Origin of the sequence: Bradyrhizobium rifense, from assembly GCF_008123425.1 — a bacterium.
Classification (GTDB): domain Bacteria; phylum Pseudomonadota; class Alphaproteobacteria; order Rhizobiales; family Xanthobacteraceae; genus Bradyrhizobium; species Bradyrhizobium rifense.
On the sequence record NZ_VSSS01000063.1, the window covers coordinates 54,998 to 108,235 of the forward strand.

Genomic DNA, 53,238 nt, shown 5'->3' on the forward strand with positions numbered 1-53,238 from the left:
TGACGACGCTTGCAGGCAAGCTGCCGGCGCCGCGGCAGGCCAGCCGCCGGCTGCTTCGGGACGGCGCAGGGCAGCCGATCGACGATGCGGTCGTGCTCTGGTTTCCGGGGCCGGGGACTGCCACGGGCGAGGACGTCGCCGAATTTCACGTCCATGGCGGACGCGCCGTGCTGGCTGCGCTCCTCGCTGCTATTTCTCTAATTCCGAATACGCGCGCGGCCGAGCCAGGCGAGTTCACGCGGCGCGCATTCGAGAACGGCAAGCTCGATCTCACCGAGGCTGAGGGCCTCGACGATCTCATCCACGCCGACACCGATCGTCAGCGCCGCCAGGCGTTGCGACAGCTGCAAGGCCTGCTCGGCAATCGCGCGCGCGACTGGCGCGAGCGCATCATCGAGGCCTCGGCGCTGATCGAGGCCGGCATCGATTTTTCCGACGAAGGCGATGTGCCCTTGGAATTGAGGGCGCCGGCCGTGAAAGCGATCAAAGCGCTGCACGACGAAATTACAAAGGTCCTTGCGGCACAGGGACATTCTGAACGCTTGCGTGACGGCCTGGTGGTTGCGATCGCAGGCGAGCCGAATGTCGGCAAGTCGACGCTGATGAATCAGCTCGCGCGCCGTGAGGTCGCGATCGTCTCGCCGCATGCCGGCACTACGCGTGACGTGATCGAGGTGCAGCTCGATCTCGACGGCTATCCGGTCACCGTCATCGACACCGCCGGCATTCGCGAGACCGACGATCCCGTCGAGCAGGAAGGCGTGCACCGGGCGAGGGCGCGGGCCGAAGATGCCGACCTCGTGCTGTGGCTGGTGGAGGGCGAGCGTGCCGCCGGTCCGCCCAGTGGCCAGGTCTGGATCGTCCGCAACAAGATCGATCTCGGGGGAGCGGGGTCTCCCGGCGAGTTCGGGATCTCGGCGAGCCGCGGCGATGGCATTCCCGAGCTGGTCGAGGCCCTCGTCGAATTCGCAGCTGACTTTTTCGGAACCACCGAGGGCGCTCTGGTGACCCGGGCCCGGCAACGCGACCTGTTGGGTCGCGCGTCAGACAGCTTGCGCCGGAGTCTCGACCTTGTAGAAGAGGGCGAGGAACTCGCCGCCGAAGAGCTGCGCGCTGCGGTCTATGCCCTGGGCCGTCTGCTCGGCCGGGTCGACGTCGAGGACGTCCTTGGGGCCATTTTCCAAAAATTCTGCATCGGAAAGTAGCGCTAGTTCTTCAATGTAGAACTAGCGCTTGTTCCATTGTTTGTGTTTCACGTGAAACGCGGCGGGGTGGATGCCGTCCTGTTTCACGTAAAAGAAGTGCCTGCACGTTCCCTGTTTCACGTGAAACACGCCCGGATCGAAGCCCCGTCATTGCGAGGATCCCTTGCGACGAAGCGATCCAGACTGTCGCCGCGGAGGGATTCTGGATTGCTTCGCTTCGCTCGCAATGACGGAGCGCGTGGCGGCCACCCCGGTCGACGGCCCACATCGTCGCCGGACGGTCCGTCTTGTTTCACGTGAAACAGCAGTCACTCCAACGCACTTCCTACTGTGCATGGGGTTGTTTTCGCGAAACCGCGCCCGGCTCTCCCGCGACCCCGTTTCACGTGAAACACGGGCATCACTGAGTTTCCACTTCCGGCTTTCCCGCCGCTGAGCTAGAAGTCCGCCCATGCGACCAGAGCGAGAGAGTTTCGACGTCATCGTCATTGGCGGCGGCCACGCCGGCTGTGAGGCTGCGGCTGCTTCCGCCCGGATGGGTGCGACGACCGCTCTGGTGACGCACCGTTTCTCCACCGTCGGCGCGATGTCCTGCAATCCGGCCATCGGCGGTCTGGGCAAGGGCCATCTGGTCCGTGAGGTCGATGCGCTAGATGGTCTGATGGGCCGGGTCGGCGACGCCGGCGGTATCCAGTTTCGCGTTCTCAACCGTCGGAAGGGTCCCGCTGTCCGTGGTCCGCGGGCCCAAGCCGACCGAAAGCTCTACGCGGCCGCCATGCAGGCCGCGATCCGGGAGACCGGGGGCCTGTCGGTCATCGAAGGCGAGGCCGACGAGCTGATTGTGGTCGATGGCCGGGTCGCCGGACTGCGCCTGGCGGACGGTCGGGAGCTTCGGGCAGGGGCTGTCGTCGTCACCACCGGCACCTTTCTCCGCGGCCTGATCCATCTTGGTGAGAATAACTGGCCCGCCGGCCGCGTCGGTGAGGCCCCTGCGATGGGTCTTTCGGCGTCCTTTGAGCGCGCCGGCTTCACCCTCGGACGGCTCAAGACCGGGACGCCGCCGCGTCTGGATGGCTCCACCATCGACTGGTCCGCGGTCGAGATGCAGCCCGGAGACGAGCCGCCCGAGCCGTTCTCGGTCATGACCAAGGGGATCACGACCCCGCAGATCCAGTGCGGGATCACCCGGACCACGGCCGCCACCCACGAAGTCATCCGGGCCAATGTCCATCGGTCCCCGATGTACTCCGGCCAGATCAAGAGCTCCGGCCCGCGCTATTGCCCCTCGATCGAGGACAAGATCGTCCGCTTCGGCGATCGCGACGGCCATCAGATCTTCCTGGAGCCGGAAGGCCTCGACGACACCACGGTCTATCCCAACGGCATTTCGACCTCGCTGCCGGAGGAAGTCCAGCTCGCGATCCTCGCCAGCATCCCTGGCCTGGAGCGGGTCAAGATGATCCGACCGGGCTACGCCATCGAATACGACCACATCGATCCCCGGGAGCTTGATCCGACCCTCCAGACCAGGCGTCTGCGTGGTCTCTTCCTGGCCGGGCAGATCAACGGCACGACGGGATACGAAGAGGCCGCCGGACAGGGCATCGTAGCGGGTCTCAACGCGGCACTTTCCGCCAGCGGGGCTGCGCTGACGGTGTTCGACCGTGCAGACGGCTATCTCGGGGTCATGATCGACGACCTCGTCACCCGCGGGATCAGCGAGCCCTATCGGATGTTCACCTCGCGGGCCGAATACCGGCTGACCCTGCGCGCGGACAATGCCGACCAGCGCCTGACCGAGAAGGGGATCGCGCTGGGATGCGTCGGGAGTGCCCGGACCCAGCATCACCGCACCAAGATGGACGCCCTGAATGCGGCCCGAACACTCTCAAAGTCGCTGACCATCACCCCGAACGAGGCCATCAAGCACGGGCTGTCCCTGAACCGGGATGGCCAGCGCCGGTCCGCCTTCGAGCTGATGGCCTATCCGGACATCGGCTGGAGCCAGGTCCGCTCGATCTGGCCGGAGCTGTCCGCCATCGATCCCGTCATCGCCACCCATCTCGAGATCGACGCCAAGTACGATGTCTATCTGGAGCGCCAGAGCGCCGACGTCGAAGCCTTCAGGCGCGACGAGGGGATGGTGCTGTCGGAGGTCGACTACAGCCTCGTCCCCGGTCTCTCCAACGAGGTCCGCGCCAAGCTGGAGAAGGCGCGGCCGTTCACGGTCGGCCAGGCCGGCCGGATCGACGGCATGACGCCGGCGGCGCTCGGCATCCTCGCGGCCTATCTCCGCCGCGAGGCGCGCAAGACTTCCAAGGCAATCGCATAGGCGTTTCACGTGAAACAGCGCGGACCGGGCGGGGACAAACCGCTATCCCGACGACCCGGAACAGGTGAGGGCGCTGCGCGTCGATCCGAACCGGTACCGACCAAGCCGAAGATCGACAAGGCGAGTGCCAATGATCAGGCACTCGACTCCATCATTGCCGCCGACAAGCGCGCGGCGCTGAAGCTCGCGCCGGTTTCACATGAAACGGAGGTGCGGCTCGATCGCTACATCGTGCTGCTGCGGGAGTGGCAGGCCAAGACCAATCTGGTTGCACCTTCGACGTTGCCGCAGCTCTGGACCCGGCACATCGCCGACTCGCTCCAGCTCGTCGATCTCGCGCCGACCGCAAAACGCTGGGCCGACCTCGGCAGCGGCGGCGGTTTTCCCGGCGTCGTGCTGGCCTGCGCCATGGCGGGGACACCGGGCGCCAGCGTCCACCTCGTCGAGCGAATCGCCAAGAAGGCCGCCTTTTTGCGCGAAGCGATTCGCGTCACCACATCTCCGGGAGTCGTACATCTCACTGAGATCGGGGATAATGTGGATAGAATCACCGGCCCTGTCGATTGCGTCACCGCCCGCGCGCTGGCTCCGCTACATCAACTCATCGGCTTTGCGGAGCCGCTGATGCGCCAGGGCGCAAAGGCGTTATTTCTCAAGGGTCAAGATGTAGAGGCTGAATTGACCGAAGCCGCTAAATATTGGAATATTCAGCCGCAGCTCCACCGAAGCCGGACGGGCGATGGTTGGATCGTCGAGCTGGCTTTAGTTGAACGGCGCGGGTGAACGTTCAGGGGCTGAGTTGGGGAATTTCGATGACCGTGATTGACGAGCCGCAGCAAGAACAGACCGCTGAAGTCCCGCATGGTCACCCGCGCATCCTGGCGCTGGCGAATCAGAAGGGCGGCGTGGGAAAGACAACCACGGCGATTAATCTCGGCACGGCGCTCGCAGCGATTGGCGAGCGTGTCCTGATCGTCGACCTCGATCCGCAGGGCAATGCCTCGACTGGTCTCGGCATCGATCGCCGCAACCGCTCGTGCTCGACCTATGACGTGCTGATCGGCGAATCGAGCTTGCGCGAGGCGGTGGTCTCGACCGCGGTGCCGCGGCTGCACATCGCGCCCTCGACCATGGACCTCTCCGGCCTCGAGCTCGAGCTCGGCACCACACCCGGCCGCGCTTTCAAGCTGCGCGACGCGATCGGCGCGCTCAACAACAACGTCTCGCCGGAGGCGGACTACACTTACGTGCTGATCGACTGCCCGCCGTCGCTCAACCTGCTCACGGTCAACGCGATGGCCGCGTCGGATTCGATCCTGGTGCCGTTGCAGTGCGAGTTCTTCGCGCTCGAAGGTCTGTCGCAATTGCTGCAGACGGTGGAGCAGGTGCGCTCGACGCTCAACCCGAACCTGTCGATCCACGGCATCGTGCTGACCATGTTCGACTCGCGCAACAATCTCTCGAACCAGGTCGTCGCCGACGTTCGCCAATTCATGGGCGAGAAGGTCTACAAGACCATGATCCCGCGCAACGTGCGCATTTCGGAAGCGCCGTCCTACGGCAAGCCGGTGCTGGTCTATGATCTCAAATGCGTCGGCAGCGAAGCGTATCTGCGGCTCGCCACCGAAGTGATCCAGCGCGAGCGCGAGCTGCGCGTCACGCATTAGCGATGCCGTAGGGTGGGTTAGCCGAAGGCGTAACCCACCACTGTCTATCTCCGCGGAAACAGAAGAGGTGGGTTACGCTTCGCTAACCCACCCTACGATTTGAAATTCAGTTCTGGAGTGCTGCAGCGTGAATCCAAGGGAGCTGGCGATGGCCGACGAAGCGCGTTCGCGACTGGGCCGGGGTCTTGCAAGTCTGATCGGCGACGTCGGCGGCGAGGCTCAGCACGTCGACCGTCCGCGCGCGCAGCGCAAGGTGCCGATCGAATTCATCAAGGCCAATCCGCGCAACCCGCGCCGCACCTTTTCGGACACCGAGCTCAAGGAGCTCTCCGAATCGATCAAGCAGCACGGCGTGATCCAGCCGATCGTGGTGCGCCCCGTGAAGGGCGCGCAGGATCGCTTCGAGATCATTGCCGGCGAACGGCGCTGGCGCGCCTCGCAGATGGCCGGCCTGCACGAAGTCCCGATCGTGCCGGTCGACATCAGCGACAGCGATGCGCTGGAATTCGCGATCGTCGAGAACGTGCAGCGCGAAGACCTCAACCCGATGGAAGAGGCGCAGGGCTATCACGCGCTCGCCAACGAGTTCAAACGCAGCCAGGACGACATCGCAAAAGTCGTCGGCAAGAGCCGCAGCCACGTCGCCAACATGATGCGACTGACCAAGCTGCCGTCCGAGGTGCAGGCCTTCATCGCGACCGGTGAGCTGACCGCCGGTCACGCCCGCGCGCTGATCGGCGTGCCCGATCCGCTCGCCGCCGCCAAGCGCATCGTCGCGGAGGGCCTTAACGTCCGCCAGGCTGAGGCGCTCGCGCATGAAGAGGGCGTGCCGGAGCGCAAGCCGCATAAGGCGCGCGCCACCGCGGGCAAGGAAAAGGATCCCGATACGGTCGATCTGGAGAAGCGCGTCAGCGACGCGCTCGGCCTCAAGGTCACCGTCAATCATCGTGATCCCGGCGGCTCCGTCCAGATCGCCTACCGCAACCTCGATCAGCTCGACGAGGTGATGAAGCGACTGGCGAAAGGCGCGCTGTAGCCGCATCGAATCTCTATCACCGTCACCCTGAGGTGGCCGCTTCTTCAGCGGCCCTCGAAGGGCGACGGCCCGGTCGCATCGGGGCCGTTCATCCTTCGAGGCTACCCGCGCGTCGTGTTGCGCCGCGCGGCTCGCACCTCAGGATGACGGATTTGGCTATCCTGGATTGCTTCGCTGCGCTCGCAATGACGAGGGAAGAGAGTGCGGCCCTAGCCCCGACGCTTCGCATTCGCGGCGATCGCCATCAGCGTACGCTGGGCGATGGCGGCGGCCAGCGTCGATTGCTTGCGGGTGTCGAGCGCGGCGGTCGCGAGTTGCTCGATGATGCCGGCGAGCCTTGCCACGCTGAAATTGCGCAGCGCGGTTTCGACCATGGGCTTTCGCGAAAAATGCAGCCGCGGATATCCGCTGTCGAGCACGGCGGAGGCAGGCTGGCCGTCGGCGATCGCGAGCGCGGATTTGTGCAGCCACGCGGCCTGGCGCTGGGCGGCCGAGATGATCACGCCGGGATAGGTGCCGGCGATCATGGCTTTTGCGAACTCGGTCTCGACGATATCGGGCCGGCCGGCGAAGGCGCCGTCGACGATGGGATCGAGCTTCAGCTCGGACGCATCGGCAACGACGGCCATCACGTCGTCCAGCGTGATCTCGCCTTTGCCGTGGGCATAGAGCGTGAGCTTGCGCAGCTCGTTGCGCGAGGCCTGGCGGTCGCCGCCGAGGAACGACATCAGCGCGGCGCGGGCATCCTGGGCGATGCGCAAATTGGCGATGCGGAGCTCGTCCTCCATCAGCTTCGCGAGGTCGCGCTCGGTGTCGGGATAGCAGCCGATCGCCACGGCGGTCTTGGCCTTCTCGCAGGCCTTGCGCAGCGGCGATTCCGGGCGCAGCTCGCCGGCCTCGATCACGATGCGGCAATCCTTCACCGGCATCTCGGCCAACGTATCGACGCCGCTGGCAAAGCTGCGCGAGCCCGCGCGGATACGAATGGCACGGCGGCCGCCGAACAGCGGCACGGTCATGGCCTCGTCGACTAGGCGCGACGGCTCGGCCGAAAGCTCGTCGCCGTCGAGTTTGACAAGGGAGAAGGGGTCGTTGGGATCGTCGACGGCGGACGCAATCAGCGCGTCGGCGCGCTCGCGCACAAGGCCGGCATCGGGACCATAGAGCAGGACGATCGGACGGCCCGCGTCGGGACGGGCAAGGAAGGAATCGATCTCTTTTCCGCGCAGTGCGACCATGTTGCCCAAGGTTCGTCATTCCAGGGCTCGCCCTGCGGGCGCCCCGGAATGACGGGAAATGAACTAGGTGCCTGCGGTGAAGAACGCGGCGAGCCGGGTGTTGATGTTCTCGGCGATCTCGTTGGCGGCACGGTCCTCGGCGTCACGCACCGCGCGGTTGCGGGAGAAGCGCTGATAGGAGCCGGGCATGTCGTAGGACACGCGCGAGAACGTCGTGCCTGTCATCACCGATTTGCCGGTCGCGACCTCGATCAGATTGTACTGGCAGTCGATGCCGTAGTTCTCGCTGTTCGGCAGACCGGTGTTGGGATCGACGATCAGGGACGACTTGCTGGAGTTGAAGCGAATCTCCAGGCGATGGGTCGGCGGCATGCCTGTGGCCGAGCCGTAAAGCTTAAAGGCGAGGGCGTTGCGGACCTCGACGCCGACCCGGGCCTCGCGCGAGGCGTTGGCCTTGTTGATCGGTGGGAGGTCGACCCCCATCAGCTTCTCGCGCAGGCCGGGGGTACCATCGGTATGCTCGGCATACATCGGCTGGAAGCAGCCGGCCGTCAGCGCCGCAAGTGCGGCGACTGCCAGCAAGCGGGCTGCGATGCGGATCCTAGCCGACAACATTCACGATCCTCTTGGGGACGATGATCACCTTGCGGACGGGCTTGCCATCCAGGGCCAGCTTTACCGCATCGAGGGCCAAAACGGCAGCCTCGATTTCCGGATTCTGGGCCGCTGTTGCAACTGTGACATCACCCCGCTTCTTGCCGTTGACCTGAACCACAAGGGTCACGCTGTCTTCAACCAGCAAATCGCGTTCGATTTGCGGCCAATCAGCCTCCGAAACCAGCCCGGGCAGGCCAAGTCCATTCTTATAGAGCACCTGCCAGCACTCCTCGGCCAGATGCGGCATCATCGGGGAGAACAGCTGGACCAGGATCTGACTGGCCTCCCGGATCGCCCAGGCGAGATCAGGCGCCGGCTTGCCGGGGCGCTGCAGCACCTCCGAAAACGTATTCGTGAATTCCCGGATATGGGCGAGGCAGACGTTGAAATGCAGCCGCTCGACGCCGGTCGTGACCTTGTCGAGCGCGCCGTGGGCGGCCTTCCGCAGGAGGAGCGCATCGGCGCCGAACGAGGCCGGCCGGGCCGCGGGGGCAGCCTTGCCGAGTTCAACCGCATCGTTCACCAGCCGCCACAGCCGCTGCACGAAGCGCGAGGCGCCCTGGACGCGCTCGTCGCTCCAGATCACGTCGCGGTCGGGCGGGGAGTCCGACAGCATGAACCAGCGGGCGACGTCGGCGCCGTAGGTCGCGATGATGTCGTCGGGGTCGACCGTATTCTTCTTCGACTTCGACATCTTCTCGATCGCGCCGATCTGGACGTCCTCGCCTGTGCTGAGCAGCGTGGCGCGGCGACCGTTGCCGCCAACCTCGACCTTCACCTCGGCCGGCTGCACCCAGGTGCCGTCGGCCTTCTGGTAGGTCTCGTGCACCACCATGCCCTGCGTGAACATTCCGGCGAACGGCTCGTCCAGCGCGATGTGCCCGGTCGCCTTCATGGCGCGGGTGAAGAAGCGGCTGTAGAGCAGATGCAGGATCGCGTGCTCGACGCCGCCGATATACTGGTCGACCGGCAGCATCCGGTTGGCGACCGCAGGCGTCGTCGGCGCGTTCTCGTTCCAGGGATCGGTGAAGCGCGCAAAATACCAGGACGAGTCCACGAAAGTGTCCATGGTATCGGTTTCGCGCTGAGCCTTGGCCCCGCATTTCGGGCAGTTGACGTGCTTCCAGGTCGGGTGATGGTCGAGCGCGTTGCCCGGCTTGTCGAAGCTCACATCCTCCGGCAGCACCACCGGCAGGTCGGCATCCGGCACCGGCACGACGTCGCACGTCGGACAGTGGATGACGGGAATCGGGCAGCCCCAATAGCGCTGGCGCGATATGCCCCAGTCGCGCAGGCGGAAATTGACCTGGCGCTCGCCAACCGGCGCGTTGCCGCGCAGTTCGCCTTCGAGGCGTTTTGCAACTTCCTCCTTCGCCTGCTCGATGGTCATGCCGTCGAGGAAGCGCGAATTGATCATGCGGCCGTCACCGTCATAGGCGGTATCGGTCACGACGAACGTCTTGGGATCCTGCCCTTCAGGGCAAACCACCGGCGTGACGCCAAGACTGTACTTGTTGACGAAGTCGAGGTCGCGCTGGTCGTGCGCGGGGCAGCCGAAGATCGCGCCGGTGCCGTATTCCATCAGCACGAAATTGGCGACATAGACCGGCAGTTTCCAGCTTGGGTCGAACGGATGGACCGCGCGGATGCCGGTATCAAAACCCTGCTTCTCCGCAGTGTCGATGATCTCCTGCGCCGTGCCGATCTTCTTGATGTCGGCAATGAATTCCGCGAGCTTCGGGTTCTTCGCGGCGGCTGCCTGCGCCAGCGGATGATCCGACGAGATCGCCATGAATTTCGCGCCGAACAGCGTGTCCGGGCGCGTCGTGAAGATCTTCAGCTCGCTCTCGCCAGCGGGCGTCGTCGCCTGATCCAGCGCGAAACGGATCAGCAGGCCTTCGGATCGGCCGATCCAGTTGCGCTGCATCAGCCGCACCTTGTCGGGCCAGCGGTCGAGCCCATCCAGCGCGGACAGCAATTCCTGCGAGTACTTCGTGATCTTGAAGACCCACTGGCTCATCTCGCGCTGTTCGACGATCGCACCGGAGCGCCAGCCGCGGCCGTCGATCACCTGCTCGTTGGCGAGCACGGTCATGTCGACCGGGTCCCAGTTGAGCTTGCGCTTCTCGCGCTCGGCGAGACCTGCGCCGAGCATGTCCAGAAACATCTTCTGTTGATGCTTGTAGTAGCTGGGGTCGCAGGTCGCGAACTCGCGCGACCAGTCCAGCGACAGCCCGATCGAGCGGAGCTGCTTCTTCATCGCGGCGATGTTGTCGTAGGTCCAGGCTTTCGGCGCGACCTTGCGCTCGATGGCGGCGTTCTCGGCCGGCAGGCCGAAGGCGTCCCAGCCCATCGGGTGCAGCACGTTGAAGCCTTTGGCGCGCATGAAGCGGGCCAGCACGTCGCCGAGCGTGTAGTTGCGGACGTGGCCGATATGGATGCGCCCGGACGGGTAGGGGAACATCTCCAGCACATAGTATTTCGGCCGGGAATCGTCGTTCTTGGAGACGAAGATCGCTTGTTCGTCCCACTGGCGTTGCCAGCGCGGTTCGGCGTCGCGGGCGTTATAGCGTTCGGAGGTCATGGAATCGTTGGGTTTTCGTGGTTTCGGCCGCCTGAAGAGGCCGGACTAGGCCATAGAAGTCCTCGGGGGGTCAATGGGTTGCCGCTGCCGGCGGCACCTCGCAATACTGCTCCGCAAAAGTACGGACAAGGGTATCGGGATCGGATTAAGGGGTCGGTGCGAGGTTGGCGGCCAACAGCACCCCGCGTCAGGCGATGGCCTCAGGTTTCAACGATCCCGATTACGACTATGCCGCGTCCATCGATGGACGGGCGATGCGGAGCATGGCCGAGCAGCGGATTCCCCCGACGCCGACCAATTTTGCCATCTGGTTCCAGTATTACGCCGGCAGCCATGACGATTTGCGCAACGCCATCGACCTCCTGATCGACCACAACCGTCCGTTCGACAGCGAGGCTGCGGGCTAGAGAGTAGGCAAGCTAGAGGTCAGCCCGCCATCGCGATTTCGGTGGTGCTGCCCTCGATCCGCAAAATGCCGTGCTCGACGACATTGTTGCGGCCGCGATGTTTGGCGGCATAGAGCGCAGCGTCGGCAGCTTCGATCAGATCGCCCGGACGCAAGGTCTCGTTCGGCCGCGTCGCCGCAACGCCGATCGACACCGTGACCACCATGTGGGCGGAGGTGATGTGCGGCAGGCAAAGCTTCAGCACGGCGGCGCGCACCTGTTCGCCGATCTCGACGGCGCGGTGCACGTCGGTGTTCGGCAGCAGCAGGCAGAATTCTTCGCCGCCGTAGCGCGCGGCAAAGCCCATCGTGTCGGCGGCGATGCCGGACAGCGACTCGCCGAGCCGTGTCAGGCAGGAATCGCCTTCGAGATGGCCGTAGGTGTCGTTGAACAGCTTGAAATGGTCGACATCGATCATCAGAAGCGCGAGCTCGCTGCCATATTGCTGCGCGCGCATCCATTCGAAGTCGAGACGGCTCTGGAAGCCGCGGCGGTTGGCAAGTCCCGACAGCATGTCGATCGACGCCATCACCGTCAGCCGGTCGTTGGTCGCGATCAGCTCGCGCTCGCGCTGGCTGAGCTGGGCGGCCATCGCGTTGAGCGCGCGCGCCAGCGGCACGAATTCGGACGGCAGCCGGTTGCGCGCCGCGCGGGCCGACAAATCGCCCTCGCCGAGACGCTTGGCCATGTCAGCGAGCATTTCGATCGGCTTGATCACGAGCTTCTCGGCGGCAATCAACGCGCCGAGCAGCACGAACACGACGACGAAGGCGAGCTGGAGATAGGCGGTGCGGATGTCGCGGTTGACCGCCGCGGACACCTTGTCCTCGTCGATGCTGGCGATCAGGCGGGAATTGGTGCCGGCGATGCGGATGAAGCTGACCGCGCGCCGCGATCCGTCGGCGGCGAGAAACGACAGCGAGCCTTCGTCCTGGTCGGAGCGCAGGGCCATGTCGGCGATCGCCGACATCAACGGCATGTTGTCGAGCGGACGACCGACCGAGCTGTGCTGGTCGGCGGGCGCAGCCAGCACGGTGCCGGCGCTGTCGACCAGCACCGCCGTGATGCCGGCGCGGCCGCCCAGATTGTTCATGACCTTCGACATCCAGTCGAGGTTGACGGTCGCGAGCACGACGGCGTCGGCGACGCCGCTGAACGCGGAGACCGGATAGACCGCCATGACGGTCGGCGACTGCACCGGCCGCGACAGGATGAAGTCCGACAGCACGAAGCGGCCGGTCTCCTGCGCCTGCTGGAAATAGGGCCGGTCGGAGAGATCGAGGCCGACATACATGTTGTTGGTCGCGCACTGGATGCGGCCGTCCTGGCCGGCGATCAGAAGCGTGCGGATCCAGGGAAGGCTCGTCGGCAGGCTCGCGCGCAGCACGTCGCAGCTCTTGCTGACGCCGCCGGCGGAGGCGCGGATGAAGGCTTCCGATTTCAGAATGGTCTCGACCGACGAGATCACTTCGCGCTGCGCGTCGGCGCTGTGCCTTGCCACCGTCGTGAATTCGGCCGTGGCCTGCGCGATTTGTTTGGTGCGGGTGTCTTCGAGCGAGCGAATGCGCTCGAGCATCAAGGGCGCAACCAGAATCACCGCGAGCAACGCAAGCCGGGCCCTGATGCCGAGGACCTGCTTGAGTTTTGCTCGTTTGCGGTTGAAACTAACGTTTGCCATCTTCGCTACCCACCCCACGGGCAAGGTAAAGCGAAGGGTTCAAAAACTCTTTCTTGAACTCGGTAAAATTGGAACTACCTCCGTTACTCCTGCAATTGATCGACGTCATGACAGAAGAAAACGCCGCGCCGGTAACCGGCGATTCACCAAACGCGCTCGCCGCGGTCGAAGCGGAGATTGCACGCGCCTGCAAGGATGCGCGGCGTGATCGCGCTTCCGTGACGCTGATCGCGGTGTCCAAGACTTTCGCGGCGGATGCAATTATCCCGGTTATCGGCGCCGGACAACGCGTGTTTGGCGAGAATCGCGTGCAGGAGGCCAAAGGCAAGTGGCCGGCGTTAACGTCTGTATACCCGGACATCGCGCTGCATCTGATCGGGCCGCTGCAATCCAACAAGGCGAAAGAGGCGGTGGCGCTGTTCGATGCCATCCATTCGGTCGACCGTCCGAGCATTTGCCAGGCGTTAGCCAAAGAAATCGAATCCCAGAACAAGCACCCGCAACTCTTCGTCCAGATCAATACCGGCGAAGAGCCGCAGAAGGCCGGCATCGCGCCCGGCGAGGCCGACGACTTCCTCGCGAGCTGCCGCGACACCTACGGGCTGACGATCTCCGGCCTGATGTGCATCCCGCCGGTGGACGAGCCGCCGGCGGCGCATTTCGCGCTGACCGCCAAGATCGCCGCGCGCAACGGATTGCAGAATCTGTCGATGGGCATGAGCGCGGATTACGCGACCGCCATCATGCTCGGCGCCACCCATGTACGCGTGGGCTCGGCAATTTTCGGGCATCGGTAAGCGTCGTTAGCGAAGGCCGCGCCCGGCAACGGCTTTCGAATTCGTCATTGCGAGCGTAGCGAAGCAATCCAGAATCTTTCCGCGGAGGGTTTCTGGATTGCTTCGCTTCGCCGCAATGACGGCGAGGCCTACGCGAACCTCACCGAGACCTTCCCCAACACCCCGAAATCCACCGCAAAATGATCGCCGGCCTGGATCGGCAGCGGCGGATGGCACGTGCCTGTCGTCACCACCTCCCCTGCCCGCAAGGTGATGCCGAGTCCGCGTAGCTCGTTGGCGAGCCAGGCCAGCGCGACGCGGGGATCGCCGAGCACGTTCTTGCCGTGACCGACATAGCGCTCGCCGCGCAGCGCGATCTGCGGCCGCTCCTCGATGAGATCCATCGCGCACCAATTTGCAGACGTTGCTGCGCCTAGCACGAACAGATGCGCGCAGGCATTGTCGGCAATGAGCTGCCCCTCGCCGGCGCCGGCAAAATCGGTGAAGCGCGAATCCGGAATCTCGATCGCGGGATGCAGCGTGTCGACGGCGGCAAGCACCTCGTCGACACTGTACGGCGCCGAACGCGGCGCCAGATCGCGCCCCATGCGGAAGCAGAATTCCGGCTCGCCAACACGCATCGCGTTGCCCTTCATCGACGCGGTGCCGCCGTCGGCGATCACGGTGTCGCGCATGATGCGACCAGCGAGCGGGCTTGTGACGTTGATGTGCTTCTGTCCGGCCTCGCTCGTCGCGGCGATCTTCCAGCCGAACACTTGATCGCCAAGTGCGGCCTGCACCGCGTAACCGTCAGTGCGGCTCTGCGGCCGCAGCCGCGTCTCGAGCGCGTCAAGCTTGCTGCCGTCGCGCCAATGTTGAATGAGGACGCGCGAGGCGGCGGCGACCTGATCCTTGTCGAGCATGTATCCTCACCCGATGATGATTCTTGTTCTTGGTCCTATCAGCCGCAGCAATTGTAGCATTGCCGCCTTGGTCATGGAGACGCAGCCTGCGGTCGGGCCGAAATTGTCGCGCGCCAGATGCAGAAACACCGCGCTGCCGCGGCCGGCGATGCGCGGCCTGGTGTTGTGGTCGATTTCGATGATGAAGTCATAGAGCTGGTCGGCGCGCTTGAGCCGGTCGCCGCCCTCGCCCTCCCCGCGCCGGATCCACTGGTTGTAGTGGCGATCGCCGGGATCTTCGCACCAGGCGTCCGCGCCCGTGATTATCCGGGCCGGCAGCAACGTCTGAGGACGGCTGTGCCGGTCGCCCCGCCACCACAATTGCCGGGGCCGAAAGCTGCCCCTAGGGGTGCCGCCATCGCCCTCGCGCTTGTTGGCCAGAATGCCGCCGCGCCCCAAGGCCACCGGAATGGTCAGCTGTCCGGCCGTTAGCCAGCCCCGGCGCGGATTGCCGGCAGCAGGCTTAACGCGGATCATCGAGAGCTGTGCAGAGCGTCGACTCATGGTATAAGGGTTTGAATTGGCGTTGTTTTTCATGTGAACGGGCAGTGTCGAATTCATTACAGGACATTCATCGAATGGCCCTGCTATTCTGGGTTAGAGTAATTCCGGCTTGTGAATCGGTAACAGCCCACTACTTCAACACGAACAACAATAAAAACAGCGACCCTTTAAACTTCCCATCACGGCCGGGTGCGGCATGCATGCGCGCCTGGTCGACCCCAAAAGGATGATCCCCTATGGCCAATGCCCGCAAGATCCTGATCGTGGATGACGATACCGATCTGCGCGACACGTTGGTGGAGCAATTATCGCTGCACGAAGAATTTGAAGCCTCCGCCGTCGATACTGGCGCCAAAGGCGCCAGTGCCGCAAAGGCCAATGCCCCGGATCTCGTGCTGATGGATGTCGGCCTTCCCGACACCGACGGTCGCGAAGTGGTCCGCTCCCTGCGCAAGGGCGGCTTCAAGGCGCCGATCATCATGCTGACGGGGCATGACACCGATTCCGACACGATTTTGGGCCTGGAATCCGGCGCCAACGACTATGTGGCAAAACCCTTCCGTTTCGCCGTGTTGCTGGCCCGCATCCGCGCCCAGCTGCGCCAGCACGAGGCCAGCGAGGACGCGGTGTTCTCGGTCGGCCCCTATTCCTTCCGTCCGGGCTCGAAGATGCTGACCGCCGCCAATGCGCGCAAGGTCCGCCTCACCGAGAAGGAAACGGCGATCCTGCGCTTCCTCTACCGGGCCGGCCAGATGCCGGTGTCGCGCGAGACCCTGCTCCAGGAGGTCTGGGGCTATAATTCCGGCGTCACCACCCACACGCTGGAAACCCACATCTACCGTCTTCGCCAGAAGATCGAGAAGGACGCCGCCAACCCGGAAATCCTGGTGACGGAAGCCGGTGGCTACAAGCTGGTGCCGTGATACGTTCCAGGAGCGCGCGATTCGTCGTAAATTAGCGCGTTCCACGAGCCTCGGACCGGAATGTCAATCGACGATGACGTAGCGCTGCTCGAGCGTGTCCCGACACTGCGCCTGTTGGGAGAGGCCTCGTTGCGCATGCTGGCGATCGGCTCCGAGCAGCGTGACTTCGTCCGCGGCGACATCCTGTTCAATCTCGGCGACGATGCCGACGCCGGCTTCGTGGTCCAGCGCGGCGCCTTTCGCGTCGATGACGGCGCCGGCGCCGAGATGATCGCGGGCCCCGGCACGCTGATTGGCGAGCTCGCGCTGGTCGTGCCGATGAAGCGACCGTCGGGCGCGGTTGCGATCGAGCATTCCTCGGTCATCCGCGTCGCGCGCAGCCTGTTTCAGCGCGTGCTCGAAAGCGACCCTGCCGCCGCACTCCGCCTCCGCGACGAATTCGCGGTTCGCTCCAGCCAGATCGCGAGCGACATTCTGATGGCCGGTGCGAAGCTGAGCACTTGAGATCGTTCCGGTCTCTCCAGACTTCATCCCTTGTTGAACGCATATAGCGCGCTGCGGTCGTCCTGATAGAGCCGCCGCAGTCCCGGCATGACCGTCAGGTGCGAGGCATCGACGTCGAGCAACCAGACATAGTCGAAGCGATCGCGCGGAATTTGCGCGATCCTTTGCGCGAGCGTGGCGCTCAGATCGCCGTCGCAGTCGCCCGGGGCTATCTCGATGTACTGAGACGGATCTGCGTTGAACGCGGTGCCGCGCGCATGGAGTGGTGTCAGCAGCTGTTGACCACCCGATGCGTCCCATTGCGAGTTGACGAAGGCGTCCCGCCGCACGATGGCAAGCGACCCCAGATGCGCGACACGCGGTGCACGCCATCGCTCGCAGCTTGGCGGCCGTGTCAGGACCGCGATGCTTGCGCCGTGCGGGACGTCCTTCAGGGCCTGCAGATGTTGCGCGTAGCCGGAATCGTAGGCGGCAAACCCGACAGCCATGGCGACGATCCGAATCGCAAAAACAGCCAGCGCCACGCCGGCAATGATCGCGGAGCCGCGCTGCATGGCGTCGGTCGGCGCGATGGCGGTGAGGCCGACGATGAAGAAGATGGGCCATAGCCGGACATCGGCATAGACCGCGCCGAACATCTCGCCTGGCATCAGCAGGATCAGAATGAGGAAGCTCGCTGCTCCGACCAGCAGTGGTGGATTCACCCTGGTGTCACGGCTGCGCATTCCAAAGTACAGCAAGCCAATCGCCAACAGCAGGCTCAGCGTGTCGAGCCAGATATTCTGGTCGCGCAGCGTCCAGACCAGTCCAAGGATCTTTGTGCCGATGTCGAAGAAATGACCTGTCGAGGCGGCGCCATTGCCTTGCCGCCAGACAATCATGAGCACAGCCGGAATCATGACCGGCCAGATGCGTCGCAGAATGACGATCACCATGGAGGGCCATGCCGCCGGGGCGCGATTCCAGCTGCGGCAGAGCTCAAAGGCGCCGACGAGGACGACCAGAACGACCCAGCCGTAGGCATGAGCGAGCCAGACTAGGCAGGCGGCCGCCGCAAACAGCGCGGCGCGCATCACCGAACCAGTCTTCCCTGTCGTCTCGACCCAGGATGCGAAAACGTGAAACGCGAGCGCGCAGCCAAGCCAATAATTCACGAAGCCAAGCTGGAACGGATAGGACATCGCGAACCATGCGGCCGCGATCGCGAAGGGCGTGAGCTCCCCATGCAATGCCCGGCTGATGCGCCCGATGGCAGAGATCATGAGGAGCGGAAGCGCCAGCGCAATCAGCCAGGCGGCGCGTTCGAGACCGAGCATCGGTGCCAGCGGAGCGATGAGCAATTCAACGCCCAGATTGCCGACCAGCTGCCAGTGAAAATCCCAGTTCTGCTGGAGCGCCGGCGAATCCGCCAGATGTAGCTGCACCTGGTAGCGGCCGATATGAGCGAGGTAATCGATCAGCGGCGGCGTGTGCACGAACCAGAAGGGTATCGTGCTCAGCAACATCAATCCCGGGACGACGAAACGGGAATTCCACCACGCGCGAACGGGCGGTTCTGTGGGGGCTGACGGTGCGGGCGTGCCCATCGTCGTCTCCGAAGGCCTAAACGTCCAGCGTCACCGTCACCGGCACGTGGTCCGACGGCCGCTCCCAGCTTCGCGCATCGCGCAAGATGTTGAAATCCTGGACCGCGTCCTTCAGCGCGCGCGAGACCCAGATGTGGTCGAGCCTGCGGCCGCGGTCGCCGACGGTCCAGTCGGCGGAACGATAGCTCCACCAGGTATAGACCTTTTCCGACATCGGGATGCGGTCGCGCGCGACGTCGACCCATTCGCCGGCGCTGAGTGCGGCCTGCAGCTTTTCGGTCTCGATCGGCGTGTGCGAGACGACTTTCAGCAGCTGCTTGTGCGACCACACGTCGTTCTCGTGGGGCGCGACGTTGAGATCGCCGACCAGGATGTGGCGATCGTCTCCGCGCGGATGCAGCGGTTCGCACACCTTCATCTCGTCGAGAAAGCGAAGCTTGTGGTCGAATTTCTCGTTCAGCGCGGGATCGGGAATGTCGCCGCCGGCGGGCACGTAGAAATTATGCAGCACCAGCGGTTTTGCGATGTTGGCCTTCTCGCCGAACGACACCGAGATATGACGCGAATCCACCTTGTCGCAGAAGGTCCGGATGTCCGAGGACTCGAATGGAATCTTCGAGACGATGGCGACGCCGTGATAGCCCTTCTGCCCGTTCAGCGCGACGTGCTCGTAACCAAGCCGCTTGAAGCGCTTTAGCGGAAAGGCGTCGTCGATGCACTTGGTCTCCTGGAGACACAGCACGTCCGGCCGCGCGCTCTTGAGAAACTTCGCGACCAGATCGATGCGCAGCCGCACCGAATTGATGTTCCAGGTTGTCAGGGAAAGACGCATGAGAATTGCGTCTTAGCAAGCTCTCGTAGGGTGGGCAAAGGCGCAAAGCGCCGTGCCCACCGTCTTTTCTGGGTTTGGATCGAGAATGGTGGGCACGCTTCGCTTTGCCCACCCTACGGCACTGCGGCACTTACCCCGGTGACGGCACGCTGTAATTGGTGAAGTCGATCTTGAACATGCTGGGATCGAGCTTCTTGCCCGCATCCAGATTATAGACCGCGATCGTGGTGTCGTAGCCCTGCGGGTCGGTGACGGTCCATTGCTTCAACTGGCCGTCCTTGGCGCCGATCATCAGCAGCAGACGGCTGGTGCCGACCAGCGCCTGCTTCTCCTCGATGGTGACGCTGATGAAGAGATCGTCGGCGGTGACGTTGACGACGTTGGTGTCCTTCATCAGGTCGATGCGGTCCGACAGCAGGAAGCGGAGCGGCGTCTGCGACAGCGGATAGACATCCTGCGTGGCGAGCTTGCGGTCGCGCACGACCACCGACGATCCGTCGGCGACGATGTCGATTGGGCTCGGCGGATCATATTCGAAGCGCAGCTTGCCGGGCTTCTGGATGTAGAAATCGCCCTGCGTCTTGCTGCCGTCGGGGCCGACCTGGACGAAATTCCCGACCAGCGTCGACAGCGAGGACAGATAGGCGCTGACTTTGGCCGCCTGCGCCTTCTGCTTGTCGTCGAACGTCTGGAAGATGCTGCTCGGCACGTTGCGGCGCGGATCGGGAATGACCGGATTCGGCGGCGCCTGCGTTGCACCTGTAATCGACGGTCCGCCCGACGGCGGAGCAGCGTCGCGGGCCTTCGGTGCCGGTTTCGGCACGGGCACGGTCTGCGCCATCGACGCTGCGGTCACCATCGCGGCGGTGACGAGCAGCACGCCCGCCACGCGCGCGCTGCGCGTCGCGAAAGTGGCCGCGAATCGAATGTCCGGATGTTGGGTCAACGCGTCGTCCTGTGTGGCTGGGCGTCGTTTTAGCGTGATTTCGGGCAAAAGCAGATAACGTTTTTGCGTGAAGTAGGACTTTGAGGCGGCTCGCCTCACATATGGCTGTCTTCTTCTTCGACCAGAATCTCGCGTTTGCCGGCGTGGTTGGCGGGTCCGACGATGCCCTCCAGTTCCATCCGCTCCATCAGCGATGCGGCGCGGTTATAGCCGATTTGCAGGCGGCGCTGGATGTAGCTGGTCGACGCCTTGCGGTCGCGTTTGACGATGGCAACGGCCTGCTGGAACAGGTCGCCGCCGCCATCCGCGCCCATGCCGCTGGCGTCGAACACGGCGCCGCCGTCCTCGTCCTCGGTCGGCTCCTCGGCCGTAACCGCCTCGAGATATTCGGGTTGGCCCTGCGTCTTGAGGTGGCGCACCACCTTCTCGACTTCATCGTCCGAGGCGAACGGGCCGTGCACGCGGCTGATGCGGCCGCCGCCGGCCATGTAGAGCATGTCGCCCTGGCCGAGCAGCTGCTCGGCGCCCATCTCGCCGAGAATCGTGCGGCTGTCGATCTTCGAGGTGACCTGGAAGGCGATGCGGGTCGGGAAGTTCGCCTTGATGGTGCCGGTGATGACGTCGACCGAGGGACGCTGTGTCGCGAGGATGACATGCAGGCCGGCGGCGCGCGCCATCTGCGCGAGACGCTGAACGGCGCCTTCGATGTCCTTGCCGGCGACCATCATCAGGTCGGCCATTTCGTCGACGATGATGACGATGTAGGGCAGCGGGTCGAGCGAGAGCTTTTCTTCCTCGTAGATCGCCTTGCCGGTTTCCTTGTCGAAGCCGGTGTGCACGGTGCGTGTCGGCTCTTCGCCCTTGGCCTTCAATTCGCCCAGGCGCGTGTTGTAGCCGTCGATGTTGCGCACACCGAGCTTGGCCATGTTCTTGTAGCGCTCTTCCATCCATCTCGCGCACGGCCCATTTCAGCGCGACCACCGCCTTCTTCGGATCGGTCACGACGGGGGTGAGCAGATGCGGAATGCCGTCATAGACGGAGAGCTCGAGCATCTTCGGATCGACCATGATCAGCCGGCACTGGTCCGGGCGTAGCCGGTAGACCAGGCTGAGAATCATGGTGTTGATGGCGACCGACTTGCCGGAGCCGGTGGTACCGGCGATCAGCATGTGCGGCGTGCGCGCGAGGTCGATGATGACAGGATCGCCGCCGATGGTCTTGCCGAGGCAGAGCGGCAGTTTTGCAACCGTGTCGATGGTTTCCTTGGCGACCAGCAGCTCGCGCAGATAGACCTTTTCACGATGCGCGTTCGGCAGCTCGATGCCGATGGCGTTGCGGCCGGGGACGACGGCGACGCGCGCCGACAGCGCGCTCATCGAACGGGCGATGTCGTCGGCAAGGCCGATCACGCGCGACGACTTGATGCCGGGAGCCGGCTCCAGCTCGTACAGCGTGACGACCGGACCTGGATTGGCTTTCACGATCTCGCCGCGCACGCCGAAATCCTGCAGCACGCCTTCGAGCGCGCGCGAATTGGCTTCCAGCTCGGCCTTGCTGAGCGGCTGGCGATCGCCGGCCTTGGGCGCAGCCAGCACGGACACGGACGGAAGCTCGAACTTGTCGGAGGATTTCTTGGAAGCGGCTTTCGGTGCGGCCTTCTTGCGCGGAGCACGCGCGGCCGGCTCCTCTTCTTCCTCCTCCTCGTCTTCGTCTTCTTCGTGCTGGTCCTCGTAATCCTCGTCCGCGGACTGCGGCGAGATCGAGGGCGCGGCACGGCCGCCGAGATTGGGTTCCTGCCGGCAGAACGAAACGGCCTTGGTCTTCGATCCGCTCGAGACCAGCGAGCGATAGGCCGCGCCGAACAGCCAGATCAGCCGTGCCTTGGTGCTCATCACCGCGTGGAACAGCCAGCCCAGCGACACCGAGCCGCGATCGCTCTCCTCGTCTTCGTCGAGCGGCTTGTCGTCGTCCTCGATCTCCGCGAGCTCTTCGTCATGCTCGCGTGCGCCGAGCCCGCAGGCGATCAGGAAGGTCGCAGCCAGCGCGACGAACAGGATAGTGGCGAGCACCATGCGATAGATCGCGCCGGGCGGCCCGAAAATGACCGCGGGCGCGCGCACCAGCGCATCGCCGACCACGCCGCCAAGCCCGGTCGGCAGCGGCCAGGCGCCACCATGCGGCCAGCAGCTGACAAAGCCCGCCGCGATCACGGTGCAGAGAATCCAGGAGCCGAGCCGCAGCGCCTCGCGGTCGAACGGGCGATGGGTCATCATGCGCCAGCCCCACACCGCGACCGTCAGGATCAGCATGATCGCGCCGAGCCCGAGGATCTGCATCGCGAGGTCGGCGCCGATGGCGCCGGCATAGCCGAGAATGTTGCGGATCGGCCGCGAGGTCGCGTGGCTGAGGCTCGGGTCCTGGACTGACCAGGTCATCAGCGCGGCGGACGCGACGCCCGAGAGCGTGATCAGGCCGAAGCCGGCGAGCTCACGCGCGCGCCGGCTCAGTGCCTCGCGGATCGAGGGCGGCAGATGGCCGACCAGGGGAATCACACGTTCGATTGCCGACATGCTCATGGGCCCGCCTAACCCAGAGTTTCGACCAGCCGGTGCAGCGCCTGCGCCGTGGTCTCACTATCCTGCACCAGTGCCAGGCGAATATAGCCGGCACCGGGATTGAAGCCGTCGGGCTGACGCCGCGCCAGATAGGAACCGGGCACCACGCGCACGCCGGCTTCCTTGAAAAGCCTGAGAGTCACGGAGACATCGTCGCCGATCTCGGACGTATTGAGCCAGACGCAGAAGCCGGCGTCGGGCCGGCGATAGCCGTAACGATTGCCGATGATCTGGTCGGCGAGGTCGAACTTGATCCGGTAGAGCCTGCGGTTCTCCTCGACATGCGCCTCGTCGCCGTAAGCAACGATCGCGACATGCTGGAGCGGCACCGGCACCTGCGGCGCCGCGATGTTGCGCAGCTCCAGAAACATGCCGATGAGCTTCTTGTCGCCGGCGGCGAAGCCGACGCGCAGGCCCGGCAGGTTGGAGCGCTTCGACAGCGACTGGAACGCAACCACGCGGGTGAAATCGGGGCCCGCACATTCGAGCGCGCTGCCCGGTGCTTCGCGGGTGTAGATCTCGGAATAGCACTCGTCGCTCAGGATCACGAAGTTATGGCGATCGGCGAGGCTCTTCAGGCGCGTGAAATAATCGCGCGACGCGACCGAGCCCTGCGGATTGGCGGGTGACGCCAGATAGAACGCGACCGTGCGCGCGAGCGTCGCTTCGTCGATGGCGTCGAGATCGGGCAGGAAGCCGTTTTCGACGGTGGTCGGCAGATAGACCGGCTCGCAGGCGGCGGCACCGGCGCCAGCGCCATAGACCGGATAGAACGGGTTCGGCATCAGGATGGCGGGCTTGCCGGGACGCGGGCCGACATAGCGCGCTGCGGCGATCGCGGCGAGGAACAGCCCCTCGCGGCTGCCATTGAGGACGAGAATCTCGCTCTTGGGGTCGAGCTGCCGCGGCAGCCTGAAGCGCGACGACAACCAGGCGCTCGCGGCCTGGCGGAACGGCTCGGTGCCCTGGTTCATCGGGTAACGGCCGAAATCGGCGATGTGCTTGGCCAGCACCGGACCGACGAAGTCAGGCACCGGATGCTGCGGTTCGCCGACTGCGAGCGAAATCAAGGGCTTGCCGGGTTGATGCGGCGCCAGCAGCTCGTTCAGCCGGACGAAGGGCGAGCGTTCGTTGTCGGAGCTTCCACCGGCTAGCGGCGCACGGGATGAAGCGGTCATAGCCATTCTGGGCGCCAGCACTCTTGGAACGGCCGGCGCATGGATACGCCAGCGGAAAAGCGGTTCAGTTCACCATAGATAGGGCGAGGTTAAGACGCGATTAACCATCGGTCGGCCGGCCCGTCCAGAGCCGGAAAAATGAGGCTGGATAACAACGGGATGCGGTGGTGGTCCTAACCTCTCCCGCTTGCGGGAGAGGTCGACGCGCCCCGGGCGATGCGGAGCATTGTCCCGCGCGCGGCGGGTGAGGGCTCTCTCCTCTTGGGGAGTCTCTCTGTGGAGGCACCCCCACCCTCCCCCGCGAGCTGGAGAGGGAGCGCACCGGATTTCCTGGCTCAACTCGATCTTCAGTGCGCCGGCAGCTTCTCGAAGGTCGCCATGCCCGCGGGGATCGCGTGGAACTCCTGCTTGTCGCAGGTGTAGATCGCCATCTGCGGGTGGAACTGCTTTGGCTCGTCCAGCGTGCCGACCTTTACGATCGTGGCCGGCAGTCCCGGAACCTTGGTTACCAGATGGGTGCCGCATTCGGCGCAGAATTCCCGCGTCACGGCGTGCTCGAGGTCCTTGCGGGTGAACTGTTTGGGTTGCCCGGTGATGTAGGTGAAGCCCGCCACCGGCATCGCGATGAAGGTGTTGGGCGCGCCGCCCGAGATGTACTGGCACTCGCGGCAGTGACATTGGGCCTGCATCATCGGATCGCCCTCGGCCACATAGCGCACTTCGCCGCAATAGCATCCGCCTTCCAAACGCATGACGACCTCCCGTTTTGTTGTTCGTTGTGGTCGTTATTTCTGCGCCGGCAATCTGGAATGGCAATCTCTTTCTTCGAGGCGGGGGCAAAAAGAAAGGGGCTCCAACTTGCGCTGGAGCCCCTCAACGGTCGGGGCATTGCCGGGTATGTGCCCAAACCGTAGTTGTGGACGCGATCCCCGAGGAGAGATCGCGCCCCGGGAGGAGTGGTTACATGTTGTAGGCGCGCTCGGTGTGGTCGGTGATGTCGAGACCTTCACGCTCGCTCTCGACATTGGCGCGGAGGCCAACGATCACATCGACGACCTTGTAGAGGATCGCCGAACCGACGCCCGACCACACCAGCGTGGTGCAGACGGCTTCGATCTGGGAGATCATCTGCGCCGCGAAGTCGTAATCGGCAACCTTGGGCGGGATCGCGGTGTAGTCGATGATGCCCGCACCACCGAGAGCCGGATTGACCAGGATGCCGGTGCCGAGGGCACCGACGATGCCGCCGATGCAGTGCACGCCGAAGACATCGAGCGAGTCATCGTAGCCGAGCGCGTTCTTCACGACGGTGCAGAAGAACAGGCAGACCACGCCGACCACGAGGCCGAGGACGATCGCACCCATCACGCCGGAGAAGCCGGCGGCAGGCGTAACGGCCACGAGGCCCGCGACAGCGCCGGAGATGACGCCGAGCACCGACGGATGACCCTTCACGATCCACTCCGCGAACATCCACGACAGCGCGGCGGCTGCGGTGGCGACGAAGGAGTTGGTCATGGCGAGCGCAGCGCCGCCGTTGGCTTCGAGGTTGGAGCCGGCGTTGAAGCCGAACCAGCCGACCCAGAGCAGCGAGGCGCCGATCATCGACATGGTCAGCGAGTGCGGAGCCATCAGGTCCTTGCCGTAGCCGGTGCGCTTGCCGATCAGCAGAGCGCCGACGAGACCTGCGATGCCGGCGTTGATGTGCACCACGGTGCCGCCAGCGAAGTCGATCGCGCCTTTCTTGAAGATCCAGCCGGCGTCGGCGTTGATCTCGTCGAGCTTGGCCTGAGCCGCGGTCTTCGCAGCTGCATCACCCGCAGCAGCCAGAGCCTTGGCAGCGTCCTGGATCGCGTCCGGGCCGGGCCAGTACCAGACCATGTGCGCGATCGGGAAGTAGATCAGCGTGACCCAGAGCGGGATGAACAGGGCGATCGCCGAGAACTTCATGCGCTCGGCGAAGGCGCCGACGATGAGGGCGGGCGTGATCGCCGCGAACGTCATCTGGAAGCACACATAGACGAGCTCCGAGATGTTGGCGTCGACCGAGAAGGTCGCGGCCTTCGAGTCGGTGGTGACCCCCATCATGAAGGCCTTGGAGAAGCCGCCGATGAAGTCGGAGCCGCCGGTGAAGGCGAGGCTGTAGCCGTACACGGCCCAGATCACGGTGACGACGCAGACGGTGTAGAACACCTGCATCAGGACCGAGAGCATGTTCTTGGAACGAACGAGACCGCCGTAGAACAGCGCGAGACCCGGGATCGTCATCAACAGCACGAGCACTGTCGATGTCAGCATCCAGGCGTTATCTCCCTTGTTGACCGTTGGCTCGGCATAGGCTGCGGTCGCAGCGAACAGGCCGACTGCGAGAGCCGCCAATCCCGCGCCATAGGGACGCTTAAACGTCATTTCATTTACTCCTGATTGGATTTTGGTTGAGCGCGAAATCAAAGGGCCGCGGCGTCGGCCTCACCGGTGCGGATGCGGACCGCATGATCGAGGTTGATGACGAAGATCTTGCCGTCGCCGATCTGTCCGGTTTTCGCAGCCGACGTGATGGCGTCGATGGTCTTGTCGACCTGCTCGGAGGCGACAGCGACTTCGATCTTGATCTTGGGCAGGAAGCTCACGGCATATTCGGCGCCGCGGTAGATTTCCGTATGGCCTTTCTGACGGCCATATCCCTTGACTTCCGTCACCGTGAGACCGTGAACGCCAATGGCGGTCAGGGCGTCACGGACTTCTTCCAGCTTGAATGGCTTGATAATCGCCATAACAATTTTCATGGGTCCTATCCCCGCTTGGGCCCGGTCCGGACGTGGCCGGGCGTTTCTCGACTGGTTCGCCACGAGGGAGAAGTTCACTACGCGGGCACAGCCACGACCCTTAGAATCAAATGCCGTGCCAGATCGGGCGGCTTGCCTAACGGACTATGAAAGCGGGGGTTTTCGCGTTTGACGGGTATTGCGGTGTAGTGCGCTATTACGTCGCGCTCAATCCATGGTCATACCTGATCAAAAAGAAGGCACGACAGGCTACCGACACAATCGCTGCCCACGTGTCGGGCAGCGGAGAGGTATTTAATTACAGGAAAAGCTCCTGAAGGGCCTCGCCGCGCTGCGAAATATCGAAGCGGCTCCCGCCGTGCTCACGGGATATGCGCAACCGACTTCGACCATCAGGCTGGCTCGCGCTCCGCGAAGACCCGGTCGATCAATCCCCACTCGACCCCTTGCGGCGCGGTCATGAAGTGGTCGCGGTCCAGGGTCCGTTCCACCTCGGCTTCGGTGCGCCCGCAATGCTGCGCGTAAAGCCGGGTGATGCGCCGCTTGGTCTCCTGCATTTCGTTGGCGTGGATCAGGATGTCGGACGCCTGGCCCTGGAAGCCGCCGAGCGGCTGATGCACGTGAAGGCTCGCATTGGGCAGCGCTGCGCGGTGACCGGGCTCGCCGGCCATCAGCAGGAACGAGCCCATCGAGCGCGCGGTCCCCATGCACAGCGTATGAACCGGCGCCTTGATGAACTGCATGGTGTCGTACATGGCCAGCCCGGAGGTGACCACGCCGCCATAGGAGTTGATGTAGAGATTGATCGGCCTGTTCGGGTTCTCCGCCTCCAGGAACAGCAGTTGCGCGCAGACCAGTCCGGACATCGCATCATTGACCTCGCCGTTGAGGAAGATGATGCGCTCGCGCAGGAGCCGCGAATAGATGTCGAAGGATCGTTCGCCGCGGGCGGATTGTTCGACAACCATAGGGACGAGCTGAAGCATGTCGCGCATCGGCGACCTCCATGTCTGCAAGTGATGAAGTCTGTTTGTTGTTAGGCCGCCGCGCGCATCATGCAGCAATTGCTGTTGGCCGCTTGCGGTAGTGCTACCTCGCAGGCCTGCTGGATGATGCGGAAGCGGGTGCCGCCGTCCTCGTTCGGCTCGATCCGGAAGATGACGTGGCTCTCGCGAAACGGCGGCTCTGAATCGCGAAGCCGGTAGCGCACCTCTTCGCCTGCGATCGTTGATTCCGGCTCGGCGCCCGCAAGGTCGCAATCCGGCAGCCAGCGCTCGCGCAAGGCCGGAATGGTCACGGCGCGCCAGACCTTTGCCGGCGGCGCATCGAAATCATATTCGAGCACCAGGGCTTCGTCGGAGGGATCAGGCTTCGCTGCGTCGCTCATTGATCCATATCCTTCAAGAGATCGGCGAGTGCTTCCATGCGCTTCGGCCAGTAGGCGCGGTAGCGCGCAAGCCATGCCCCGATGGCGACGATTCCGTCCGGGTCGACTTCGTAATTCACAAAGCGGCCCTGCCGCTGCTCGCGCACGAGGCCCGCCGCGCGCAGCACCGAAAGATGCTGCGACATCGCCGGCTGGCTGATCTCCAAGCCGTCGCGCAAGGCGCTGGCATTCAGGCTTCCGCCAGCGAGCTTCTCAAAGACTTTTCGGCGCGTCGGGTCGGCTAGCGCCTTGAAGATGTCGGCTTCGATCATGCCAATACATAAGCATGTACTTATGTGTTGCGCAAGCCCCTACTGGAGGGCTTCGCCGTGCTGTGAAATGTCGAGCCCCTCGAGCTCGTGCTCGCGCGACACACGCAAGGGCACGAACAGGCCGACCAGCTTGAGCAGGACAAAGCTCACGCCCGCCGACCGGACGAAGGTGACGGCGACGCCGTAGAGCTGGATCAGCAATTGCTGCGGACGGCCCTCGAGCAGCCCGGCCGTGCCGCCGATCGCGCTGGTCGCGAACACGCCGGCGAGCAGCGTGCCGGTCAGTCCGCCAATGCCGTGGACGCCGAACACGTCGAGCGAATCGTCGTAATTGAAGCGGTGCTTCAGCCAGGTGCAGGCCCAGTAGCAAATCCCGCCTGCGGCGATGCCGATGACGATGCCGTGCCACGGCGCGACGAAGCCGGACGCCGGCGTGATGGTGCCGAGGCCGGCCACCGCGCCGGAGATCATGCCGAGCACGGAGGGCTTGCGCCGGGTCGACCATTCGATCGCGCCCCAGGTCAGCGCGCCGGAGCAGGCCGCGAGATGCGTCGCGATGATCGCCATCACGGCGCGCGAATTGGCAGCACCGGCCGAGCCGCCGTTGAATCCGAACCAGCCGACCCACAACAGGCCGGTGCCCATCACCGCGAGCGAGAGATCGAATGGCGACAGATTTTCAGTGCCGTAGCCGTGACGGCGCCCCATCACCTTCGCTGCGACGAGGCCGCCGGTGCCGGCCGACAGATGCACGACGAGACCGCCGGCGAAATCCAGCACGCCCATGCTGGCGAGGAAGCCGCCGCCCCACACCCAATGCGCCAGTGGAATGTAGACGAAGATGAACCAGGCGACGGAGAACAGGAGATAGGCGGAGAACCGCATCCGGTCGGCGACCGAGCCCGCGACCAGCGCCACCGTGATGATCGCAAACGTCATCTGGTACAGCATGAACAGCGCTTCGGGGATGGTCTTCGCTGCCGGGTTCACGCTGTCCATGGTCATGCCGGCGAGGAACCAGCGGTCGAGCGAACCGATCCACGGGCCGTCGCCGACGAAGCACAGCGAATAGCCGAACGCGACCCAGAGAATGGAGATGATCGTCACCGCGGCAAGGCTCTGCGCCATGGTCGCGAGCACGTTCTTCTTGCGGACCATGCCGGAATAGAACAGCGCAAGTCCCGGGATCGTCATCATCAGCACCAGCGCGGTGGCGACGATCATCCAGGCGGTGTCGGCGGTGTTGATCTCGCCCGTCGTGGCGTGTGCCGGCGCGGCCATGACCAAAGCAAATCCGATCGGCGCAGCCATAGCGGCTACGCGGCGCAACAATCCCGCCATGTCATTTCCCCCGGCATAGTGATGGCGTCGCACGCGTGGCGTCGTTGCCCGCCGCGATCGAAGAAGAGATTGCGTTAGAGCGCGTCGCTGTCGGTTTCGCCGGTGCGGATGCGCAGTGCATGGTCGATCGGCGTGACGAAGATCTTGCCGTCGCCGATCTGCCCGGTGCGGGCGGTCGCGGTGATCACGGCGACCGCCTTGTCGGCGACGTCGGTGGCGACCGCGATCTCGATCCGCAGCTTTGGCAGGAAGTTCACAACATATTCCGCACCGCGATAGATCTCGGTGTGACCCTTCTGGCGGCCGTAGCCCTTCACCTCGGTCACGGTCATGCCGTGGACGCCGATTGCCGTCAGGGCCTGACGGACCTCATCGAGCTTGAAAGGTTTGATGATCGCGACGACGAGTTTCATGGTCAGGCCTATTTCCCGGGGGGCGCCGCGCCGTCCCCCGGCGCTGCGTCAATCTGGCATCTTTCCGGGCAAATGGCACAAAAAACTTGCAGATTGAAGCGGAAAAACGTTTGGCCATATGAACGGCCGCCTCTGTACAGGGCAACGGTTCATCCTTCACAATGCATTTTTGGCATGGATGCGGTGAACCCGCGCCTGCCGAGCGGTACATAAGTATTTTGGGGGGCGCGTCATGGCGAGTTGGTTCTACGCATCCGAGGGCAAGCAGCAGGGGCCCTATCCGGAGGGGCAATTCCGCGACCTGATCGCCCAGGGCGTCGTGCGCAGCGATACGCTGGTGTGGTCCGAGGGCATGGCGGGCTGGCAGAAGGCTGCCGAAATTCCCGGTCTGATGACAGGTGGCGGCGCGCCGCCGATCATTCCCGCCGGAGGCCCGCCGATGATGGGCGGCGGTGGCTATACCGGTACGGGCAGCACTGCCGGCGGATCTCTGTCGGTCGATTTCGGCATCCTCGACTTCACCTGGCGCACGCTGGTGATGCTGATCGGCTCGTGCTTCATCATCCCGATTCCGTGGCTGTTCGTCTGGTACACGCAATGGATCGTGTCCTGTGTGAGAGTTCCGGGTCGGCCGAATCTCTCTTTCACCGGCAGCGCCATGGCGATCGTGCCGTGGTTCTTCGGCTTCATCGTTGTGGCGATCGTCGTCGGCTACACCGGCATTCAGATTTTGAGCACCGCGCTCTACATCGTCCAGATCGTTCTCTACTGGATGCTGCTGAAATGGATGATCGCCAACATTGCCTCCAACGGGCAGCCGCTCGGCCTCAGCTTCACCGGCTCGGTGCTGGGCTATATCGGCTGGAACCTCCTGTTCGCGGTTTCCATCATCACCATCATCGGATGGGCCTGGGTCGCCGCAGCGCAGCTGCGCTGGACCTATCGCAACATCCAGGGCACGCGGCGCGAGATCATCTTCAGGGGCAGCGGATTAGGGATTCTCTGGCGCGGAATCGTGGCGGCGATCCTGTGCGGCTTCATCATCCCGATCCCGTGGGTTTATCGCTGGATCATGAACTGGTTCGCGTCGCAGACCGAACTCGCGCCGCACGGTTCGCTGTAAGCACGACCCGAACAGCCCAGAGCGCAATTTATCGCGCTTGGGCGATCACCTCCTCCGCTCGCGCACGGAGCCTTCCTGCGCGACGGAGGCGACCAGCGTACCGTCGGGCTTGAAGATCGAGCCGCGGGTCAGGCCGCGGCCGCCTTGCGCGCTCGGCGAATCCTGCGCGTAGAGCAGCCATTCGTCCGCGCGGAACGGGCGGTGAAACCACATCGCGTGGTCGAGGCTCGCCGGCATCATGCGCTTGTCGAACAGCGTGCGGCCATAGCGCGCCATGATCGCATCGAGCAGCGAGAAGTCCGAGGCATAGGCGAGCGCGCACATGTGCAGCGCCGGATCGTCCGGCAGCGTGGCCGCGGTCTTGATCCAGACATGGATGCGACCGTCCTCGATCTTCTGGCCGAAGTAGCGGCCGAGCTCGACCGGGCGCAGCTCGATCGGACGATCGGATTCATAGTAGCGGCGGATGAAGTCCGGCATCTCGCGGAACATCGGCTGCTTCGCCACCTCCTCTGCCGTCAGCTTTTCCGGCGGCGGCACGTCGGGCATCTTCTCCTGGTGGTCGAACGCGGTCTCTTCCTCGGCATGGAACGACACCATGATCGAGAAGATCGCGTTGCCGTGCTGGATCGCGGTGACGCGGCGGGTCGAATAGCTCTTGCCGTCGCGCAGCCGCTCGACCTGGTAGATGATCGGGATCTGCGGATCGCCCGGCAGGATGAAATAGCAATGCAGCGAATGCGGCAGCCTGCCCTCGACGGTGCGGCAGGCCGCGACCATCGCCTGCCCGATCACCTGTCCGCCGAACACCCGCTGCCAGCTCGTCTTCGGGCTGTTGCCCCGGAACAAATTCACCTCGAGCTGCTCGAGGTCGAGGATCGAGATGAGATCGATCAGTCCTTTGGACATGGTGGTGCTTTCTTGCCGTCATGTCGGTGCGAGCCGTCGCCCCGGAATGACACATCTGGGCCGTTCCGCCCTTGTTTCACCGCACTGTTTCGCCCACCTCAAGTCTGCTAGCAAGACCAAGAGTTGGCCGGGAATTTGGTATGTCACAGAATAGCATAGTCATTGGCGGCGGGGCGTTTGCGGGCCTGGCGCTCGCGCTGGCGCTGCGCCAGGGGCTGGGACCCGAGATTCCCGTCATCGTCGCCGATCCCGCGCTCGCGACACGGCCGAGCCGCGATCCCCGCGCGACCGCGATCGTCGCGGCCTGCCGCCGCCTGTTCGAGGCGCTCGACGCCTGGGACGATGTCAAGGCTGAGGCCCAGCCGATCCTCGACATGGTCGTCACCGATTCCAAGCTCGAGGACGCCACGCGTCCGGCGTTCCTGAACTTCGCCGGCGATGTCGCGCCCGGCGAACCCTTTGCGCATATGGTCGAGAACCGCCGCCTGATCGATGCGCTGGTTGTCCGCGCTGAAGCTGAAGGCATCGATCTCCGCGCCACCATTGTTGCATCCTACGACGCGAGTGCCGATGGCATGGCTGTGACGCTCGGCGATGGCAGCAGGATTGCGGCGAGCCTGCTGGTCGCGGCCGATGGTGCGAAGTCGAAGCTGCGCGAGCGGGCCGGCATCGCCACCCATGGCTGGGAATACGATCAATCCGGCATCGTCGTCACCGTCGGCCACGAGCGCGATCATGAAGGCCGTGCCGAAGAGCACTTCTTGCCCGCGGGTCCGTTTGCGATCCTGCCGCTGACCGGCAAGCGATCGTCGCTGGTGTGGACCGAGCGCCGCAGCGAGGCCGCGCGCATCATCGGCTTGAGCGAAGACGAATTTCACGGTGAGCTCGAGCAGCGTTTTGGTTTGCACCTCGGCGAGATCAAGGCGCTCGACAAGCCGCGTGCGTTCCCGCTGTCCTATTTCGTGGCGCGCTCCTTCGTCGCCGAGCGCCTCGCGCTGGTCGGCGATTCCGCCCACGTCATTCACCCCATCGCCGGACAGGGCCTCAACATGGGACTGAAGGATGTCGCCGCACTGGCCGAGGTCGTGGTCGATGCCGCACGGCTCGGCATGGATCTCGGCGGCGCCGACGTGCTCGATCGCTACCAGCGCTGGCGCCGTTTCGACACCATGGCGATGGGCGTCGCCACCAACTCGCTGAACTTCCTGTTCTCGAACAAGTCGACCTTGCTGCGCACGGTGCGCGACATCGGCCTCGGTATCGTCGACCGCACCCCGCCGCTGAAGAATCTTTTTATTCGCCAGGCGGCAGGGCTGACGGGTGAGATCCCGAAGTTGCTGAAGGGCGAGGCGCTGTAGGGTCGATTTGTAGCCCGGATGGAGCGACGCGTAATCCGGGGTTGGTGCGTCATTCGCGGTGCCCCGGATTTCGCTGCGCTCCATCCGGGCTACGAATTCCTCAATCGATCTTCCGCGCCTCTTCCGGCAGCATGATCGGGATGCCGTCGCGGATCGGATAAGCGAGCTTGGCGCTGCGCGAGATCAGCTCCTGCTTGGCGGAATCGAATTCCAGCGGGCCCTTAGTCAGCGGGCAGACCAGGATCTCCAGCAGTTTTGGATCGACGCTGGCTTCGGGGCGTTCGGTGGGCGCGTTCATCATGGTCTCCGGCGATCCGCTGCGTTTAGCATAGAAAATTGCGCACGCCCATTGTGGCGGGCAGAGCGTTTAGGCGGACACCATCTTCTGGATCTCGTCGAGCAGGCCCTGCAGCCGCGTAGCCGGCAGTTGGGGAGCCGAGAACGCATAGCCCAAAAACGTCCAGTACAGGATCTGCGCGCGCGCCTGCGCGGTTGCTGCGGAGAATCCGCGTCGTTGCAGCAGGGCTTCGATATAGTCGAGCCTGCGGCGGTCGATGGCGCGGACGGCCGCTTGCGTCGCCGGATCGAACGCCGCCCAGTTGCGCACCGCGCGCTCCAGATCGAGCCGGGCGCCAAAGGTCCTGCGCAGCAGCGCCGTCAGCGGCTCGTCGCTGTCGGCCTCGACACCGGCGATGATCTCTTCGGCCGCGATCTCGCGCCAGCGTTTCAGGATGGCGGCGTGGAACGCGCCGAGATCGGCAAAATGCCAGTAAAAGCTGCCGCGGGAGACGCCCATGGCCCTTGCCAATGGATCGGCCTTCAGCGCGGTAAAGCCGCTCTTGGTGAGCGCCTTGAGGCCCTGGCTGATCCAGTCGTCGGCGGAAAGCTGGTCGGTCATGTCGGGTTCCGAAATCGAACCATACACTAGTGTATTGACAGGCAGCAGGCCAGCGTCTATCTCACCATACATAGCTGTATGGAGACCTCGATGCGTGATCTCTTGCTCCAGTGCGCCGGAACCCTCGCCGTCGTGGTGGCCGTCATCCATGGCATCCTCGGTGAGACCAAGGTCTTTCCCCGCGCCACGATCGAGCCACCGCGGCTCCGTACCCTGATCCGCCTGGTCTGGCAGGCCTCGACCGTGGCCTGGATCGGCTGCGGCGTGCTCCTGATCGCGACGCCCTGGATGGACTCCGCGCTGGCGCGCCGCTGGATCGTCATCACCATGGTCTGCGTGTTCGGCTTCTCCGCCTGTGCCAACGCTTGGGCGACACGTGGCCGGCATTTCGGCTGGATGGCGCTGAGCGTGGTCGTGGCGATGTCGGTGGCCGGCTACTGACGTCATGAGACGTAAGGCCGCAGCGTTGCTGCAAATGCGCACTGCTTGCGGAGAGTGCTGATCTTTTGGCTCCCGTTAGAATATCTCTAAGGCCATCCGAGCCCCGCGCCGAGTTGACTTCACCTCCTCCTTTGCTTCCTTCGGGCGCGCTTCGCGCACACGACAGAGGAGGAGACATTCGTGAGAGTCATTCGTGTTCTTGCCATTGCACTGACGGTCGGGATCGGCATGGGGTCGACGGCGATGGCCGACGGTTTCAAGAACTGCACCAAGCTCGACAAGGCGTCGTGGAAACCGGCCGGCGATGCCGAAGCCAAGGCCAAGGCGGCCGGCTACGAGGTGCGGCGCTCCAAGATCGAAGGCTCGTGCTATGAGGTCTATGGCGTCAAGGAAGGCAAGCTCTACGAGCTGTTCTACAGCCCGGAAGATCTCAGCCTGAAGCACACGATCGCCAAGTAAGGCTCTAGGTAAGGCTCTACGCCAAGGGTGATCCCGGCTTGAACGACAAAGCGGTACGAGAGGTGCGCGGGGTGTCCAATCGGACCCCTGCCGATCGAACGGTCGCGGTCTGGGACCTCCCGCTACGGCTATGGCACTGGGCTCTCGCAGCCAGCGTCCTCGCCGCGCGGTTCACGCCCACCGTCTACGACAGCCTTCACCGCGTCGTCGGCTATACGGTCATCGGGCTTTTGGTCTTCCGCCTGGTCTGGGGATTTTGCGGCAGCCGCTATGCGCGCTTTCGCATGATCGGCGTCAGGCTTCGTGCTGCGCCCAACTATCTCTGGAATCTGCGCCGCGGCATCACCGGCCGCTACATCGGGCTCAATCCGGCCGGCACCTTGATGCTGGTGGCGCTTCTATTGTCACTCACCGTCTCGGCGATCACAGGTGCTCTGTCGGTGACCGTCACCTTCTTCGGCGTCTGGTGGATCGAGGACACCCACGCTTACGCGTCGGACGCGGCCATCGTCCTGGTTGCGCTGCATGTGGTCGGCGTGGTGCTGATGGGCATGCTTCAGCGCGAGAACCTGATCCGCGCCATGATCACAGGGCGCAAGCGCATCCGCAACCGTCGCTAGGCGGAACTGGCAGAGTTCGAACGGATGCAGCCGCGGGCTCGCTGACCCGCGTAGTTTCACGGGACACTCGCACGCTCTTACCCGCATAACTACTGCCAACTCGTGTCATTTTCCCAGCAACGTTTACCCCGCGATAGGTATGCAACTGGGCATTGCGGAAAATTAACGCGGAGCAAGTCCGGCCGGATCAATCCTCGGTAATATTGACGAGGGAGCGATTGCGAATGTTCCGCGTTTTTACCTGTCTCACGGCAGAGCATGATTGGCGGCTTGTCATGCTCGCCGGTCTGGTTTGCTTCGTTGCAAGCATTGTAGCCGTCAGCATCTTTCATCGCGCGAAAGCGTCGTCAGCCAGGAGGCGGCTGATCTGGATTGCGATCGCCGGTGCCGCCATCGGCTACGGAATCTGGGCTACGCATTTTGTAGCAATGCTCGCCTACGAGCCTGGCGTCTCGACCGACTACGGCATCGCGCTGACAGCGCTGTCGCTCGCCGCGGCAATGATCCTGACGTCGGTCGGCTTTGGCGTTGCGGTCAGCAACTCCGGCCGATGGCGCGCGGCTGCCGGCGGCGGCATCATCGGCGCTGGTATCGCAAGCATGCACTATCTCGGCATGTGGGCCCTCGAAGTGCCGGGTTACGTGACCTGGTCGCCTGGGCTGGTGTTCGTCTCGATCGCCCTCGGCATGGTCCTGGGCTACGCTGCACTCGCGGTCGCTCTGGGTCGTCATGACAAGTGGGGAACCTTCGTCGCTGCATTGCTGCTGACGCTCGCCATCGTGTCGCACCATTTCACGGCCATGGGGGCCGTGCAGATCGTTCCGGACCCGACGCTGAACAACAACGATACCCTGTCGCTTTCGCCCGCCTTTCTCGCGATGGCAATCGCGGGTGTGGCACTGTCAGTGCTCGGGATGAGTCTTGTCGGCGTGCTGACCGATCGGCGCCTAGCGACCAGAACCAGCAGATTCAAGGAAATCATCGGTCAGCTTTCGATCGCCCGGCAGCAACTCGAAGGTTCGCAAAGAGAGCTCCAGGAGCAGAAACTCAGGCTCGATACGGCCATCAACAATATGGTTGAGGGTGTTTGTATGTTCGATGCGGAGAAGCGACTTGTCGTCTGTAACGAGCGTTATGCCCGGCTCTACCAGCTGCCGCCGGAATTGCTGAGAACGGGGACACCGCACACCGACATCATCCGGCATCGCATCGTGAACGGCATCCTCAAGGGCGACACCAGCGAGGGCGCGGCCGAGAAATTCGTCTCGAAATTGGCCGCGTTGCCATTCGATGCGGTCTCGAGCAGGATCGACGAGTTCGCGGACGGTCGGTTGATCTGCGTGACGCGACAGCCAATGGCCGGTGGCGGGTGGGTGGCCACCCATCTTGATGTCACCGAGCAACGCCGGTCCGAGGCCAAGATCACTCATATGGCGCAACACGATGCGCTGACCGATCTGCCGAACCGCGTGCTGCTCAGAGAGCGGATGGAGGATGCCATTGCGGTTACGCGCAATGGCGGCCTCGATCTGGCCGTGCTCATGCTCGATCTCGATCGCTTCAAGGAAGTCAACGACACGCTGGGACATCCGGCGGGCGATGCGCTGCTGCGCGCCGTCGCCGCGCGTTTGCGCGAGTGCACCACGGAAACCGCGTTGATCGCCCGACTGGGCGGCGACGAGTTCGCGGTGATCGACTACGTGACCAATCCGGCCGTGGAAGCCGCCGCCCTTGCCGAGAGGATCAGGAAGGCACTTTGCGAACCCTTCGATCTCGGTGATCACCGGGTCACGGTGGGCACCAGCATTGGCATCGCCATCGCGCCGCGCGATGGCGACGATTCGGACGTGCTCATGAAGAGCGCGGATCTCGCCCTCTACTCGGCCAAGGGTGACGGACGCGGTGCGTTCCGTTTCTTCGAGCCGGAACTCGACGAACTCATGCATGCGCGACGCAACCTGGAGCGCGACATGCGGGATGCGATTGCTCGCGGTGAATTCGAGCTCCATTACCAGCCATTCGTCGACGCCGCGACCGGAGAGATCCGCGGCTTCGAGTCCCTGCTACGCTGGCATCACCCGCAGCGAGGCCTGGTCATGCCCGGCGAATTCATCCCGCTTGCGGAAGAGAACGGCTTGATCGTGCCGCTGGGAGAATGGGTCTTGAGGACCGCCTGTGCGGAAGCCGCCAAATGGCCCGCCGATCTCAGGATCGCGATCAACCTGTCTCCCGCTCAATTCAGGAGCAAGGAGCTTGTCCGGGTCGTGGTCGGCGCGCTGGCGAATTCGGGCGTTGCGCCGCACCGGCTCGAGCTCGAGGTCACCGAGACGGTGATCATGCATGACAGCGAAGCTGTCTTCACAGCGCTCGGTCAACTTCGCGGGCTCGGCGTGCGAATCGCGCTCGACGATTTCGGCACCGGCTATTCATCGCTGAGTTTTCTGCAAAGATTCCCCTTCGACAAGATCAAGATCGACCGCAGCTTCGTCAACGAACTGTCCGGCACGAGGGAAGAGGCGCAGCATCTCGCGCGAGCCGTGGTTCGTTTCGCAGTCAGCCTCGGCAAGACGACGACCGGCGAAGGCGTCGAAACGAAGGAGCAGCGGGACATTCTCCGTGAAGAGGGCTGCGTCGAAACCCAAGGCTATTATTTCAGCCGCCCGATGCCTGCATCCGGCGTCGCGAAAATGCTGCGGCGAGCTGCCAGGGCAGCTATCCGCGCTGCGTGAGTATCCCGGTGGTCACTGCAGCGGCGGATCGCCGCTGGTGCGCTTCTTGGCGAGGTCCATCTCGGTGACCGCGATCAGGATCTCGGCGCGGGTCTTCAAATCGAGAGCTTCCAGCATCGCCTGTTTCTCGGCGGGGCCGTAGGGCGACATCATCGCCAGCGCATTGACGAGCGCCTCATTGGGCGCGCTCTCGACGCCCTCCCAGTCGACCTTGAGGTTGTTGGCCTTCAAGAAATCCGCCAGCACCGTCAGCAGCGCTTCGCGATCGACCTCGTCCTCGCCCTTGCGCGCGGTGAAGTCGTCGATGAAGGCAAAGAAGTCCGCCTTGCACTGCCGGTAGGCGGTCAGCACCTCGAGCTCTTCGACCACCCTGAAGCGCGCGACGCCAGTGAGCTCTAGGATGTAGCGGCCGTCACCGGATTCGGCGAGCTGGGTGATGCGGCCGACGCAGCCGACGCGAAACAGCGCCGGCTTGTCGGAATTTTTCGGCGAATGCGCCGCATCCGGCTGGATCATGCCGATCAGGCGATGGCCATCGCGAAAACTGTCGTCGACCATCGCGAGATAGCGTGGCTCGAAGATGTTGAGCGGCATCTGGCCGCGCGGCAATAGCAGCGCGCCCGGCAGCGGAAACACCGGGATGATTTCCGGAAGGTCGGCGGGGCCGCGATATTCGATGTTGATCGGCATCTGGTCCCCGCTGACGTCGCCTGCACGTATTCCTTATGAAAACAGGATCGTCGACAAGCGCTTGCGCCCCTCGACGGTTGCATCATCCGTGCCGCCCCAGGCCTCGAAGAACTGCACCAGCTGCTTGCGGGCGCCGTCGTCGTTCCATTTGCGGTCGCGCTTGATGATCGCGAGCAGCTGTTCGGTGGCGGCGGCCCGGTTTCCTTGCGCGTTCAGCGCGGTGGCCAGGTCGAAGCGTGCCTGATGATCGAGCGGGTTTGCGGCGACTTTCTGTTCCAGTTCAGCGACGGGCCCGAGCGACTCTGCCTGCTCGGCGAGATCGATCGCGGTCTGCACGGCCTTCACGGCAGGATCGTTGCGCTTGGATTCCGGCACCATGGCCAGTGTCTGCTTGGCCTGCTCCATCGCACCGGAGGTGACGTAGCATTTGGCGAGGCCGGCGAGCGCTGCGATGTTGGTCGAATCATACTGGAGCACTTCGGCGTAGATCTGCGCGGCGGCTGCGGCGTCGCCTTCGGCAAGAACGGCCTCGGCCTCCTGCAGAATCTCGGCGATGTTCGGCTCGCCGGGCGCTGTCACGCCCTTGGTGACCTTCTCGATGAAGGCATTGATCTGGCTCTCCGGCACCGCGCCCATAAAGCCGTCGGCGGGCTGGCCGTTGACGAAGGCGATCACGGCCGGGATCGACTGGATGCCCATCTGGCCCGGGATCGCCGGATGCTGGTCGATGTTCATCTTGACCAGCTTGACCTTGCCCTTGGCCGCCTTGACCGCCTTCTCCAGGATGGGGGTGAGCTGCTTGCAGGGGCCGCACCACTCCGCCCAGAAGTCGATCAGGACCGGCTGGCGCTTCGATTCCTCGATGACGTCCTTCACGAAGGTCTGGGTGGTGGTGTCCTTGATCAGATCGGCTGCAGCCGGGCTCGCTCCGTTACCCTGGTCGATGATCGTCACGGGATCCCCTCGTCTGATGTCTGGAATGGCGGGTCTTTAGCACGTCGCCATCACATATGCTTCGGTGTCTGCTTCGGTGTCGGCCCTAAAATTGGGCCGGGACGGCCGAATTTCAATCCATGGCTGCCGATTCGGCAGTTCCGGGGCATTTGGGGGCGATTCGACCGGGTTCGGGCTCATATTGGGGCTCCGAAAGCGAATTGATGCCGCCGGTAGCTGTTGCATTCGCCGCCCGCTTTTGGCATACGACAGCCGTTGCCGGCGCGTCACGCGACCGACACAGGATGCGGGTGTAGCTCAGTGGTAGAGCACGACCTTGCCAAGGTCGGGGTCGAGGGTTCGAGCCCCTTCGCCCGCTCCAATTTTTCCCAAAGCATCCAGCCAAACCGGGTCGGGCCGTGGTTTTCCACGCCCCTGGCGGCTGGCTCGGGTCTCACATGACAATTCTCGTCACGGGCAGTGCTGGCCACCTCGGCGAGGCCATTCTCCGGACGCTCCGGCGTTGCGGGTCGCTGGTGCGCGGGATCGACCTGAAGGCATCGGCTTTTACCGATGCCACGGGCTCGATCGTCGATCCCGGCTTCGTCCGGGCGCAGATGGACGGCGCCACCGCTGTCATCCATACGGCGACGCTGCACAAGCCGCATGTGGCGACCCACAGCAAGCAGGCCTTTGTCGATACCAACGTCACCGGCACGCTCAATCTGCTCGAGGCGGCGGTCGCTGCCGGCGTGAAGAGTTTTGTCTTCACCAGCACCACCAGTGCATTCGGTTCCCAACTCCGGCCGGAGGCAGGCCAGGCCGCGGTGTGGGTCACCGAGGATTTGCCGTCGGTGCCCAAAAACATTTACGGCACCACAAAACTGATGGCGGAAAATCTGTGCGAGTTGTTCTTTCGCGAGCGCGGGCTGCCGGTCGTGGTGTTGCGGACCTCGCGGTTCTTTCCGGAGGACGACGACGATCCCGCCATGCGGTCGGCCTACCCGCTGGACAACGCGCAAGCCAACGAGCTCCTCTATCGCCGGTTGGATATAGCGGACGCGGTGAGCGCCCATCTGCTCGCCGTGACGCGTGCGCCGCAGCTCGGCTTTGGGCGCTATATCGTCTCGGCTACAACCCCATTTGGGCAGCACCATCTCGCGGCGCTCGCCCGTGATGCGGCTGGTGTCGTGCGCGAGCTCTACCCGGATTGCGCCCAGCTCTATGCGACGCGCGGCTGGCGGCTCTTCCCCGAGATCGACCGCGTCTACGTGAACGACCGCGCGCGGTGCGAGCTGGGTTGGCGTCCGGAATTCGATTTCGCCCATGTGCTGCGCAGCCTGCGCGATGGCTCCGATTTCCGCAGCTCCCTGGCGCGCGAGGTGGGAGCGAAGGGCTATCACGATACGCAATTTGACGATGGACCGTATCCCGTCGCCAAATAGTCGCCGCTTTTGTCAATTCGCACGATGTTTCAGATGCGTGGTCGGCGTCACCGCGCACCATCCGGTCTCGGCCGTTCTACTGTGCATGGGGTTGTTTTCGCGGTTTTGGATTGGTCGACCATTCTGCTGCCTGCAAATGAGGCGTGCGTCATTGCGATTCCGCGTTGCAGCGAGAGCATTGTCGTCGCCGCGTTCGCTCCGAGAGAAAATCCGTCTCAATTTTTATTGAGCGCAACTGCAGCGCACGCGACGCGCTTCTCACGGCTCGCAGATGTGCTAACCTTTTTGCGTCTGCCACCTCGACAGACTCCGAACTTCGCCTATTCGAACATCAAAATAAATACGTGCAGCCCTGACGGCTGCCTTAGGGGAGTGACGCGATGAAATCGATCATCCATCGATCCGTGTTGGCGCTTGCAGCGGTTGCCCTTCTTGCCGGGACCAGCGTTGGCAATGCGCAGGACAAAAGCAAACCGCTGAAGAAATACGAATCCGGCACCAAGGAATTCTGGACCCATCCGCCGGACGACTGGTTCCTCGGCGACGAGACCGAGGCGCAGAAGGGCCTCGCGCCGCCCTCGGGTCCGCCGACCGGCGCCTCCGATGCCGAGCTCGCCAACATCATCAAGAAGGTGAAGCTGCCGGCGGGCTTCAAGATGGAGGTCTACGCCTCCGGCGTGCTGGCCGCGCGGCAGATGGCCTGGGGTGACAAGGGCACGCTGTTCGTCGGCTCGTTCGGCCTCGGCAACGTCTATGCCATCAAGGACAGCAACGGAAAGAAAGAGGTCAAGACCATCCTCAAGGGGCTGAACATGCCCACGGGTCTGGCCGTCAAGGACGGTGCGCTCTACGTCATCGCGGTCGACAAGCTGATCCGCTACGACGACATCGAAAACAAGCTCGACAATCCCGGCGAGGGCAAGGTCGTCTATGACGACATGCCGTCCTATGCCGCGCATGGCTGGAAGTATATCGCTGTCGACAAGGACGGCTGGTTCTACATTCCGTTCGGACCGCCCTTCAACGTCGGCATTCCCCCGACCAGCGTCTCGCAGATCCGGCGCGTCGATCCCAAGACCGGCAACGCCGAAACCTACGCGCTCGGCGTTCGCAACTCGGTCGGCGGCGACGTCGATCCGCGCACCGGCAAGTACTGGTTCACGGAAAACGCCCGTGACTGGGTCAGCGACGATCTGCCCTCCGACAAGCTGAATATGATCTCGAAGATGGGCGAGCATTTCGGCTACCCCTACTGCCACCAGGGCGACCTTCCCGATCCGAAGTTCGCGATGGGCCACAAATGCTCCGAGTTCACGCCGCCCGTGCTGAATCTCGGTGCCCACGTCGCTCCGCTCGGCATGAAGTTCTATACCGGCGACCAGTTCCCCGCCGAGTACAAGAACAACATCCTGATCGCCGAGCACGGCTCCTGGAATCGCCACAAGTACCAGGGTGGCAACATCACGCGCGTGATCGTCGGGCCCGACGGCAAGAACGCCAAGAAGGAAGTGTTCGCCTCCGGCTGGATCGAAGGTGACCAGGGCTATCTCGGCCGTCCGGACGACATCATCCTCGCCAAGGACGGATCGATCCTCGTCGCCGACGACTGGGCCGGCGCGATCTATCGCATCAGCTACAGCAAGAAGTAGAGCGACATGACCACGAGGCTGCGGTGGCCGAGAGGCGCCGCAGCCTCTTTCATTTCAAATTCACATGCTGTCGTTCCGGACTGCGCGCCGCCCGCGCGTAAGCCTGGAACCCGTAACCCCGAATGGTGGTTATGGAGTCCGGGCGCGTCTTCAGCCGCCCGGAATGACAAGTCCGTCAGAGTGGAATTCCATCATGCGCCGGCAGTTTATCTCGCACGCAATCAGCGCGGCTGCGCTCCTCACGCTTGGCGCCCTCTCCGCAAGTGCCGCCGACAATACGGCCGTCCAGGAGAAGGCTGCCGTGTGCTCCGGCTGTCACGGCGAGAACGGCATCTCGCAGACCGAGAACATTCCCTCGCTGGCCGGTCAGCCGGATCAATTCCTGCAATGGCAGCTCGTGTTCTTCCGCGCCGGCTCGCGCAAGAACGAGCAGATGCAGCCGATTGCCGAGGAGATCACCAACGAGGACGTCCGCAGTCTCGGCGCCTATTTCGCGGCCATGACGCCACCGAAAGCAGCTGAGGACAAGGATCCGGACTTGTCGCAGAAGGGCTCGCAAGTGGCCGTCGGCCGCCGCTGCGCCTCATGTCACACGGATAGCTTCGCCGGCACCAAGGCCGTCGCGCGGCTCGCGGGTCAGCGCGAGGAATATCTGGTCAAGGCGCTGCGCGACTACAAGACCAGCCAGCGCGTCGGCGGCGGCGGCGCCGCGATGGCCGACGTCGCCTATCACATGAGCGATGAGGAAATCACCGCCGTCGCGCACTATCTCGCGTATTTCAAATAGCGGAACGGGCGGCTATCCCGCCCGCTGCTTCTCATACGCCTTGAGATGTGTGTAGGCGATGCGCAGCTTCGGCACCGGGACCTTGGCGGCATCGGCGCGCGCGATGAGATCGCCGATCACGTGATCGGCCTCGACCGGAAAGCCTCCCTTGATGTCGCGGAACATCGAGGCCGTCATCGGCGAGCCTTCGGTGGTGAGGTTGCCCTTCACGCGCTCGAAGAACGGACCGCCCGGCGTGTAGCCCGACGCGGTGGCGATCGAGCTGGTTTCATCGAGCATGCCGAGCAAAAAGTCGCGGCCGCCAGGCGCGGCGAGAATGTTGCCGACGGAGGTGCGCATCAGGCTGGTGCTTGCGGCGAGCGAGGACAGGAACACCCACTTCTCCCACATGTCCTGCATGATGTTCTGGCTGGCGGTGGCGCCGTTGATGCCGCTCTTGAAGGCTTCGTCGATCGCCTTGACGCGATCCGATAATTTGCCGTCGCGCTCGCCGTAATTGATCGACTGCATCGGCTGCAGCTGCACCACCTCGCGCTTTTCGTTCAAGGTCGCGGCGATGGCGCAGAGACCGCCGAGCACGCGCTCCTCGCCGAACTTTTGGTCGAGCGTATCGAGATGCTTCATGCCGTTGAGCATCGGGATGATCGCGGTGTTCGGCCCGACTGCGGCGGCGAACGAGGTGATGGCGTCGTCGAGATCGAACGCCTTGCAGCTGAGCAGCACGACGTCGAATTTTTCCTTGAGCGCGTCTGCCTGCACGGTCGGCGGATTCTTCAGCGTCACATCGCCATTCGGGCTCTTGATGACGAGGCCGTCGCTCGCGAGCTCGCTGGCGCGGCGCGGCCGGACCAGGAATGTGACGTCGCGGCCGGCCTGCAACAGCCTGCCACCAAAATAGCCGCCGATGGCGCCGGCGCCGACCACGAGGATACGCATGGGAAAGTCCTTATTGTTGCTATTGGCGGTCTATCTATAGTCGCCCTTGCGCGCGAAGCGAAGCAACCCGGAATGTTACCGCGATCACATTCTGTCGCCGAAGATGCGGAGACTACTTCTCCAGCACCATCTCCTCGACCTCGCGCAGCTGCTCCTTGCCGAAAAACATCTCGTCACCGACGAAGAAGGTCGGCGAGCCGAATGCGCCGCGGGCGACTGCCTCCTCGGTGTTCTTGATCAGCTTGCCTTTCACCTCGGGCTCCCCGGCGCGGGCGAACAGCTTTTGAGCATCGAGACCCGAGGACGCCAACGCCTTCGCCGCGACCTCGGGGTCGTCCATCTTCTTCGGCTCGCGCCACATGTGGTGGAAGGCGGCGTCGACATATTTTTCGAATACGCCCTCGAGCTGCGCCGCGATCGCCGTGCGCATCAGGTTCAGCGTGTTGACGGGGAAGAACGGATTCATGACATAGGGCGGAACTTGGAAACGCTTGACGAAGCGCTCGGTCTCGACCTGCTGGAATTCGCGCTTGTTCTTGACGCCGGCGAGCGTCTCGGCCGGCGACTTGTTGTTGGTCGACTTGAAGATGCCGCCGAGCAGGATCGGCACATATTCGAATTTGACGCCGATGCGCTGCTCGATCGCCGGGATCGCCAGATGGCTGAGATAGGCGTTCGGGCTGCCGAAATCGAACAGGAATTGTGGGGCTGTGCGGGTCAAATTCGTTCTCCCTGACGTCACTTTTCACCCATTGTGGCGCAGGGCGCGCTACAGGTCCACCGTTTAATGACGGTCATAATATCTTGATGATCAGATCAGGCGCGGGATTGCCTTCTTGCGCCAGACCAGGAGGTAATAGCCCATCTGCAAAACGAACATGGCGCAGAACACGATCGGATAGGCGGCCCATACGCCGACGAGGCCGATCGTGCGGCTCAGGATCACCGCCGACGGCAGCTCGATCGCGACGATGGCGAAGATCGACAGCAGCATGGGTGTCAGCGCAACGCCGGCGGCGCGCATGGCGCCGGAAAACGTCGTCGCAAGGCCGAACGGCACCGAGCTCCACAAGGCGATGATGAGCAGCCCCTTCGCCAGATCGAGCACGGTGCTGTCGGTGATGAAGATGCCGAGCACGCTGCGCGGCATCAGGTAAATCAGTGCGACCAAACCGCCCGTCAGCACGAGGTTGAACGCAAGTCCGGTGCGGACGATGCCGTCGAGCCGCGCCCGGTCGCCGCCGCCGATGGCCTGCGCGCCGAGGATCGAGACCGCGATCGAAATCGACAGCGCCGTGAACTGCGTGTAGCCCATCACCTGATTGACCGCGCCGTAAGCCGCGGTTGCGTCCGAGCCGAAGCCGTTGACGAGGCCGAGCAGAACCAGCTCGGCGATCGCCATCACGACCATGCCGACCGCACTGGGTAATCCAATGCCGAGGATCTGTCCGATCACAGCGCGATTGAGCCGCACATGGCGCAGCAGTGCGACGTCCGGTGCGAGCGCGTGCTTCTTCCGCAGCAGATAGGCTGCCAGCGCGAGCAGCGTCACTGCGTTGGAGATCGCAGCCGCCCAGGCCGGGCTGGTGATGCCGAACGCAGGCAGTCCGAATGCGCCGCGGATCAACATCGGCGTCAGGATCAGGCCGATCGCTGTCGACAACGCCAACGCCAGCAGCGGTGTCACGGCATCACCGACGCCGCGGATCATCGCCGTCATCAGCAGGAACACGAAGCCGAGCGGCATCGTCAGCAGCATGATGCGCGCATAGGCGCTGGCCTGGTCAAGAATGTCTGCGGGCGTCGCGAGCGCCATCATCAATTGCCGGCTGAAGAGCCCGCCGATCAGTCCCACGGATATCGAGAGCAGCAGGCCGACCGCGAGCGTCGTGCCGACGACGCTTTTGATCCTCCCGTGCTCGCCCGCACCAAAGGCCTGGCCGATCAGCACGGTGGCGCCGGTGCTCAGGCCCATGACGAAGGCGAACAGAAAGAAAAACACCGGGAAGAATGTCGAGACCGCCGCCAGTGCATCCACGCCGATCATCTGGCCGAGATAGACATTGCTGACGGTGCCAAACAACGATTGCAGCGCGTTGCTCAGCATCAACGGTGCGAGGAAGCGCAGGAAGCTTTTCCAGACCGGTTTTGGAGCAGACATGGATGTGCCTTTCATCGGGCGAGCAGAGCCGTTGCCGCACGATGCGCGCGGCTTGGCCGTCGATGGGGTTGTTGGAGAGCGGCGCGCGGTTTACGCGCGGTCGCTGTAGGCGAGCTTGACGATGTGGTCGCGGATGTCGGCCGGCCAGTCGGCGATCAATCCGGTGAAGCGCCGCCGGTCATCCGCAAACAGCGCACGCGAGGCTTCCTCGAACTGCGCCAGATTGCCGGTCATGGTCGACATGAAGTGATAGGCCGCATCGCGCGCCTGCCGCTCGCGGTCCTTGTCGCCGCTCGCGCGTCGCGCCTCGTCGACGAGTTTTCGTAGCGCGACCGAAGCGCCGCCGGGCTGCGCGCCGAGCCACTCCCAGTGTCGCGGCAGCAGCGTCACCTCGCGCGCGACCACGCCGAGCTTCGGCCGGCCGCGGCCGCGCGGTTCGGTTGGTGGAGCAGTCTCCTCAACCGGCGGCGGGATCAGCTTCGCCAGACGCGCCAGCACCTCGCGGTCGCCGCCGCGCAGATCGAAGTCGATCGATCGGCCCGTGGCGTCCTCGAAGATGATGATGGGCTCGTCCGGCCGTGGCGCCACGCGCTTGACGACGAGCGCGACCTCTCCGGCCGGCCCCGACGCCAGGCGGCGCGGCCCCTGGAAGGCGGTGAAAGTCTTTTGCATTGAAATCATTGCCATATTGAAGACGTTGGCGAATTTAATACCCGGGTAAATTGCTGAGGTCAATATACCCGGATGAAAATATCCATCCGGATGGCTCGACATTGCAGTCCCGGACTGGCACCTACGCGGCCGACCGACCACGCCTAGCCCTGAGGATCTCGCGATGCTGACCGTCCACCACCTCAACAATTCGCGTTCGCAGCGGGTGCTGTGGCTGCTCGAGGAGTTGGGCGTGCCCTACGAGATCGTGCGCTATCAGCGCCAGCCCGATATGCGCGCGCCGAAGGAACTGCGCGCGATCCATCCGCTGGGCAAGTCGCCGGTCATCACCGACAACGGCAACACCATCGCCGAGTCCGGCGCGATCATCGAATATCTCATCGCGACCTACGGCAATGGCCGGCTGATCCCGCCGCCGAACACGCCGGAGCGGCTGCGCTTCACCTATTGGCTGCATTATGCCGAGGGCTCCGCGATGTCGCCGCTGCTCTTGAAGCTGCTGTTCACGCTGATGCCGAAGCGCGCGCCGGCGCTGCTTCGTCCGCTGGTGCGCAAGGTCTCGAACCAGGCGCTCACCGCGCTGGTCAATCCGCAGCTCAAGCAGCACATGGACTATTGGGAAGGCGAACTCGGAAAGACCGAGTGGTTCGCCGGCAACGAGTTCACCGCGGCCGACATCCAGATGAGCTTTCCGCTTGAAGCAGCGCAAGCGCGTGGCGGGCTCGAGCAGGGCCATCCCAAGGCGATGGCGTTCCTGGAGCGCATCCATGCGCGGCCGGCCTATGCGCGCGCCCTCGAGAAGGGCGGGCCGTACCAAGTGGGGCGGTAAGTTTCCTCACCGCCCCGATATGACCTGTCAGTCCGCGTGTAGCACGCGACCGCGCGTCTCCGGCAGTGCGAAGGCGGCGATGAAGAACAGCGCGTAAGCTGCCACCGCGAAGATCGCGATTGCGTTCGCGAGCGACGTCGACGCCGAGAGCGCGCCGACAAGAAACGGGAACAGCGCGCCGATGCCGCGGCCGAAATTGTAGCAAAAGCCCTGGCCCGAGCCGCGCAGCCGCGTCGGATAGAGTTCGGTCAGGAATGCGCCGATCCCTGAGAAATAGCCGGAGGCGAAGAAGCCCAGCGGGAAGCCGAGCACCCACAGGATCTCGTTGGTGAGCGGCAGCTGCGTATAGAGCAGCACGATGGCGATCGCGCCGATAGAGAAGGTCAGGAACAGGTTGCGCCGTCCGATCCGGTCGGCGAGCCAGGCGCCGACCAGATAGCCGATGAACGAGCCGATGATCAGCGTCGAGAGATAGCCGGTCGAGCCGACGATCGACAGATGCCGCTCCTTGGTCAGAAACTGCGGCACCCAGAAGGTGATGGCGTAGTAGCCGCCCTGGCAGCCCGTTGCGGCGAGCGACGCGAGAATCGTGGTCTTCAAAATCGGGCCCGAAAAGATCTCCCAGAGCGCGGGGCGGTCGCCGCTCGCGGCCTGCTTCGCGCGGGCCTCAGCCGCGATCTCGGGCTCCGTGACGGAGCGGCGGATATAGAACACCAGCAGCGCCGGAAGCGCGCCGATCACGAACATCCAGCGCCACGCCGTCTCCGCCGGCATCATTGAGAACAGGATCGCCTGCGACAGCACTGCAAGGCCCCAGCCGACGGCCCAGCCCGACTGCACCGAGCCGACCGCGCGTCCGCGATATTGCGGCCGGATCGCCTCGCCCATCAGCACGGCGCCCGCGGCCCATTCGCCGCCGAAGCCGAGACCAAGCACGGCGCGCGCGATCAGAAGCTGCTCGAAATTCTGCACGACCGCGCAGACCAGCGAGAAGACCGAGAACCAGATGATGGTAATCTGGAGCGTCTTGACCCGGCCGATATGGTCGGAGAGATAGCCGCCAAGCCAGCCGCCGATGGCGGAAGCCAGCAGCGTCACCGTGCCGGCTAGGCCGGCTGAGGCTGCATCGACCTTCCACAGCGCGATGATGGTGCCGATCACCAGCGGGTAGATCATGAAGTCCATGCCGTCGAGCGCCCAGCCTGCCGCGCAGGCCCAGAACGTCCTTCGCTCCGGCGCATTCATGTCGCGATAGAAGGCGAGAAGACTGGTGTCCTCGATCTCGGCGCGTTCGATGCGCCCAGTCGGATCGGCTGTGGTCATGTGCGTTTCCCCGGCAAATTCTTTTGGCCGGGCGGTGGTAGCACGCGCGGCGGCCGGCGCAAGCCGGCGCGCACGGTCGTGCCATGCAGGGGCAGGGTTACTGTCCTGCTGCTTCCGCGCCGCGTGAGCGCGGATCCGGCGCGCCGAGAGGTCCGTTCGGCGTCACGAGAATCGAATTGGCGGAGGTCTGTCCCATCGGCTCGACGATGAGATGATTCATTGCCTTCAGCTCGAACAGCACATCGTCGGGAAAGCCACGCTCGACACGCACCTCGTCCGGCAGCCATTGATGATGCAGCCGCGGTGCGGCGACTGCGGCGGCGACGTCCATTTTGTAGTCGAGCACGTTCACGATCACCTGGAGCACGGTCGAGATGATGCGGCTGCCGCCGGGCGAGCCCGTCACCAGCACCGGTTTGCCGTCCTTCAGTACGATGGTCGGCGACATCGAGGACAGCGGCCGCTTGCCGGGCCCGGGCAGATTGGGCTCGTAGCCGACGAGGCCGTAGGCATTGGAAGCGCCGACGGCGGCAGTGAAATCGTCGAGCTCGTTGTTGAGCAGCACGCCGGTGCCATCGGCGACAAGGCCGACGCCGTAGCTGAAGTTCAGCGTGTAGGTGTTGCTGACGGCGTTGCCGCTGCTGTCGACGACGGAGAAATGCGTGGTGTTGCTGCCTTCGCGCGGCGCGGGCGGGGCGGAAACGATCTCCTTCGACGGCGTCGCGCGATCGGTCGAGATGCTCGCGCGCAGCTTGGCCGCATAGGTCTTCGCCGTGAGCGTTTCGATCGGTGCATTGACGAAGGCTGGATCGCCGAGATAGCGCGCGCGATCCGCATAGGCGCGCTTCATGGCTTCGATCAGCAGATGCAGCGATGCCGGTGAGCCCTGCTTCAAATCGGCGAGCTGAAAGCCTTCGAGGATGTTGAGCGATTCCGCCAGCACGACACCGCCGGACGATGGCAGCGGCATCGAGACGATGTCATAGCCGCGATAGGTGCCGCGCGCCGGCGAACGGATCACGGCCTGATAGGCCTTCAGATCAGCCGGGGTCATGATGCCGCCGGCGTCGGACACGGCCTTGGCGAGCTTCTCCGCCACCGGACCCTCGTAGAAGCCGCGCGGTCCTTGCGTTGCGACACTCGCCAGCGTGTCGGCGAGATCGCTCTGCACCAGCCTGTCGCCTTCGCCGAACGGCGTGCCGTTGGGCTTTGCGAAAATTTTGGCCGAGGACGGCCAGCGTGCCAGCCGCGGGTACCAGCCCGGCAGGGTATCTGCGATGTCGTCGCTGACGATAAATCCGTCGCGCGCGAGTGTGACAGCAGGTTCGAGCAATTGCGCCAGCGTGAACTTGCCCGAGCCATATTTCGCGAGCGCGAGCGCCAGGCCGGCGACCGTGCCGGGCACGCCGATGCCAAGTCCGGAATCGCGCGACTTGGCGGGATCAGGCTTGCCGTCGGCTCCGAGGAATATCTGCGCCGTGGTCGCCGCCGGCGCGGTCTCGCGATAGTCGATCGCGATGTCTTCACTGCGCTCAGTGGAATGGATCACCATGAAGCCGCCACCGCCGATATTGCCGGCACGCGGATAAGTCACTGCCATCGCAAAGCCGGTCGCGACGGCCGCGTCGACGGCATTGCCACCACGTCGCAGGATGTCGGCGCCGACCTGCGCAGATATTTTCTCCTGCGCCACCACCATGCCGTGCTCGGCGGGGACCGCGTGCACCGTGTCGAGCGCCGGCGGGACATAGGCCCGCCGCGCATCCTGCGCGGTCGCTGAGGCAAGTCCAAACGCCAGAGTGGCGATGAGTGCGAAAAATGTCCGCCGTGTCGAAAATGACGCCATCATCAAATTTCTGCCGTGGCTTCGAGCCAATTCACACGCGTCGCAGTAATGCTATACCGTTTGCGCTAAGAGTAGCAAAACTGTTCGTGATGAGGACTGCGTAATGACGACGATCGCCCCGGGGGCGCGCATGGCCAGCGCCCCGCGGACCTATCCGCCGCGCGCCGCTGTCGTCAGCTGGATTTTCTTCGATTGGGCCGCGCAGCCCTATTTCACGCTGATTACGACCTTCGTGTTCGCGCCCTATTTCGCCACCAGCATCGCGCCGGATCCCGCCACGGGCCAATCGCTCTGGGGTTTTGCGATGGCAGCAGCTGGCATGGCGATCGCGCTGTTGTCACCCGTGCTTGGTGCCATCGCGGACGCCTCGGGCCGCCGCAAGCCGTGGATCGCCGCGTTCGGTGCGCTGCTGGTGGTGGCCTCCAGCACATTGTGGATCGGCAAGCCCGGCAATCACGCCATCATTCCACCGCTGCTGCTCGCGGTCGCGCTTGCCAGCGTCGGTGCAGAGTTCGCCACCGTCTTCAACAATGCGATGATGCCGACCCTGGTGCCGCCGGAGCGCATCGGCCGTCTCTCCGGCACCGGCTGGGCCACGGGCTATATCGGCGGCATCGTCAGCCTGATCATCGTGCTCGGCTTCTTCGCCGCCAATCCAGAGACCGGCCGCACGCTGCTCGGCTTCACGCCGCTGTTCGGGCTGGACCCCGCCGCCCATGAAGGTGACCGTGCGGCGGGACCGCTGACCGGGCTGTGGTTCATCATCTTCGTGACGCCGATGTTCCTGTTCACGCCGGATTATCCGGCGAAGCGTCCGGTTCGCGAGGCGCTGCATGAAGGCCTGGCGGATCTGAAGCGATCGCTGAAGGATTTGCCGCAGCAGAAATCGCTCGCGGCGTTTCTGCTCGCCAACATGATCTATACGGACGGCCTGGTGTCGCTGTTCGCGTTCGGCGGCATCTATGCCGCAGGCACCTTCGGCTGGCACACGATCCAGATCGGCACGTTTGGAATCATCCTCGCCATCGCCGGTACCTTCGGTGCGTGGCTCGGCGGCAAGCTCGACGACTTTCTTGGGCCGAAGCGCGTCATCGCCGGCAGCATGCTGATCCTGTTGCTTGCGGTGGCCGCGATCCTGCTCGTCGATAAGGACAGCGTGCTGTTCGTCAAGGTCGCGCCGCCTCAACCGGGCGCAGCCATGTTCTCGAGCGCCGCCGAGCGCGCCTACGTGATCCTGGGCTGCCTGATCGGCGCGGCTGGCGGCCCGCTTCAGGCGGCATCGCGCACGCTGCTGATCCGCCTCGCGCCGAAGGATCGCATCGCACAGTATTTTGGTCTGTTCGCGCTGACCGGGAAGGTGACGTCCTTCATCGGCCCGCTGCTGATCGGCGTGATCACCGCGGCAACCGCGAGCCAGAAGGCCGGCATGGCCGTGCTGGTGGTGTTTTTCGTCACAGGGTTCGCGCTGCTGATGCGGGTGCGGGAAGAGTAAGACTCCGCGGTCGTCCCGGCGAACGCCCTA

General features: G+C 64.1%; 49 protein-coding genes, 1 tRNA gene and 1 pseudogene (1 of these 51 running past the window's edge). 21 read left to right on the plus strand and 30 right to left on the minus strand.

Annotation, left to right across the window (positions count from 1 at the left end; translation table 11 throughout):
• The 5 genes from mnmE to FXB40_RS37275 form a co-directional block, all read left to right on the plus strand.
• A protein-coding gene (gene mnmE / locus FXB40_RS37255; protein ID WP_148777263.1) for a tRNA uridine-5-carboxymethylaminomethyl(34) synthesis GTPase MnmE crosses the window boundary here: on the plus strand, nucleotides 1-1,205 show its 3' portion. 100 nt of this gene lie to the left of the window's left edge; the window shows 1,205 of its 1,305 coding nt (coding positions 101-1,305); its start codon lies off the left edge, out of view; it ends in the stop codon at nucleotides 1,203-1,205.
• A 451-nt stretch (nucleotides 1,206-1,656) separates the two neighbouring features.
• Nucleotides 1,657-3,537, plus strand: coding sequence for a tRNA uridine-5-carboxymethylaminomethyl(34) synthesis enzyme MnmG (gene mnmG, locus FXB40_RS37260; protein WP_148777264.1), 1,881 nt, complete (start codon nucleotides 1,657-1,659; stop codon nucleotides 3,535-3,537).
• A gap of 111 nt (nucleotides 3,538-3,648) precedes the next feature.
• On the plus strand, nucleotides 3,649-4,320 hold the full coding sequence (gene rsmG / locus FXB40_RS37265; RefSeq protein WP_246208229.1) for a 16S rRNA (guanine(527)-N(7))-methyltransferase RsmG: 672 nt from the start codon (nucleotides 3,649-3,651) through the stop codon (nucleotides 4,318-4,320).
• Nucleotides 4,321-4,349: 29 nt separating this feature from the next.
• Nucleotides 4,350-5,204 (plus strand): ParA family protein, encoded by an 855-nt coding sequence (locus tag FXB40_RS37270; RefSeq protein ID WP_148777266.1) that lies wholly within the window; start codon nucleotides 4,350-4,352, stop codon nucleotides 5,202-5,204.
• Nucleotides 5,205-5,352: 148 nt separating this feature from the next.
• Entirely contained in the window at nucleotides 5,353-6,240 is an 888-nt protein-coding gene (locus tag FXB40_RS37275) for a ParB/RepB/Spo0J family partition protein (protein ID WP_187437413.1), read from the plus strand.
• A gap of 209 nt (nucleotides 6,241-6,449) precedes the next feature.
• Here FXB40_RS37275 and holA read toward each other — a convergent pair whose 3' ends face one another.
• From holA to leuS, 3 genes are all read right to left on the minus strand, one after another.
• A complete protein-coding gene (holA, locus tag FXB40_RS37280) occupies nucleotides 6,450-7,478 on the minus strand; it encodes a DNA polymerase III subunit delta (RefSeq protein WP_148777308.1) in 1,029 nt (342 codons plus the stop codon).
• Nucleotides 7,479-7,541: 63 nt separating this feature from the next.
• On the minus strand, nucleotides 7,542-8,093 hold the full coding sequence (gene lptE, locus FXB40_RS37285) for an LPS assembly lipoprotein LptE (protein WP_148777268.1): 552 nt from the start codon (nucleotides 8,091-8,093) through the stop codon (nucleotides 7,542-7,544).
• Nucleotides 8,080-10,719 carry a leucine--tRNA ligase gene (gene leuS, locus FXB40_RS37290; RefSeq protein WP_148777269.1) on the minus strand — a complete coding sequence of 880 codons (2,640 nt, stop codon included), beginning with the start codon at nucleotides 10,717-10,719 and terminating at the stop codon, nucleotides 8,080-8,082. The genes lptE and leuS overlap by 14 nt, the downstream gene beginning before the upstream one ends.
• A gap of 164 nt (nucleotides 10,720-10,883) precedes the next feature.
• Between leuS and FXB40_RS37295 the strand changes: the two genes are divergently transcribed.
• The gene (locus FXB40_RS37295) at nucleotides 10,884-11,126 is read left to right on the plus strand and encodes a hypothetical protein (RefSeq protein WP_246208225.1); all 243 of its coding nucleotides are present in this window, start codon (nucleotides 10,884-10,886) and stop codon (nucleotides 11,124-11,126) included.
• A 19-nt stretch (nucleotides 11,127-11,145) separates the two neighbouring features.
• Here FXB40_RS37295 and FXB40_RS37300 read toward each other — a convergent pair whose 3' ends face one another.
• Nucleotides 11,146-12,843 carry a diguanylate cyclase domain-containing protein gene (locus FXB40_RS37300; protein ID WP_187437414.1) on the minus strand — a complete coding sequence of 566 codons (1,698 nt, stop codon included), beginning with the start codon at nucleotides 12,841-12,843 and terminating at the stop codon, nucleotides 11,146-11,148.
• A 107-nt stretch (nucleotides 12,844-12,950) separates the two neighbouring features.
• Here FXB40_RS37300 and FXB40_RS37305 point away from each other — a divergent pair, with 107 nt between their 5' ends.
• The gene (locus tag FXB40_RS37305) at nucleotides 12,951-13,640 is read left to right on the plus strand and encodes a YggS family pyridoxal phosphate-dependent enzyme (protein ID WP_148777309.1); all 690 of its coding nucleotides are present in this window, start codon (nucleotides 12,951-12,953) and stop codon (nucleotides 13,638-13,640) included.
• A gap of 128 nt (nucleotides 13,641-13,768) precedes the next feature.
• Here the strand turns inward: FXB40_RS37305 and FXB40_RS37310 are convergent, their stop codons facing one another.
• Both FXB40_RS37310 and FXB40_RS37315 read right to left on the minus strand, forming a co-directional pair.
• A complete protein-coding gene (locus tag FXB40_RS37310; RefSeq protein ID WP_148777271.1) occupies nucleotides 13,769-14,542 on the minus strand; it encodes a 2-keto-4-pentenoate hydratase in 774 nt (257 codons plus the stop codon).
• 6 nt (nucleotides 14,543-14,548) lie between these two features.
• Nucleotides 14,549-15,118 (minus strand): L,D-transpeptidase family protein, encoded by a 570-nt coding sequence (locus tag FXB40_RS37315; RefSeq protein WP_187437419.1) that lies wholly within the window; start codon nucleotides 15,116-15,118, stop codon nucleotides 14,549-14,551.
• Nucleotides 15,119-15,321: 203 nt separating this feature from the next.
• Here FXB40_RS37315 and FXB40_RS37320 point away from each other — a divergent pair, with 203 nt between their 5' ends.
• The gene (locus FXB40_RS37320) at nucleotides 15,322-16,008 is read left to right on the plus strand and encodes a response regulator transcription factor (RefSeq protein ID WP_007598630.1); all 687 of its coding nucleotides are present in this window, start codon (nucleotides 15,322-15,324) and stop codon (nucleotides 16,006-16,008) included.
• 60 nt (nucleotides 16,009-16,068) lie between these two features.
• The gene (locus FXB40_RS37325; RefSeq protein ID WP_148777273.1) at nucleotides 16,069-16,512 is read left to right on the plus strand and encodes a cyclic nucleotide-binding domain-containing protein; all 444 of its coding nucleotides are present in this window, start codon (nucleotides 16,069-16,071) and stop codon (nucleotides 16,510-16,512) included.
• Nucleotides 16,513-16,535: 23 nt separating this feature from the next.
• Here the strand turns inward: FXB40_RS37325 and FXB40_RS37330 are convergent, their stop codons facing one another.
• The 13 genes and pseudogenes from FXB40_RS37330 to FXB40_RS37390 form a co-directional block, all read right to left on the minus strand.
• Nucleotides 16,536-18,098 carry a hypothetical protein gene (locus FXB40_RS37330; protein WP_148777274.1) on the minus strand — a complete coding sequence of 521 codons (1,563 nt, stop codon included), beginning with the start codon at nucleotides 18,096-18,098 and terminating at the stop codon, nucleotides 16,536-16,538.
• A gap of 16 nt (nucleotides 18,099-18,114) precedes the next feature.
• Nucleotides 18,115-18,930 carry an exodeoxyribonuclease III gene (gene xth / locus FXB40_RS37335; protein WP_148777275.1) on the minus strand — a complete coding sequence of 272 codons (816 nt, stop codon included), beginning with the start codon at nucleotides 18,928-18,930 and terminating at the stop codon, nucleotides 18,115-18,117.
• A 130-nt stretch (nucleotides 18,931-19,060) separates the two neighbouring features.
• Entirely contained in the window at nucleotides 19,061-19,819 is a 759-nt protein-coding gene (locus FXB40_RS37340; RefSeq protein ID WP_148777310.1) for an outer membrane lipoprotein carrier protein LolA, read from the minus strand.
• A gap of 152 nt (nucleotides 19,820-19,971) precedes the next feature.
• Nucleotides 19,972-22,453 (minus strand): annotated as a pseudogene (locus FXB40_RS37345) (DNA translocase FtsK).
• Nucleotides 22,454-22,461: 8 nt separating this feature from the next.
• A complete protein-coding gene (locus FXB40_RS37350; RefSeq protein ID WP_148777276.1) occupies nucleotides 22,462-23,676 on the minus strand; it encodes an aminotransferase class I/II-fold pyridoxal phosphate-dependent enzyme in 1,215 nt (404 codons plus the stop codon).
• A 341-nt stretch (nucleotides 23,677-24,017) separates the two neighbouring features.
• Entirely contained in the window at nucleotides 24,018-24,422 is a 405-nt protein-coding gene (locus FXB40_RS37355) for a GFA family protein (protein ID WP_148777277.1), read from the minus strand.
• A gap of 208 nt (nucleotides 24,423-24,630) precedes the next feature.
• Nucleotides 24,631-26,079, minus strand: coding sequence for an ammonium transporter (locus FXB40_RS37360; RefSeq protein WP_148777278.1), 1,449 nt, complete (start codon nucleotides 26,077-26,079; stop codon nucleotides 24,631-24,633).
• A 38-nt stretch (nucleotides 26,080-26,117) separates the two neighbouring features.
• Complete coding sequence (locus FXB40_RS37365) at nucleotides 26,118-26,456, minus strand: P-II family nitrogen regulator (RefSeq protein ID WP_027535364.1); 339 nt, start codon at nucleotides 26,454-26,456, stop codon at nucleotides 26,118-26,120.
• 392 nt (nucleotides 26,457-26,848) lie between these two features.
• Nucleotides 26,849-27,451 (minus strand): ATP-dependent Clp protease proteolytic subunit, encoded by a 603-nt coding sequence (locus FXB40_RS37370; protein WP_148777279.1) that lies wholly within the window; start codon nucleotides 27,449-27,451, stop codon nucleotides 26,849-26,851.
• Between the two features lie 41 nt (nucleotides 27,452-27,492).
• On the minus strand, nucleotides 27,493-27,843 hold the full coding sequence (locus FXB40_RS37375) for an SRPBCC family protein (protein ID WP_148777280.1): 351 nt from the start codon (nucleotides 27,841-27,843) through the stop codon (nucleotides 27,493-27,495).
• Nucleotides 27,840-28,154 (minus strand): ArsR/SmtB family transcription factor, encoded by a 315-nt coding sequence (locus FXB40_RS37380; protein ID WP_018646000.1) that lies wholly within the window; start codon nucleotides 28,152-28,154, stop codon nucleotides 27,840-27,842. Before FXB40_RS37380 ends, FXB40_RS37375 begins: the two co-directional genes overlap by 4 nt.
• A gap of 39 nt (nucleotides 28,155-28,193) precedes the next feature.
• Nucleotides 28,194-29,495 carry an ammonium transporter gene (locus tag FXB40_RS37385; protein ID WP_148777281.1) on the minus strand — a complete coding sequence of 434 codons (1,302 nt, stop codon included), beginning with the start codon at nucleotides 29,493-29,495 and terminating at the stop codon, nucleotides 28,194-28,196.
• A gap of 74 nt (nucleotides 29,496-29,569) precedes the next feature.
• A complete protein-coding gene (locus FXB40_RS37390) occupies nucleotides 29,570-29,908 on the minus strand; it encodes a P-II family nitrogen regulator (RefSeq protein ID WP_148777282.1) in 339 nt (112 codons plus the stop codon).
• A 232-nt stretch (nucleotides 29,909-30,140) separates the two neighbouring features.
• On the opposite strand from FXB40_RS37390, the gene FXB40_RS37395 reads away from it, so the two are divergent.
• Complete coding sequence (locus FXB40_RS37395; RefSeq protein WP_148777283.1) at nucleotides 30,141-31,031, plus strand: DUF4339 domain-containing protein; 891 nt, start codon at nucleotides 30,141-30,143, stop codon at nucleotides 31,029-31,031.
• A 45-nt stretch (nucleotides 31,032-31,076) separates the two neighbouring features.
• Here FXB40_RS37395 and tesB read toward each other — a convergent pair whose 3' ends face one another.
• A complete protein-coding gene (gene tesB / locus FXB40_RS37400) occupies nucleotides 31,077-31,940 on the minus strand; it encodes an acyl-CoA thioesterase II (protein WP_148777284.1) in 864 nt (287 codons plus the stop codon).
• A 140-nt stretch (nucleotides 31,941-32,080) separates the two neighbouring features.
• On the opposite strand from tesB, the gene FXB40_RS37405 reads away from it, so the two are divergent.
• Nucleotides 32,081-33,298, plus strand: coding sequence for a ubiquinone biosynthesis hydroxylase (locus FXB40_RS37405; RefSeq protein ID WP_148777285.1), 1,218 nt, complete (start codon nucleotides 32,081-32,083; stop codon nucleotides 33,296-33,298).
• A 100-nt stretch (nucleotides 33,299-33,398) separates the two neighbouring features.
• On the opposite strand, the gene FXB40_RS37410 is transcribed toward FXB40_RS37405, so the two are convergent.
• Both FXB40_RS37410 and FXB40_RS37415 read right to left on the minus strand, forming a co-directional pair.
• Entirely contained in the window at nucleotides 33,399-33,596 is a 198-nt protein-coding gene (locus FXB40_RS37410) for a Trm112 family protein (protein ID WP_007598651.1), read from the minus strand.
• A 69-nt stretch (nucleotides 33,597-33,665) separates the two neighbouring features.
• Entirely contained in the window at nucleotides 33,666-34,196 is a 531-nt protein-coding gene (locus FXB40_RS37415; protein ID WP_148777286.1) for a TetR/AcrR family transcriptional regulator, read from the minus strand.
• A 90-nt stretch (nucleotides 34,197-34,286) separates the two neighbouring features.
• Between FXB40_RS37415 and FXB40_RS37420 the strand changes: the two genes are divergently transcribed.
• The 4 genes from FXB40_RS37420 to FXB40_RS37435 all read left to right on the plus strand — a co-directional run bounded on the left by FXB40_RS37420 (nucleotide 34,287) and on the right by FXB40_RS37435 (nucleotide 38,445).
• The gene (locus FXB40_RS37420) at nucleotides 34,287-34,637 is read left to right on the plus strand and encodes a hypothetical protein (RefSeq protein WP_148777287.1); all 351 of its coding nucleotides are present in this window, start codon (nucleotides 34,287-34,289) and stop codon (nucleotides 34,635-34,637) included.
• Nucleotides 34,638-34,817: 180 nt separating this feature from the next.
• Nucleotides 34,818-35,096 (plus strand): PepSY domain-containing protein, encoded by a 279-nt coding sequence (locus FXB40_RS37425; RefSeq protein WP_148777288.1) that lies wholly within the window; start codon nucleotides 34,818-34,820, stop codon nucleotides 35,094-35,096.
• Nucleotides 35,097-35,134: 38 nt separating this feature from the next.
• Nucleotides 35,135-35,716, plus strand: coding sequence for a cytochrome b/b6 domain-containing protein (locus FXB40_RS37430; protein WP_148777289.1), 582 nt, complete (start codon nucleotides 35,135-35,137; stop codon nucleotides 35,714-35,716).
• A gap of 224 nt (nucleotides 35,717-35,940) precedes the next feature.
• The gene (locus FXB40_RS37435) at nucleotides 35,941-38,445 is read left to right on the plus strand and encodes an EAL domain-containing protein (protein WP_148777290.1); all 2,505 of its coding nucleotides are present in this window, start codon (nucleotides 35,941-35,943) and stop codon (nucleotides 38,443-38,445) included.
• Nucleotides 38,446-38,457: 12 nt separating this feature from the next.
• On the opposite strand, the gene FXB40_RS37440 is transcribed toward FXB40_RS37435, so the two are convergent.
• Nucleotides 38,458-39,135: an LON peptidase substrate-binding domain-containing protein gene (locus FXB40_RS37440; RefSeq protein WP_148777291.1), complete on the minus strand. Its 678-nt coding sequence runs from the start codon at nucleotides 39,133-39,135 to the stop codon at nucleotides 38,458-38,460.
• A 33-nt stretch (nucleotides 39,136-39,168) separates the two neighbouring features.
• The gene (gene trxA, locus FXB40_RS37445; RefSeq protein WP_187437415.1) at nucleotides 39,169-40,089 is read right to left on the minus strand and encodes a thioredoxin; all 921 of its coding nucleotides are present in this window, start codon (nucleotides 40,087-40,089) and stop codon (nucleotides 39,169-39,171) included.
• 286 nt (nucleotides 40,090-40,375) lie between these two features.
• Here trxA and FXB40_RS37450 point away from each other — a divergent pair.
• From FXB40_RS37450 to FXB40_RS37470, 4 genes are all read left to right on the plus strand, one after another.
• Nucleotides 40,376-40,450 (plus strand) — tRNA-Gly (locus FXB40_RS37450).
• Nucleotides 40,451-40,526: 76 nt separating this feature from the next.
• Entirely contained in the window at nucleotides 40,527-41,513 is a 987-nt protein-coding gene (locus FXB40_RS37455; protein WP_187437416.1) for an NAD-dependent epimerase/dehydratase family protein, read from the plus strand.
• Nucleotides 41,514-41,893: 380 nt separating this feature from the next.
• Nucleotides 41,894-43,162 carry a PQQ-dependent sugar dehydrogenase gene (locus FXB40_RS37465; RefSeq protein ID WP_148777294.1) on the plus strand — a complete coding sequence of 423 codons (1,269 nt, stop codon included), beginning with the start codon at nucleotides 41,894-41,896 and terminating at the stop codon, nucleotides 43,160-43,162.
• A gap of 193 nt (nucleotides 43,163-43,355) precedes the next feature.
• Nucleotides 43,356-43,949, plus strand: coding sequence for a c-type cytochrome (locus FXB40_RS37470; protein ID WP_148777295.1), 594 nt, complete (start codon nucleotides 43,356-43,358; stop codon nucleotides 43,947-43,949).
• Between the two features lie 12 nt (nucleotides 43,950-43,961).
• Here the strand turns inward: FXB40_RS37470 and panE are convergent, their stop codons facing one another.
• The 4 genes from panE to FXB40_RS37490 all read right to left on the minus strand — a co-directional run bounded on the left by panE (nucleotide 43,962) and on the right by FXB40_RS37490 (nucleotide 47,733).
• Nucleotides 43,962-44,885 carry a 2-dehydropantoate 2-reductase gene (panE, locus tag FXB40_RS37475; protein ID WP_148777296.1) on the minus strand — a complete coding sequence of 308 codons (924 nt, stop codon included), beginning with the start codon at nucleotides 44,883-44,885 and terminating at the stop codon, nucleotides 43,962-43,964.
• 112 nt (nucleotides 44,886-44,997) lie between these two features.
• The gene (locus FXB40_RS37480; protein WP_187437417.1) at nucleotides 44,998-45,606 is read right to left on the minus strand and encodes a 2-hydroxychromene-2-carboxylate isomerase; all 609 of its coding nucleotides are present in this window, start codon (nucleotides 45,604-45,606) and stop codon (nucleotides 44,998-45,000) included.
• Nucleotides 45,607-45,696: 90 nt separating this feature from the next.
• Nucleotides 45,697-47,046, minus strand: a complete 1,350-nt coding sequence (locus tag FXB40_RS37485; RefSeq protein ID WP_210352223.1) for an MATE family efflux transporter — start codon at nucleotides 47,044-47,046, stop codon at nucleotides 45,697-45,699.
• 90 nt (nucleotides 47,047-47,136) lie between these two features.
• Complete coding sequence (locus tag FXB40_RS37490; RefSeq protein ID WP_148777299.1) at nucleotides 47,137-47,733, minus strand: DUF2239 family protein; 597 nt, start codon at nucleotides 47,731-47,733, stop codon at nucleotides 47,137-47,139.
• A 148-nt stretch (nucleotides 47,734-47,881) separates the two neighbouring features.
• On the opposite strand from FXB40_RS37490, the gene FXB40_RS37495 reads away from it, so the two are divergent.
• Nucleotides 47,882-48,547, plus strand: a complete 666-nt coding sequence (locus FXB40_RS37495) for a glutathione S-transferase family protein (RefSeq protein WP_148777300.1) — start codon at nucleotides 47,882-47,884, stop codon at nucleotides 48,545-48,547.
• A gap of 27 nt (nucleotides 48,548-48,574) precedes the next feature.
• Here the strand turns inward: FXB40_RS37495 and FXB40_RS37500 are convergent, their stop codons facing one another.
• Both FXB40_RS37500 and ggt read right to left on the minus strand, forming a co-directional pair.
• Nucleotides 48,575-49,870 (minus strand): MFS transporter, encoded by a 1,296-nt coding sequence (locus tag FXB40_RS37500; RefSeq protein ID WP_148777301.1) that lies wholly within the window; start codon nucleotides 49,868-49,870, stop codon nucleotides 48,575-48,577.
• A gap of 97 nt (nucleotides 49,871-49,967) precedes the next feature.
• Entirely contained in the window at nucleotides 49,968-51,719 is a 1,752-nt protein-coding gene (gene ggt / locus FXB40_RS37505; RefSeq protein WP_148777302.1) for a gamma-glutamyltransferase, read from the minus strand.
• A gap of 100 nt (nucleotides 51,720-51,819) precedes the next feature.
• Between ggt and FXB40_RS37510 the strand changes: the two genes are divergently transcribed.
• Nucleotides 51,820-53,208 (plus strand): MFS transporter, encoded by a 1,389-nt coding sequence (locus FXB40_RS37510; RefSeq protein WP_148777303.1) that lies wholly within the window; start codon nucleotides 51,820-51,822, stop codon nucleotides 53,206-53,208.
• Nucleotides 53,209-53,238: the final 30 nt, after the last annotated feature.

Excerpts from the sequence above, each read along its gene's own strand:
- FXB40_RS37320 (WP_007598630.1), top strand. The coding sequence starts at position 15,322 with ATGGCCAATGCCCGCAAGATCCTGATCGTGGATGACGATACCGATCTG.
- FXB40_RS37440 (WP_148777291.1), bottom strand. The coding sequence starts at position 39,135 with ATGCCGATCAACATCGAATATCGCGGCCCCGCCGACCTTCCGGAAATC.
- FXB40_RS37350 (WP_148777276.1), bottom strand. The coding sequence starts at position 23,676 with ATGGCTATGACCGCTTCATCCCGTGCGCCGCTAGCCGGTGGAAGCTCC.
- FXB40_RS37405 (WP_148777285.1), top strand. The coding sequence starts at position 32,081 with ATGTCACAGAATAGCATAGTCATTGGCGGCGGGGCGTTTGCGGGCCTG.
- leuS (WP_148777269.1), bottom strand. The coding sequence starts at position 10,719 with ATGACCTCCGAACGCTATAACGCCCGCGACGCCGAACCGCGCTGGCAA.
- FXB40_RS37415 (WP_148777286.1), bottom strand. The coding sequence starts at position 34,196 with ATGACCGACCAGCTTTCCGCCGACGACTGGATCAGCCAGGGCCTCAAG.
- FXB40_RS37470 (WP_148777295.1), top strand. The coding sequence starts at position 43,356 with ATGCGCCGGCAGTTTATCTCGCACGCAATCAGCGCGGCTGCGCTCCTC.
- FXB40_RS37395 (WP_148777283.1), top strand. The coding sequence starts at position 30,141 with ATGGCGAGTTGGTTCTACGCATCCGAGGGCAAGCAGCAGGGGCCCTAT.
- FXB40_RS37455 (WP_187437416.1), top strand. The coding sequence starts at position 40,527 with ATGACAATTCTCGTCACGGGCAGTGCTGGCCACCTCGGCGAGGCCATT.
- FXB40_RS37490 (WP_148777299.1), bottom strand. The coding sequence starts at position 47,733 with ATGGCAATGATTTCAATGCAAAAGACTTTCACCGCCTTCCAGGGGCCG.
- ggt (WP_148777302.1), bottom strand. The coding sequence starts at position 51,719 with ATGATGGCGTCATTTTCGACACGGCGGACATTTTTCGCACTCATCGCC.
- FXB40_RS37410 (WP_007598651.1), bottom strand. The coding sequence starts at position 33,596 with ATGAACGCGCCCACCGAACGCCCCGAAGCCAGCGTCGATCCAAAACTG.
- panE (WP_148777296.1), bottom strand. The coding sequence starts at position 44,885 with ATGCGTATCCTCGTGGTCGGCGCCGGCGCCATCGGCGGCTATTTTGGT.
- FXB40_RS37310 (WP_148777271.1), bottom strand. The coding sequence starts at position 14,542 with ATGCTCGACAAGGATCAGGTCGCCGCCGCCTCGCGCGTCCTCATTCAA.
- FXB40_RS37390 (WP_148777282.1), bottom strand. The coding sequence starts at position 29,908 with ATGAAACTCGTCGTCGCGATCATCAAACCTTTCAAGCTCGATGAGGTC.
- tesB (WP_148777284.1), bottom strand. The coding sequence starts at position 31,940 with ATGTCCAAAGGACTGATCGATCTCATCTCGATCCTCGACCTCGAGCAG.
- xth (WP_148777275.1), bottom strand. The coding sequence starts at position 18,930 with ATGCGTCTTTCCCTGACAACCTGGAACATCAATTCGGTGCGGCTGCGC.
- FXB40_RS37305 (WP_148777309.1), top strand. The coding sequence starts at position 12,951 with ATGACAGAAGAAAACGCCGCGCCGGTAACCGGCGATTCACCAAACGCG.
- FXB40_RS37275 (WP_187437413.1), top strand. The coding sequence starts at position 5,353 with ATGGCCGACGAAGCGCGTTCGCGACTGGGCCGGGGTCTTGCAAGTCTG.
- FXB40_RS37355 (WP_148777277.1), bottom strand. The coding sequence starts at position 24,422 with ATGCGTTTGGAAGGCGGATGCTATTGCGGCGAAGTGCGCTATGTGGCC.
- FXB40_RS37330 (WP_148777274.1), bottom strand. The coding sequence starts at position 18,098 with ATGGGCACGCCCGCACCGTCAGCCCCCACAGAACCGCCCGTTCGCGCG.
- mnmG (WP_148777264.1), top strand. The coding sequence starts at position 1,657 with ATGCGACCAGAGCGAGAGAGTTTCGACGTCATCGTCATTGGCGGCGGC.
- FXB40_RS37300 (WP_187437414.1), bottom strand. The coding sequence starts at position 12,843 with ATGGCAAACGTTAGTTTCAACCGCAAACGAGCAAAACTCAAGCAGGTC.
- FXB40_RS37325 (WP_148777273.1), top strand. The coding sequence starts at position 16,069 with ATGTCAATCGACGATGACGTAGCGCTGCTCGAGCGTGTCCCGACACTG.
- FXB40_RS37380 (WP_018646000.1), bottom strand. The coding sequence starts at position 28,154 with ATGATCGAAGCCGACATCTTCAAGGCGCTAGCCGACCCGACGCGCCGA.
- FXB40_RS37315 (WP_187437419.1), bottom strand. The coding sequence starts at position 15,118 with ATGAAAAACAACGCCAATTCAAACCCTTATACCATGAGTCGACGCTCT.
- FXB40_RS37360 (WP_148777278.1), bottom strand. The coding sequence starts at position 26,079 with ATGACGTTTAAGCGTCCCTATGGCGCGGGATTGGCGGCTCTCGCAGTC.
- lptE (WP_148777268.1), bottom strand. The coding sequence starts at position 8,093 with ATGTTGTCGGCTAGGATCCGCATCGCAGCCCGCTTGCTGGCAGTCGCC.
- holA (WP_148777308.1), bottom strand. The coding sequence starts at position 7,478 with ATGGTCGCACTGCGCGGAAAAGAGATCGATTCCTTCCTTGCCCGTCCC.
- FXB40_RS37420 (WP_148777287.1), top strand. The coding sequence starts at position 34,287 with ATGCGTGATCTCTTGCTCCAGTGCGCCGGAACCCTCGCCGTCGTGGTG.
- FXB40_RS37375 (WP_148777280.1), bottom strand. The coding sequence starts at position 27,843 with ATGAGCGACGCAGCGAAGCCTGATCCCTCCGACGAAGCCCTGGTGCTC.
- FXB40_RS37365 (WP_027535364.1), bottom strand. The coding sequence starts at position 26,456 with ATGAAAATTGTTATGGCGATTATCAAGCCATTCAAGCTGGAAGAAGTC.
- FXB40_RS37385 (WP_148777281.1), bottom strand. The coding sequence starts at position 29,495 with ATGGCGGGATTGTTGCGCCGCGTAGCCGCTATGGCTGCGCCGATCGGA.
- FXB40_RS37500 (WP_148777301.1), bottom strand. The coding sequence starts at position 49,870 with ATGACCACAGCCGATCCGACTGGGCGCATCGAACGCGCCGAGATCGAG.
- FXB40_RS37510 (WP_148777303.1), top strand. The coding sequence starts at position 51,820 with ATGACGACGATCGCCCCGGGGGCGCGCATGGCCAGCGCCCCGCGGACC.
- FXB40_RS37270 (WP_148777266.1), top strand. The coding sequence starts at position 4,350 with ATGACCGTGATTGACGAGCCGCAGCAAGAACAGACCGCTGAAGTCCCG.
- FXB40_RS37435 (WP_148777290.1), top strand. The coding sequence starts at position 35,941 with ATGTTCCGCGTTTTTACCTGTCTCACGGCAGAGCATGATTGGCGGCTT.
- FXB40_RS37485 (WP_210352223.1), bottom strand. The coding sequence starts at position 47,046 with ATGTCTGCTCCAAAACCGGTCTGGAAAAGCTTCCTGCGCTTCCTCGCA.
- FXB40_RS37370 (WP_148777279.1), bottom strand. The coding sequence starts at position 27,451 with ATGCGCGACATGCTTCAGCTCGTCCCTATGGTTGTCGAACAATCCGCC.
- FXB40_RS37495 (WP_148777300.1), top strand. The coding sequence starts at position 47,882 with ATGCTGACCGTCCACCACCTCAACAATTCGCGTTCGCAGCGGGTGCTG.
- FXB40_RS37465 (WP_148777294.1), top strand. The coding sequence starts at position 41,894 with ATGAAATCGATCATCCATCGATCCGTGTTGGCGCTTGCAGCGGTTGCC.